62 protein-coding genes and 4 tRNA genes (2 of these 66 running past the window's edge) are annotated in these 53868 nt (G+C 67.8%); 41 read left to right on the top strand and 25 right to left on the bottom strand.

Features of this window, described 5'->3' with window-relative positions; genetic code table 11:
- The 7 genes from hemL to ccsB form a co-directional block, all read left to right on the top strand.
- Positions 1 to 593, top strand: partial view of a glutamate-1-semialdehyde 2,1-aminomutase gene (gene hemL / locus DMB37_RS17470; RefSeq protein ID WP_135233624.1) — the 3' end only. The gene continues 745 nt to the left of window position 1, outside the view; only the last 593 of its 1338 coding nucleotides appear in the window; the start codon falls outside the window, past its left edge; it ends in the stop codon at positions 591 to 593.
- Between the two features lie 416 nt (positions 594 to 1009).
- Positions 1010 to 1660, top strand: a complete 651-nt coding sequence (locus DMB37_RS17465) for a histidine phosphatase family protein (RefSeq protein WP_107660986.1) — start codon at positions 1010 to 1012, stop codon at positions 1658 to 1660.
- Entirely contained in the window at positions 1657 to 2298 is a 642-nt protein-coding gene (locus DMB37_RS17460; RefSeq protein WP_240772426.1) for a TlpA disulfide reductase family protein, read from the top strand. The genes DMB37_RS17465 and DMB37_RS17460 overlap by 4 nt, the downstream gene beginning before the upstream one ends.
- A 77-nt stretch (positions 2299 to 2375) precedes the next feature.
- Positions 2376 to 2543 (top strand): hypothetical protein, encoded by a 168-nt coding sequence (locus DMB37_RS40575; RefSeq protein WP_167768871.1) that lies wholly within the window; start codon positions 2376 to 2378, stop codon positions 2541 to 2543.
- A 48-nt stretch (positions 2544 to 2591) separates the two neighbouring features.
- Positions 2592 to 3434 (top strand): cytochrome c biogenesis CcdA family protein, encoded by an 843-nt coding sequence (locus DMB37_RS17455; RefSeq protein ID WP_135233623.1) that lies wholly within the window; start codon positions 2592 to 2594, stop codon positions 3432 to 3434.
- Positions 3431 to 5089, top strand: coding sequence for a cytochrome c biogenesis protein ResB (locus DMB37_RS17450; protein ID WP_135233622.1), 1659 nt, complete (start codon positions 3431 to 3433; stop codon positions 5087 to 5089). The genes DMB37_RS17455 and DMB37_RS17450 overlap by 4 nt, the downstream gene beginning before the upstream one ends.
- Positions 5090 to 5091: 2 nt before the next feature.
- Positions 5092 to 6060, top strand: a complete 969-nt coding sequence (gene ccsB, locus DMB37_RS17445) for a c-type cytochrome biogenesis protein CcsB (RefSeq protein ID WP_135233621.1) — start codon at positions 5092 to 5094, stop codon at positions 6058 to 6060.
- Between the two features lie 98 nt (positions 6061 to 6158).
- Here ccsB and DMB37_RS17440 read toward each other — a convergent pair whose 3' ends face one another.
- From DMB37_RS17440 to DMB37_RS17425, 4 genes are read right to left on the bottom strand one after another with little or no spacing between them, the layout of a single operon-like run.
- On the bottom strand, positions 6159 to 6530 hold the full coding sequence (locus DMB37_RS17440) for a hypothetical protein (protein ID WP_135233620.1): 372 nt from the start codon (positions 6528 to 6530) through the stop codon (positions 6159 to 6161).
- A gap of 11 nt (positions 6531 to 6541) precedes the next feature.
- The gene (locus tag DMB37_RS17435; RefSeq protein WP_240772425.1) at positions 6542 to 7006 is read right to left on the bottom strand and encodes a roadblock/LC7 domain-containing protein; all 465 of its coding nucleotides are present in this window, start codon (positions 7004 to 7006) and stop codon (positions 6542 to 6544) included.
- A complete protein-coding gene (locus DMB37_RS17430) occupies positions 7003 to 7785 on the bottom strand; it encodes a hypothetical protein (RefSeq protein WP_135233619.1) in 783 nt (260 codons plus the stop codon). Before DMB37_RS17430 ends, DMB37_RS17435 begins: the two co-directional genes overlap by 4 nt.
- On the bottom strand, positions 7782 to 8186 hold the full coding sequence (locus DMB37_RS17425) for a hypothetical protein (RefSeq protein ID WP_240772424.1): 405 nt from the start codon (positions 8184 to 8186) through the stop codon (positions 7782 to 7784). Before DMB37_RS17425 ends, DMB37_RS17430 begins: the two co-directional genes overlap by 4 nt.
- A gap of 408 nt (positions 8187 to 8594) precedes the next feature.
- Between DMB37_RS17425 and DMB37_RS17420 the strand changes: the two genes are divergently transcribed.
- Positions 8595 to 8807: a hypothetical protein gene (locus tag DMB37_RS17420; protein ID WP_135233618.1), complete on the top strand. Its 213-nt coding sequence runs from the start codon at positions 8595 to 8597 to the stop codon at positions 8805 to 8807.
- Between the two features lie 28 nt (positions 8808 to 8835).
- Here DMB37_RS17420 and DMB37_RS17415 read toward each other — a convergent pair whose 3' ends face one another.
- Together DMB37_RS17415 and DMB37_RS17410 are read right to left on the bottom strand one after the other, a co-directional pair.
- A complete protein-coding gene (locus tag DMB37_RS17415) occupies positions 8836 to 9045 on the bottom strand; it encodes a hypothetical protein (protein WP_107660982.1) in 210 nt (69 codons plus the stop codon).
- Between the two features lie 118 nt (positions 9046 to 9163).
- Positions 9164 to 9373 (bottom strand): BldC family transcriptional regulator, encoded by a 210-nt coding sequence (locus DMB37_RS17410; RefSeq protein ID WP_040739417.1) that lies wholly within the window; start codon positions 9371 to 9373, stop codon positions 9164 to 9166.
- Positions 9374 to 9557: 184 nt separating this feature from the next.
- On the opposite strand from DMB37_RS17410, the gene DMB37_RS17405 reads away from it, so the two are divergent.
- From DMB37_RS17405 to DMB37_RS17385, 5 genes are all read left to right on the top strand, one after another.
- Positions 9558 to 9911: a DUF4229 domain-containing protein gene (locus DMB37_RS17405; RefSeq protein ID WP_107659534.1), complete on the top strand. Its 354-nt coding sequence runs from the start codon at positions 9558 to 9560 to the stop codon at positions 9909 to 9911.
- Positions 9908 to 10993 (top strand): PLP-dependent cysteine synthase family protein, encoded by a 1086-nt coding sequence (locus tag DMB37_RS17400; RefSeq protein ID WP_135233617.1) that lies wholly within the window; start codon positions 9908 to 9910, stop codon positions 10991 to 10993. Before DMB37_RS17405 ends, DMB37_RS17400 begins: the two co-directional genes overlap by 4 nt.
- A gap of 181 nt (positions 10994 to 11174) precedes the next feature.
- The gene (locus DMB37_RS17395; RefSeq protein ID WP_135233616.1) at positions 11175 to 11396 is read left to right on the top strand and encodes a helix-turn-helix domain-containing protein; all 222 of its coding nucleotides are present in this window, start codon (positions 11175 to 11177) and stop codon (positions 11394 to 11396) included.
- On the top strand, positions 11396 to 11977 hold the full coding sequence (locus DMB37_RS17390; protein WP_135233615.1) for a Clp protease N-terminal domain-containing protein: 582 nt from the start codon (positions 11396 to 11398) through the stop codon (positions 11975 to 11977). The genes DMB37_RS17395 and DMB37_RS17390 overlap by 1 nt, the downstream gene beginning before the upstream one ends.
- 94 nt (positions 11978 to 12071) lie before the next feature.
- Positions 12072 to 12455 carry a phage holin family protein gene (locus DMB37_RS17385; protein ID WP_135233614.1) on the top strand — a complete coding sequence of 128 codons (384 nt, stop codon included), beginning with the start codon at positions 12072 to 12074 and terminating at the stop codon, positions 12453 to 12455.
- Here the strand turns inward: DMB37_RS17385 and DMB37_RS17380 are convergent, their stop codons facing one another.
- Both DMB37_RS17380 and DMB37_RS17375 read right to left on the bottom strand, forming a co-directional pair.
- Positions 12456 to 13325: a 1,4-dihydroxy-2-naphthoate polyprenyltransferase gene (locus DMB37_RS17380; protein ID WP_135233613.1), complete on the bottom strand. Its 870-nt coding sequence runs from the start codon at positions 13323 to 13325 to the stop codon at positions 12456 to 12458.
- Positions 13326 to 13415: 90 nt separating this feature from the next.
- A complete protein-coding gene (locus tag DMB37_RS17375; protein ID WP_135233612.1) occupies positions 13416 to 13883 on the bottom strand; it encodes an SRPBCC family protein in 468 nt (155 codons plus the stop codon).
- 87 nt (positions 13884 to 13970) lie between these two features.
- Here DMB37_RS17375 and DMB37_RS17370 point away from each other — a divergent pair, with 87 nt between their 5' ends.
- Positions 13971 to 17354 (top strand): BTAD domain-containing putative transcriptional regulator, encoded by a 3384-nt coding sequence (locus DMB37_RS17370; RefSeq protein WP_135233611.1) that lies wholly within the window; start codon positions 13971 to 13973, stop codon positions 17352 to 17354.
- Between the two features lie 87 nt (positions 17355 to 17441).
- Here the strand turns inward: DMB37_RS17370 and DMB37_RS17365 are convergent, their stop codons facing one another.
- Positions 17442 to 18278: an ABC transporter permease gene (locus DMB37_RS17365; protein WP_135233610.1), complete on the bottom strand. Its 837-nt coding sequence runs from the start codon at positions 18276 to 18278 to the stop codon at positions 17442 to 17444.
- Entirely contained in the window at positions 18275 to 19261 is a 987-nt protein-coding gene (locus DMB37_RS17360) for an ATP-binding cassette domain-containing protein (protein WP_135233609.1), read from the bottom strand. The genes DMB37_RS17365 and DMB37_RS17360 overlap by 4 nt, the downstream gene beginning before the upstream one ends.
- A gap of 92 nt (positions 19262 to 19353) precedes the next feature.
- Between DMB37_RS17360 and DMB37_RS17355 the strand changes: the two genes are divergently transcribed.
- Complete coding sequence (locus DMB37_RS17355) at positions 19354 to 19584, top strand: antitoxin (RefSeq protein WP_135233608.1); 231 nt, start codon at positions 19354 to 19356, stop codon at positions 19582 to 19584.
- Complete coding sequence (locus DMB37_RS17350; protein WP_135233607.1) at positions 19584 to 20012, top strand: TA system VapC family ribonuclease toxin; 429 nt, start codon at positions 19584 to 19586, stop codon at positions 20010 to 20012. Before DMB37_RS17355 ends, DMB37_RS17350 begins: the two co-directional genes overlap by 1 nt.
- Before the next feature lie 10 nt (positions 20013 to 20022).
- Here DMB37_RS17350 and menE read toward each other — a convergent pair whose 3' ends face one another.
- The 3 genes from menE to DMB37_RS17335 all read right to left on the bottom strand — a co-directional run bounded on the left by menE (position 20023) and on the right by DMB37_RS17335 (position 22874).
- Positions 20023 to 21156: an o-succinylbenzoate--CoA ligase gene (gene menE, locus DMB37_RS17345; protein WP_135237628.1), complete on the bottom strand. Its 1134-nt coding sequence runs from the start codon at positions 21154 to 21156 to the stop codon at positions 20023 to 20025.
- 430 nt (positions 21157 to 21586) lie between these two features.
- Positions 21587 to 21979 carry a VOC family protein gene (locus tag DMB37_RS17340; RefSeq protein WP_135233606.1) on the bottom strand — a complete coding sequence of 131 codons (393 nt, stop codon included), beginning with the start codon at positions 21977 to 21979 and terminating at the stop codon, positions 21587 to 21589.
- A 1-nt stretch (position 21980) separates the two neighbouring features.
- Complete coding sequence (locus tag DMB37_RS17335; protein ID WP_107659522.1) at positions 21981 to 22874, bottom strand: 1,4-dihydroxy-2-naphthoyl-CoA synthase; 894 nt, start codon at positions 22872 to 22874, stop codon at positions 21981 to 21983.
- A 120-nt stretch (positions 22875 to 22994) separates the two neighbouring features.
- Between DMB37_RS17335 and DMB37_RS17330 the strand changes: the two genes are divergently transcribed.
- The 3 genes from DMB37_RS17330 (at position 22995) to menD (ending at position 26073) form a co-directional block, all read left to right on the top strand.
- Positions 22995 to 23678, top strand: coding sequence for a PaaI family thioesterase (locus DMB37_RS17330; RefSeq protein WP_370465412.1), 684 nt, complete (start codon positions 22995 to 22997; stop codon positions 23676 to 23678).
- 143 nt (positions 23679 to 23821) lie between these two features.
- Positions 23822 to 24268, top strand: coding sequence for a hypothetical protein (locus DMB37_RS17325; RefSeq protein WP_107659520.1), 447 nt, complete (start codon positions 23822 to 23824; stop codon positions 24266 to 24268).
- Positions 24269 to 24429: 161 nt separating this feature from the next.
- Positions 24430 to 26073: a 2-succinyl-5-enolpyruvyl-6-hydroxy-3-cyclohexene-1-carboxylic-acid synthase gene (menD, locus tag DMB37_RS17320; protein WP_135233604.1), complete on the top strand. Its 1644-nt coding sequence runs from the start codon at positions 24430 to 24432 to the stop codon at positions 26071 to 26073.
- Between the two features lie 24 nt (positions 26074 to 26097).
- On the opposite strand, the gene DMB37_RS17315 is transcribed toward menD, so the two are convergent.
- On the bottom strand, positions 26098 to 26337 hold the full coding sequence (locus DMB37_RS17315; protein WP_135233603.1) for a hypothetical protein: 240 nt from the start codon (positions 26335 to 26337) through the stop codon (positions 26098 to 26100).
- 133 nt (positions 26338 to 26470) lie between these two features.
- Positions 26471 to 26707, bottom strand: coding sequence for a hypothetical protein (locus tag DMB37_RS17310; protein ID WP_107659518.1), 237 nt, complete (start codon positions 26705 to 26707; stop codon positions 26471 to 26473).
- A 229-nt stretch (positions 26708 to 26936) separates the two neighbouring features.
- On the opposite strand from DMB37_RS17310, the gene DMB37_RS17305 reads away from it, so the two are divergent.
- A complete protein-coding gene (locus tag DMB37_RS17305; RefSeq protein ID WP_135233602.1) occupies positions 26937 to 27515 on the top strand; it encodes a TIGR03086 family metal-binding protein in 579 nt (192 codons plus the stop codon).
- A 12-nt stretch (positions 27516 to 27527) separates the two neighbouring features.
- On the opposite strand, the gene DMB37_RS17300 is transcribed toward DMB37_RS17305, so the two are convergent.
- Positions 27528 to 28148 (bottom strand): TetR-like C-terminal domain-containing protein, encoded by a 621-nt coding sequence (locus DMB37_RS17300; protein ID WP_135233601.1) that lies wholly within the window; start codon positions 28146 to 28148, stop codon positions 27528 to 27530.
- An 82-nt stretch (positions 28149 to 28230) separates the two neighbouring features.
- On the opposite strand from DMB37_RS17300, the gene DMB37_RS17295 reads away from it, so the two are divergent.
- The gene (locus DMB37_RS17295; protein WP_135233600.1) at positions 28231 to 29265 is read left to right on the top strand and encodes an aldo/keto reductase; all 1035 of its coding nucleotides are present in this window, start codon (positions 28231 to 28233) and stop codon (positions 29263 to 29265) included.
- An 18-nt stretch (positions 29266 to 29283) separates the two neighbouring features.
- On the opposite strand, the gene DMB37_RS17290 is transcribed toward DMB37_RS17295, so the two are convergent.
- The 4 genes from DMB37_RS17290 to DMB37_RS17275 form a co-directional block, all read right to left on the bottom strand.
- Positions 29284 to 33459 carry a bifunctional nitrate reductase/sulfite reductase flavoprotein subunit alpha gene (locus DMB37_RS17290; RefSeq protein ID WP_135233599.1) on the bottom strand — a complete coding sequence of 1392 codons (4176 nt, stop codon included), beginning with the start codon at positions 33457 to 33459 and terminating at the stop codon, positions 29284 to 29286.
- Positions 33460 to 33571: 112 nt separating this feature from the next.
- Entirely contained in the window at positions 33572 to 34276 is a 705-nt protein-coding gene (locus DMB37_RS17285; protein WP_135233598.1) for a demethylmenaquinone methyltransferase, read from the bottom strand.
- Positions 34277 to 34372: 96 nt separating this feature from the next.
- Complete coding sequence (locus DMB37_RS17280; protein WP_135233597.1) at positions 34373 to 35512, bottom strand: glycosyltransferase family 1 protein; 1140 nt, start codon at positions 35510 to 35512, stop codon at positions 34373 to 34375.
- Between the two features lie 98 nt (positions 35513 to 35610).
- On the bottom strand, positions 35611 to 36063 hold the full coding sequence (locus DMB37_RS17275; protein WP_135233596.1) for a DUF3592 domain-containing protein: 453 nt from the start codon (positions 36061 to 36063) through the stop codon (positions 35611 to 35613).
- 39 nt (positions 36064 to 36102) lie between these two features.
- On the opposite strand from DMB37_RS17275, the gene DMB37_RS17270 reads away from it, so the two are divergent.
- Complete coding sequence (locus DMB37_RS17270) at positions 36103 to 36609, top strand: DUF2505 domain-containing protein (RefSeq protein ID WP_107659510.1); 507 nt, start codon at positions 36103 to 36105, stop codon at positions 36607 to 36609.
- A 60-nt stretch (positions 36610 to 36669) separates the two neighbouring features.
- Here DMB37_RS17270 and DMB37_RS17265 read toward each other — a convergent pair whose 3' ends face one another.
- Entirely contained in the window at positions 36670 to 37107 is a 438-nt protein-coding gene (locus DMB37_RS17265) for a VOC family protein (RefSeq protein ID WP_135233595.1), read from the bottom strand.
- A 102-nt stretch (positions 37108 to 37209) separates the two neighbouring features.
- Here DMB37_RS17265 and DMB37_RS17260 point away from each other — a divergent pair, with 102 nt between their 5' ends.
- Together DMB37_RS17260 and DMB37_RS17255 are read left to right on the top strand one after the other, a co-directional pair.
- Positions 37210 to 37782: a PadR family transcriptional regulator gene (locus DMB37_RS17260; RefSeq protein ID WP_135233594.1), complete on the top strand. Its 573-nt coding sequence runs from the start codon at positions 37210 to 37212 to the stop codon at positions 37780 to 37782.
- Positions 37783 to 37793: 11 nt separating this feature from the next.
- Positions 37794 to 38243 carry a deazaflavin-dependent nitroreductase gene (locus DMB37_RS17255; protein WP_135233593.1) on the top strand — a complete coding sequence of 150 codons (450 nt, stop codon included), beginning with the start codon at positions 37794 to 37796 and terminating at the stop codon, positions 38241 to 38243.
- Here the strand turns inward: DMB37_RS17255 and DMB37_RS17250 are convergent.
- Complete coding sequence (locus DMB37_RS17250; RefSeq protein WP_135233592.1) at positions 38240 to 38668, bottom strand: helix-turn-helix transcriptional regulator; 429 nt, start codon at positions 38666 to 38668, stop codon at positions 38240 to 38242. The genes DMB37_RS17255 and DMB37_RS17250 overlap by 4 nt on opposite strands.
- Before the next feature lie 88 nt (positions 38669 to 38756).
- Positions 38757 to 40022 (bottom strand): geranylgeranyl reductase family protein, encoded by a 1266-nt coding sequence (locus tag DMB37_RS17245; RefSeq protein WP_135233591.1) that lies wholly within the window; start codon positions 40020 to 40022, stop codon positions 38757 to 38759.
- 194 nt (positions 40023 to 40216) lie between these two features.
- On the opposite strand from DMB37_RS17245, the gene DMB37_RS17240 reads away from it, so the two are divergent.
- Both DMB37_RS17240 and htpX read left to right on the top strand, forming a co-directional pair.
- Positions 40217 to 41239, top strand: a complete 1023-nt coding sequence (locus DMB37_RS17240) for a polyprenyl synthetase family protein (protein WP_135233590.1) — start codon at positions 40217 to 40219, stop codon at positions 41237 to 41239.
- Positions 41240 to 41465: 226 nt separating this feature from the next.
- Positions 41466 to 42338, top strand: coding sequence for a zinc metalloprotease HtpX (htpX, locus tag DMB37_RS17235; RefSeq protein WP_135233589.1), 873 nt, complete (start codon positions 41466 to 41468; stop codon positions 42336 to 42338).
- 11 nt (positions 42339 to 42349) lie between these two features.
- Here htpX and DMB37_RS17230 read toward each other — a convergent pair whose 3' ends face one another.
- Entirely contained in the window at positions 42350 to 42841 is a 492-nt protein-coding gene (locus DMB37_RS17230) for a YajQ family cyclic di-GMP-binding protein (protein ID WP_135233588.1), read from the bottom strand.
- Between the two features lie 167 nt (positions 42842 to 43008).
- Here DMB37_RS17230 and DMB37_RS17225 point away from each other — a divergent pair.
- The 11 genes from DMB37_RS17225 to DMB37_RS17175 all read left to right on the top strand — a co-directional run bounded on the left by DMB37_RS17225 (position 43009) and on the right by DMB37_RS17175 (position 48873).
- Positions 43009 to 43091: transfer RNA gene (locus tag DMB37_RS17225), tRNA-Tyr, on the top strand.
- A gap of 210 nt (positions 43092 to 43301) precedes the next feature.
- Positions 43302 to 43374: transfer RNA gene (locus DMB37_RS17220), tRNA-Thr, on the top strand.
- A gap of 92 nt (positions 43375 to 43466) precedes the next feature.
- Positions 43467 to 43542: transfer RNA gene (locus tag DMB37_RS17215), tRNA-Met, on the top strand.
- A 42-nt stretch (positions 43543 to 43584) separates the two neighbouring features.
- Entirely contained in the window at positions 43585 to 43755 is a 171-nt protein-coding gene (rpmG, locus tag DMB37_RS17210; protein WP_014988500.1) for a 50S ribosomal protein L33, read from the top strand.
- Positions 43756 to 44025: 270 nt separating this feature from the next.
- A complete protein-coding gene (locus tag DMB37_RS17205) occupies positions 44026 to 45087 on the top strand; it encodes a fused (3R)-hydroxyacyl-ACP dehydratase subunits HadA/HadB (RefSeq protein ID WP_135237627.1) in 1062 nt (353 codons plus the stop codon).
- A gap of 303 nt (positions 45088 to 45390) precedes the next feature.
- Positions 45391 to 45463: transfer RNA gene (locus DMB37_RS17200), tRNA-Trp, on the top strand.
- A gap of 67 nt (positions 45464 to 45530) precedes the next feature.
- The gene (gene secE / locus DMB37_RS17195; RefSeq protein ID WP_167768870.1) at positions 45531 to 45923 is read left to right on the top strand and encodes a preprotein translocase subunit SecE; all 393 of its coding nucleotides are present in this window, start codon (positions 45531 to 45533) and stop codon (positions 45921 to 45923) included.
- Positions 45924 to 46041: 118 nt separating this feature from the next.
- Positions 46042 to 46839, top strand: a complete 798-nt coding sequence (gene nusG, locus DMB37_RS17190; RefSeq protein ID WP_370465411.1) for a transcription termination/antitermination protein NusG — start codon at positions 46042 to 46044, stop codon at positions 46837 to 46839.
- 96 nt (positions 46840 to 46935) lie between these two features.
- Positions 46936 to 47370: a 50S ribosomal protein L11 gene (rplK, locus tag DMB37_RS17185; RefSeq protein ID WP_107659500.1), complete on the top strand. Its 435-nt coding sequence runs from the start codon at positions 46936 to 46938 to the stop codon at positions 47368 to 47370.
- A gap of 153 nt (positions 47371 to 47523) precedes the next feature.
- On the top strand, positions 47524 to 48237 hold the full coding sequence (gene rplA / locus DMB37_RS17180) for a 50S ribosomal protein L1 (protein WP_107659499.1): 714 nt from the start codon (positions 47524 to 47526) through the stop codon (positions 48235 to 48237).
- Between the two features lie 105 nt (positions 48238 to 48342).
- Complete coding sequence (locus DMB37_RS17175) at positions 48343 to 48873, top strand: NADPH-dependent FMN reductase (RefSeq protein ID WP_135233585.1); 531 nt, start codon at positions 48343 to 48345, stop codon at positions 48871 to 48873.
- Between the two features lie 51 nt (positions 48874 to 48924).
- On the opposite strand, the gene DMB37_RS17170 is transcribed toward DMB37_RS17175, so the two are convergent.
- Positions 48925 to 50547: an MFS transporter gene (locus tag DMB37_RS17170; protein WP_135233584.1), complete on the bottom strand. Its 1623-nt coding sequence runs from the start codon at positions 50545 to 50547 to the stop codon at positions 48925 to 48927.
- 412 nt (positions 50548 to 50959) lie between these two features.
- On the opposite strand from DMB37_RS17170, the gene rplJ reads away from it, so the two are divergent.
- The 4 genes from rplJ to DMB37_RS17150 all read left to right on the top strand — a co-directional run.
- Positions 50960 to 51508: a 50S ribosomal protein L10 gene (gene rplJ, locus DMB37_RS17165; protein WP_107659496.1), complete on the top strand. Its 549-nt coding sequence runs from the start codon at positions 50960 to 50962 to the stop codon at positions 51506 to 51508.
- Positions 51509 to 51573: 65 nt separating this feature from the next.
- Positions 51574 to 51954, top strand: a complete 381-nt coding sequence (gene rplL / locus DMB37_RS17160) for a 50S ribosomal protein L7/L12 (RefSeq protein WP_107659495.1) — start codon at positions 51574 to 51576, stop codon at positions 51952 to 51954.
- 243 nt (positions 51955 to 52197) lie between these two features.
- Positions 52198 to 53274 carry an ABC transporter ATP-binding protein gene (locus DMB37_RS17155; protein ID WP_135233583.1) on the top strand — a complete coding sequence of 359 codons (1077 nt, stop codon included), beginning with the start codon at positions 52198 to 52200 and terminating at the stop codon, positions 53272 to 53274.
- Positions 53275 to 53285: 11 nt separating this feature from the next.
- Positions 53286 to 53868, top strand: the 5' portion of a protein-coding gene (locus tag DMB37_RS17150) for an ABC transporter permease (protein ID WP_107659493.1). 212 nt of this gene lie beyond the right edge of the window; only the first 583 of its 795 coding nucleotides appear in the window; it begins with the start codon at positions 53286 to 53288; its stop codon lies beyond the right edge, outside the window.

Genomic DNA, 53868 nt, shown 5'->3' with positions numbered 1-53868 from the left:
AGGTGATGACCGGCTTCCGGGTGAGTCCGGCGGGTTGGTTCGGCCGCGAGGGCGTGGCCGGTGACCTCTACACCTTCGGCAAGGTGATGAGCGGTGGCCTGCCCGCCGCCGCGTTCGGTGGCCGCACCGAGATCATGAACCACCTCGCCCCGCTCGGCCCGGTCTATCAGGCGGGCACGCTCTCCGGTAACCCGGTCGCCGTCGCCGCGGGCCTGGCCACGCTGCGTGCGGCCGACGACGCGGTGTACGCCGCGCTGGATCGGAACGCGCAACGGCTCGGCGAGCTGTTCGGCGAATCGCTCAGCGCCGCAGGCGTCGAGCATCAGGTGCAGTTCGCGGGCAATATGGTGAGCGTGTTCTTCGCCGAACGCCCGGTCACCGACTACGCCGCCGCCAAGGCCAGCCAGACCTGGCGCTACCCCGCGTTCTTCCACGCACTGCTCGACGGTGGCGTGTACGCGCCGCCGAGCGCGTTCGAAGCCTGGTTCGTGTCCGCGGCGCTCGACGAGGACGCGTTCGACCGTATCGCCGCCGCCCTGCCCGCCGCCGCACACGCGGCCGCGGCCGCCACTCCCGAAGGATCCCGCGCGTGAGCTCCGATCACGATCAGCCCGATGCCGACAAGCGCGAGCTAGAAAAGTCCGCCACTGATGCCGCCGATGCCGCGGGCACTGCCGACGCGGCCGCGGTCGAGGCGGGCATCGCTGCCGTCGCCGCCGATGCGGTGACCGATTCGGATTCAGCCGGGTCTGTTGCCGGGCTTGGTGCCGCGCCGGTCGCGGAGGCAGGCTCCGCATCGGGTGCCGTCGGGTCGGGCGTTGCCGGGGCGGGTGCCGCGCCGGTCGCCGACGCCGACGCCGACGCGAGTGCCGCCGAGTCGACCGTCATCGACGCGGGCGCGCAATTCGCCGCCGCCGCATCGGGTTCGGCCGATCGGATTCCGGCGGTCGAGGAAAACGACAGCGCCGCAACGCCTTCCGAATCGAAGGCGGCGCCGCGGGAGGCGCGGCTGCACGACGGCGGCACCGCGCCGGTGGAGACGATCGTGCACGTGCTGCGGCACGGCGAGGTGCACAACCCGAACGGGATCCTCTACGGCAGGCTGCCCGGGTTCAGCCTGTCGGTGGCGGGCCGGTCGCAGGCAGGCGCCGTCGCGCGGGCGCTGGCCGAGCACGATATCGCCGTGGTGATCGCCTCGCCGCTGCAGCGAGCCCAGGAAACCGCGGAACCGATTGCGGCACAACATCATCTGCTCGTGCGCACCGACGAGAACCTGATCGAGGCGGGCAACACCTTCGAGGGGTTGCGGGTCTCCGTCGGCGACGGTGCGCTGCGCAAGCCCCGGCACTGGTGGAAGCTGCGCGATCCGTTCACCCCGTCCTGGGGCGAGCCGTACCTGCAGATCGCGCACCGGATGCTGGCCGCGGTCAACAAGGCACGGGTCGAGGCAGCCGGGCGTGAGGCGGTGCTGGTGTCGCATCAGCTGCCGGTCTGGACGCTGCGCCGGTTCCTGCAGGGCCAGCGGCTCTGGCACGACCCGCGCCAGCGCCAGTGCTCGCTCGCGTCGCTGACCTCGCTGGTCTACCAGGGCGACACCCTCGTCGATATCGTTTACTCCGAGCCCGCCGGTGGTTCGGATCCCTCGGTACACGGCGCATGATCGGGTGCACCGCCTCCACTGAACCGCCTGCCGTATCGGCCCGGCGGGTCGTTCCGGTCCTGCTGGCCTGCGTCGCCCTGGTGGTGACGCTGGCCGGCTGCTCGAGCGGTAAGGACGCGGTGGCCTCCGGTGGCACCTTCGAATTCGTCTCACCCGGCGGCAAGACCGAGATCTTCTACGACCCACCGAGTGCGCGCGGCACCATCGGCACACTGGCCGGGCCCGATCTGATGACCGAGGGCAAAACAATCTCGGTGCAGGATTATCCGGGCAAAGTCGTGGTACTCAATCTGTGGGGCCAGTGGTGCGGACCCTGTCGCGCGGAGGCGCCCGCGCTCGAAAAGGTCTACGCCGCAACGAAAGACAGCGGTGTCGCCTTCATCGGCATCAATGTCCGTGACCCGCAACAGGACAAGGCCCAGGACTTCGTCGTCGACAACAAGGTCGGCTACCCGTCCATCTACGACCCGTCCATGCGCACCCTGCTGGCCCTCGGTGGCAATTTCCCGACCAGCGTCATTCCCACCACCCTGATCTTGGATCGTCAGCATCGCGTCGCCGCGGTGTTCCTGCGCTCATTGCTGGCCGACGATCTGCAACCGATTGTTCAAAAAATCGCCTCGGAGGAAGCACAGTGAATCGCGATCGTCGTACCCGTACCCTGCGTGCCTGTCGCCCTCGGCAGGGCGCTCGCCGAATCGGCGGTGCCTGGGCCGTGGACGACCGATGGAAGGGCATCGCCACCGTGCCGCGCAGCGTCGCGGCGGACTCGCTGCTGGACTTCGGCGTGCTGTTCGAGTCGAGCGAGCCCACCGAGCAGCGCGTCGTGCTGCGCGGCGACATCGAACCGGCCGAGCAGGCGCCGGAGGGTGAGGCCGGGTGAGGTCCTGCGTGACACCGGTGGCCCGGTCATGACACCGGTGACCGAGTAATGCCGCTCGCCGCCGTGGGGGATTCGTTCCAGCAGACGGCCGCGACCGGACCGTTGCTGCTGGCGCTGGGCGCCTGCCTGCTGGCGGGCCTGGTCTCCTTCGCGTCGCCGTGCGTGGTGCCGTTGGTGCCGGGCTATCTGTCCTATCTCGCCGGACTCGTCGGTGCCGAGGCGCCGCCCGCCACCGTCGCGCAAGCCGAAGGGGCGCAACCGAGTGCGGTAGCGGTCGCGTCGGCCAAGGCCGACCTGCGGGCCGGTCGGCTGCGGGTGGCCGGTGCGGCCGGCCTGTTCGTCGCCGGGTTCACCGTCGTGTTCGTGCTCGCCACCGCAACGGTTTTCGGCGTGATCCAGACCCTGAACGTGAATCGTGAACTGCTGCAACGCATCGGCGGCGTGGTCACCATCCTGATGGGCCTGGTGTTCATCGGCCTGGTCCCCGCGCTGCAGCGCGACACCAGGATGGAGCCGCGCAGGCTCACCAGCATCGCGGGCGCGCCGCTACTCGGCGGCGTCTTCGCGCTCGGCTGGACGCCGTGCCTCGGGCCAACCCTGTCCGGCGTGATGGCGGTGGCCGCGGGCACCGAAGGCACCACCGCGGTGCGCGGGGTCGCGCTCATCGTCGCCTACTGCCTCGGTCTCGGCCTGCCGTTCGTGATCCTGGCGTTCGGGTCGGCCAGTGCGCTGCGCGGTGTCGGCTGGCTGCGCCGTAATTCGCGCGCCATCCAGGTCGCCGGCGGCATTCTGCTCGTCCTGGTCGGCGCCGCGCTGGTCACCGGCGTGTGGGACCAGTTCGTCGGCTGGGTGCGCGACGCGTTCGTTTCCGAGGTGACACTGCCGATATGACCGTGACGGAGAATCCGGTGACCGAACCCGCCGCGGTGCCGAGGCAATCCCGGCTCGGCCGTGCGGTGGCCTTCGCCCGCAACGCCTGGCGCGGGCTCACCAGCATGCGCACCGCGCTGGTGCTGCTGTTCCTGCTGGCGTTGGGCGCCATTCCCGGCGCCCTGCTGCCGCAGCGAAACCTCAACGAGCAGAAGGTCGCCCAGTACATCGCCGACCGGCCGACACTCGGCCCGTGGATGGACCGGTTCGAGCTGTTCGACGTGTTCGGCAGCTTCTGGTTCACCGCCATCTATGTGCTGCTGTTCATCTCGCTGGTCGGCTGCATCCTGCCGCGCTGTGTCGACCATTACCGCGCGCTGCGCACCCCGCCGGTGCGCGCGCCGCGCAACCTGACCCGGCTGCCGCACCACTACTCGGGCAGCGCCGAGCAGACGCCCGACGAGGTCGTCACGCAGGTTCGTAATGAACTGCGCGGCTGGCGCACCGAGGTCCGGCCGGGCACCAGGGACGGTGAGATCACCCTCGCCGCGGAGAAGGGGTACACCCGCGAACTCGGCAACCTCGTGTTCCACCTCGCGCTGGTCTGCCTGCTGGTCGCCATCGCGGTCGGCAAGCTGTTCGGCTACGAGGGCAGCGTCATCGTCATCGCGAACAACGGGCCCGGCTTCTGCACCACCTCACCCGCCGTCTTCGACTCGTTCAAGGCGGGCAATGTCAACGACGGCACCGGCATGGCGCCGATCTGCGTGCGGGTCAAGGACTTCAAGGCCGACTACCTGAACAACGGGCAGGCCGAGATGTTCACCTCGAACATCGAATACCAGTCCGGTGACGACCTGCGCAGCGACACCTGGCGCGCGACGCGCCTCCAGGTGAACCATCCGCTGCGGGTCGCGGGTGACCGTATCTACCTGCAGGGCCACGGTTTCGCGCCGACCTTCACGGTCACCTTCCCGAACGGGCAGACCCGCACCGAGACCATCCAGTGGCGCCCCGACGACGCGATGACCTTCCTGTCCAGCGGCGTGCTGCGGATCGACCCGCCCGGCGGCATGTACGCCACCGACGAGGAGCGGCGCAAGAACCAGATCGCCATCGAGGGTCTCTTCGCGCCGACCGCGCTGTTCCACGGCAGCCTGATGACCTCGTCGTACCCCGCGATGAACGATCCGGCCGTCGCCGTCGACATCTATCGCGGCGACACCGGCCTGGACACCGGCAAGCCGCAGTCGCTGTTCGCGCTCGACCCCGAGCAGGTCAAGCAGGGACGACTGGCCAAGGAGGCCAGGGTGAACCTGCGCCCCGGCGAGTCGACCAGCCTGCCCAACGGCACCAAGGTGACCTTCGACGGTGCCCAGGAATTCGTGAACCTGCAGGTGTCGCACGATCCGGCGCAGCAGTGGGTGCTGGTGAGCGCGGTGGCCATGATGCTCGGCCTGCTGGTCTCGCTGCTGGTGAAGCGGCGCCGGATCTGGGTCCGGGTCTACCCCGCCGAAGGCGAAGCCGGTACCTTGGGCAAACGACGCACCGTAGTAGAAATGGGCGGGCTGGCCAGGACCGATCAGGCGGGCTGGGGCAGTGAGTTCGACCGGCTACGCGCGCGCCTGCTGGATGCGCGGCCCGACTCGGCCGACGCGAAGACCACGGGAGAGTAGAGATGCCGATCAACGAGACCATCGCGCGCTACAGCGATTTCTCGTTCAAGACCGCGATCGTGGTCTACGCGCTGGTGCTCGTGCTGCTGATCTGGCAGTACGCCACCGCGCGCAGTCGTCTGGTCGCGGAGCGCGAGCTCGTGAGCGTCGGCGGGCCGAGCGTCGATCCCGCGCTGCCTGGCCGGGTCGTCGAGCCGCCGGCGAAGTCGTTGTCCGAGCGACTCGGCAACATGGCCTTCTCGGTTCTGGTCGTCGCCGTCGTCCTGCACATCGGCTCGATCGTGCTGCGCGGTTTCGCGACGCACCGATTCCCGCTCGGCAACATGTACGAGTTCGTCACCATGGCCACCGCCGCCGCCGTCCTGATGGGCGCGCTGTTCCTGCGCGAACAGCGCTACCGCGCGATGTGGGTGTTCCTGCTCGTCCCGGTGCTGATCCTGCTGTTCCTCGCGGGCACCATCCTCTACGCCGACGCCGCACCCGTGGTGCCCGCCCTGAAGTCCTTCTGGCTGCCCATCCACGTCACCATCGTCAGCATCGGCAGCGGCGTCTTCCTCTTCGCCGGCGTAGCCAGCCTCTTGTTCCTCTACCGGATCCGCCAGCCCGAGGGCCACGAGTCGAACAGTGTCCTCGGCGCCATCGCCCGCCGCCTGCCCGACGCCCGCACCCTCGACCGCCTCGCCTACAAAGCCACCATCATCGGCTTCCCCCTCTTCGGCGCGGGCGTCATCCTCGGCGCCATCTGGGCCGAGGCCGCCTGGGGCCGCTTCTGGGGCTGGGACCCCAAAGAAACCTGCTCCTTCATCGCCTGGGTCCTCTACGCGGCCTACCTACACGCCCGCGCCACCTCCGGCTGGCGCGACACCAAAGCCGCCTGGATCAACGTAGCCGGTTTCGTAGCAATGCTTTTCAACCTCTTCATCATCAACATGGTGATCAGCGGTTTGCACTCCTACGCGGGACTCAACTGAGTATTGGATGAACGGCGCAAGCCCCGCTCTCGCATCGGGATGAGGGCGGGGCTTGCGGCTGGAACGGATGCCACCCAGGCAGTGGCATGCCGGGTGGACTACACCTCGAGCTCTTCCTCGATGCTCTTGATGCGGTGGCGGGCCAGCGCGAGGTTCGCGCGGTTGCGGTCGAGGGCGAGGTAGAGGAACAGGCCCTTGGATTTGCGGCCGGTCATCGGGCGGATGAGGTGGTACTGGGCGGACAGCGTGATGAGGATGTCTTCGATGCCCTCGTTGAGGCCGAGCTGCTCGATGGTGCGCATTTTCGCGCGCACGACCTCGGTGTTACCCGCTGCGGCGACCTGGAGGTCCAGTGCCTTGGAACTGCCGAGGGTGCCTAGCGCCATGCCGCTGTTGTAGTCGACGACGGCGGCGCCGATCGCACCGTCGATCACCATCATGTCCTTCAGTGACAGATCCAGGTTGGACATGTCTGTTCCTTTCATTCGATATTCGTTGCCTGGTCTTTTCCGTCGGCCGCCAGGTGATCGGCGATCGCCCGGGCCACCGGACGCGATTCCAGATGGAGCCTGCCGACGTTCACTTCGGGGCCGGCCAGCACGGTCAACGAGGTCCAGCCCGCCGCGTAGACGACCACGTGCCCCTCGGCACCGTGCACCACGACCTCGTTGAACCCGCCCCCGTGCGCGGTCGTCGCCAGCCGGTAGGACAGCGACAGCTGCGCGGCGGCCAGCGCGGCCATCCCGCCGGGCTCGATGTGCGGGGGTAGATCGTGCGCGACGAGCAACCCGTCGCTGGAGGCCACCAGCGTGCCGGTCAGCCGCGGGACACGTTCGCGTAGCGCTTTCAGCTCCGCCAGCACCGCCGCGTTCGGTTCGGGTCCGGACATCGACACCTTGGTCAACCTTCCCATCAGTTCGCCGAGCAGTCTTTTCCGCGCGGTCACGCATCCTCCAAAGCCGCCCGCAGGCGAACGAGCAGGCCAGGATCGACCGGCTCCCAACGGTCCTGAGCAGCAACGGACCCGCTCGGTCGGGCCCGGCGGCGCCGGGGCGGTACGGCGTCCGCGCGCAGCGGGTTGACCATGGCCTCGGCGGGCGGCACCGGGACCGGCGGCTCGATCAGCCCGGCCGCGGTCAGTTCCCGCACCGCCACCAGGCAGCCATAGGTGGTGCGGCCGAGGTATTCACCGATCCCGGTGACGCTGCGGCGGGCGTCCGCGGCGGCGAGCACCTCGGCCTGGCCCGCGGTGAGGACGACGCGTCGGCTGCCGCGGCGGACCGGCACGACCGGCGCGCGGTCGACCAGCCGCGCGGGCCACGGCGTGCCCGCCGGGTCGCCGCGGCGCACACATTCGCGGACCAACACCTGCGGTGCGATACGGCAGAGCGCGGCGAGCCAATGCGGTGGTGCGGGCCGGAATTCGGGGATCGCGGGGGTGTCGAGCAGGAAGTAGGCGGCATCGAAAACCGAGAGCAGCGCCAGGGTTTCCAGTCGCGGCTGGGCCAGCACCCGCTGCGGATGTCCGCTCTCGGCGGCACGCCAGTCCTCGGCGGTCGCTACGCCCGTCTCCGATACCAGCCTGGCCAGCCCGCTCGTCCGCAAGCAATCGGCGGCGGTGACAGCTCCTTCGGCGAGATGAAAGGCGCCGTCGCCGACGAACAGCACGCCGGTACGTTTTTCGTTTTCCAGTCGTCGCAGTTCGTCGGCGAGCTCACCGCTCATGACCCTTCCCCGGCGAATTCGGCGAGAATTCCGTGCAGTCGGAACCGCGCCATCGCCAAGTTGCCGGTGTCGTCGTCCAAGAGGACATGGACGAAAAGCCGGCCGTCGAAGTCGCCGGGCACCAGATTCAGCAGGTGATAAACGTGGGTGCCGCAGACGATGATCTCGGTGAGGTTTTCATCGTGGTCGCCGTTAGTCAACGCGGGACAGTCGAGTACGGCGCGCACGACGTCGGTGCTGGTGGCCGCGGCTTCGTGCTGGTCGACGCCCTCATGCAGTCCCGCGGTGGCGATCGCCAGACCGCTGGCGGCGTCCACCAGGGTCGCGCTGCGCGCGCCGGGAATGTCCATGATGCGTTCCAGACAGCCGTCAACACCGAGCACCGCGCCACCACTTGTCATATCAGGGGTTCAAGAAATTCAGACGCTACACACAGTCGATGTAGAACATGCGGTAAATGCCGCAAAAGAGTGCTTCAAAATATTTCGAAAAGGACCTTTTGGTATTCAATACCTCGCAGTATCCATTTTCTTTCAGTACTGAATACTGTGCAGTATTGAATACCTTGTGGTTTCTACCATTTCGACTTTCGCGGGCCGATAGCCGATGGGCGCGTGCGGGCTTCGGCTCGGGAGTCCGTGCGGGGCGGCAGCATGACTCCGGGCGAGGCAGCCGGCCACTCGCAAATGACTGCCCGCATCGAAGTGGTGCACATCACGTCCACCTCGGCGTGCCGTTCAGCGAAACGCCGTGTCCTGTCTACATGCGATGCGCTGATCCTGCGCACACAGTTTCGAGGAGACGGGCTCTTGGATTCCGATTACTTCACCTATCTCCCGGCTGCGGTTGTCGACGCGGACGGAAGTGTGGTCGAGCAGTTGAACAACGGTGCGTTGCGCAAGCTGGTGCAGACGGCCGCGGGGCTGTCCGTGGAGGCGCAGCACTATCTGGCGGTGCTCGCGAACCGACTACGCGCGAGCGAAGGGTTGCACGCGCGCAACTACGCCGACGGTGAGATGTAGTGCGCGAAAGGGGATCCGGGGCGAACGCTCAGCGCTCGGTGCTGCCGGGTTCTCCGTCGCGATGCTGGCGGGATAGCCGCCAGAGGAACTCCGGGTCGTCGTCCGGGCCGACGACACGCTTGCGCTGCGGTGGACGCGTAGGGCCGGCGGTCGGTCCGGCAGTCTTCTCGGGGCCGAACGCTTTCCAGCACAACACCGCGACTGCCACGACCGCGATGAGTGCCAACAGGTACGTCACGTCGCTCACCTCCTGGTTACGAGGGTAGTCCCGTGTGCAACCTGCGCACACCGCAGCCGTGAAATCAGTGTCACGGGTGGGCGCGGGCCCCGGCACGATGGGCCCGCGCGGCCCGCAGTCAGCGTGCGGTCGCCTCGGTGGTGAGCGACTTGAGCAGCTGCATTACCTCTGATTCGCGGAACCGGCGATGTCCGCCCGGTGTGCGCAACGATCCGAGACGCCCGGCATGGGCCCACCGGGTGACCGTCTTGGGATCGACGTGGAACATGGCAGCAACCTGCCCTGGTGTCAGCAGGGTGTCCTGGCCGCCGACGGTGATCGCACTCATAGCAAACCTCTCCGTTCTCGACAGTTCCCTCATCAGATGGCGACATCGTTGCACTGAAACCCCTAGGTACTCGAACCACCTACTGTTGGTAAAGGGGAAGTAATAGACAAATCGGATACGCTCTACGACCTCGGCAACAGGTGTGCGCCGAGCGCGGGCAACAGCTTCGCATAGGCTGATCGACGTGAGTGACGCAACTCCACCTGATGGTGCTCCAGGACAGCAAACCGCTGGCGCGGGCCGTCGGCTCGCCCGCGATCTCGGCCTGTACACGGTGGCCAGGCTCGGCCTGGTCGTGCTGATCACCGTGCTGATCATGCTGGTGGCCCGGCTGGTGTCGGTGGACATCCCGCTGGTGGTCGCGGCGCTGTTTGCGCTGATCATCGCCATGCCGCTGTCGCTGACGCTGTTCAAGCGACTGCGCACCAGGGTCAACGAGGACATCGCGGTGGTGGACGAACGCCGCAGGCACGACAAGGCCCAGTTGCGCGCCCGGCTGCGCGGCGAGGCGCCCGAGGACAATCAGGGGACATCGTGAAGTCCTGCGATCGCAGCACCCCGCGTGACTGGGTGGACAACGCGGTGCGGCTCATCGACGCCGACGCCCAGCGCAGCGCCGACACCCACCTGCTCCGCTATCCGCTGCCCGCCGCGTGGAACGTCCAGCTGTATCTGAAGGACGAATCCACCCATATCACCGGCAGTCTCAAGCATCGACTCGCCAGATCCCTGTTCCTGTACGCGATTTGCAACGGCTGGGTCGGCGAGGGCACCACGGTGGTCGAGGCGACCTCGGGCTCCACCGCGGTCAGCGAGGCGTATTTCGCGAAGCTGCTCGGACTGGATTTCGTCGCGGTGATGCCCGCGAGCACCTCGCCGCAGAAGATCGCGCTGATCGAAGCGCAAGGCGGCCGTTGCCATTTCGTGCAACGCCCACCCGACATGTACACCGAGGCGGCCCGCCTCGCCGCCGAATGCAACGGCCACTTCATGGACCAATTCACCCATGCCGAGCGCGCCACCGACTGGCGCGGCAACAACAACATCGCCGAATCCATTTTCCAGCAGATGGCGTTGGAGTCCCATCCGGTGCCGGAGTGGGTGGTGGTCGGCGCGGGCACCGGCGGCACCAGTGCCACCATCGGCCGTTACATCCGATACCGCAGGCACGCAACGAAATTGGCCGTCGTCGATCCGGAGAACTCCGCGTTCTACGGCGGCTACGAGACCGGCGACGCGGGCTACGAGACCGGAATGTCTTCGCGCATCGAGGGAATCGGCCGGCCACGGGTGGAGCCGTCGTTCGTCGGCGAGGTGGTCGATCGGATGATCGAGGTGCCCGACGCGGGGTCCATCGCGGCGGCGCGGTACGCGAGCCGGGTGCTCGGGCGCCGGGTCGGCGGTTCCACCGGCACCAACCTGTGGGGCGTGTTCGGCATCATCGCCGAGATGCTGGCCGCGGGGCGCGGCGGCAGCGTGGTCACGCTGCTGTGTGACGGCGGAGACCGCTATGCCGGAACGTATTTCGATGACGCGTGGGTCGAGTCCCAGGGCCTGAGCCTCGCCGAACCGACCGCGATCCTGGACAAGTTCGCCGCCACCGGCGAATGGGCGGGCTGAGCGCTTCTCATTCGGTCGGGCCCAGGCTACTTAACGATCCATTGAAGGCCGCCTTCACTCGGGAACAGCACCCGATCGAAGGTGGCCTTCGTGCTGTCCGCCCGCTCCTTCGCCGAAGGCGAACGCTCATTGCGTCAATTTTTGTTGACAATCCTCCATGTCGTCAACCAAAATTGACGGCATGACAGAAGCAACCACTCTGGCGGCCGCCGCAGGCAGTCCCGACCCCGAAGTCGGGTTGCGGGCGGTGCTCGCCCTGCGGCGGCTGCTCGAACGCCTCGAGGCGATCCAGGTGGCCAACGCCCGCGAACAGGGCTGGTCCTGGCAGGCGATCGCGGAGGCGCTCGAGGTCAGCAAGCAGGCAGCCCACCAGAAGCACAACCGGAAAGGCAGGAACCGCTGATGTTCGAACGGTTCACCAAGTCGGCGAAGATGGCCGTGATATCGGCGCAGGAGGACGCCCGAGAACTGCGCTCCTCTTCCATCGAGATCGAGCACGTGCTGCTCGGCCTGCTCTCGCAGGGCGAGGACGATTTGAAGGCGCTACTGGCCGACGCGGGCATCACGCACGACAGCGTGATGGGCGCACTGGCCAAACGCGGAAGGGGCGAACCGCTGGGCGCGGAGGACGCCGAGGCCTTGCGTTCGATCGGCATCGATCTCGACGCCGTGCGCGAGACCCTGGCCGAGAACTTCGGCGAGGACGCCCTCGATCGCGCGGCACCGCAGGAGCGGCGCGGCCGCTTCGGCTGGGGGCGCGGCGGCGACTTCGGGCACATCCCATTCACGCGGGACGCGAAAAAGGTACTCGAGCTGTCGCTGCGGGAAGCATTGGCGCGCAAGGACAAGACCATCGAATCCGGGCATCTGCTGCTCGGGATCCTGCGTGCCCCCAATCAGACGACCTTCGGCCTGCTCGGCGGCTCCGACCGGATCCACGAGTTGCGGCCGAAGGTGCTCGCGCTACTCGACCGCGCGGCCTGAAGCGGTGGACGGGTGCGCCGCACAACGCGCCGAAGGCCGTCGCAGGCCCGCGTGGGGCCGAGCGCAGGCGGGGCACTCGCCCTAGCATGAGCGCATGCAGCTTCTGATTCGGTTGATCATCAACGCGGTAGCCATCTGGCTGGCCGCCGCCTGGGTCGACAAGATCGACATCGTCAGTCCGGCGGAGAACGGCAACGGCGGCAAGATTCTCGTCCTGCTCGCCGTCGCCGTGGTGTTCACGGTGGTGAACGCGCTGGTCAAGCCGATCGTCAAGCTGCTGTCGCTGCCGCTGGTGATCGTCACGCTCGGCCTGTTCCTGCTGGTGATCAACGCGCTCATGCTGTGGCTGACCGCGAAGATCACCGAGACCACCGAGTACGGCCTGCGCGTCGACGGCCTTTGGGCGGCGATCATCGGCGGTCTGATCGTCTCGATCGTCAACTGGGTCCTCGGCATTCTGGTTCCGGACGGCGACTAGTCACCCGAAGCTGATCGCCAGCGCCGTGAGCGCCGACCAGGCGAGCATCGCCAGGCCGGAATCGCGCAGCGCGGGAATGAGTTCCAGGCCGCCCTTGCCGGACCGGACCGGGGCGTTGGCGCGCACCGCGAGCGGAATGGCGAGCAGCCCGACCAGCGCGAACGGGGTGCGCGCCACCAGCAGCAGGGTGCCGAGGAACGGGACGGTCAGCAGGGCGAGCTGCAGCGTCCTGGTGCGCGGGTCGCCGAGCTTGACCGCGAGGGTGACCTTTCCGGATTGCGAGTCGGTCGGGATGTCGCGCAGGTTGTTCGCGACGAGCACCGCGCTGGAGAAGGCGCCGACCGAGACCGCGAGCACCGCGCCGGCCCAGTCGATCCGCTCTGCCTGCACGAACTCGGTGCCGAGCACGCCGATCAAGCCGAAGAACACGAACACCGCGATCTCGCCGAATCCGCTGTAGCCGTAGGGCTTGCTGCCGCCGGTGTAGAACCAGGCACCCGCCAAGCAGGCCACCCCGACGAGTAGCAGCCACCACGCCGTCGTGGCCGCGAGCACGAGGCCGACCACCGCCGCGATGCCCAGGCTCAGCATGGCCGCGTTGCGCACGGCGGCGGGCGAGGCGAGCCGCTGCCCGACCAGGCGGACCGGGCCGACCCGTACGTCGTCGGTGCCGCGAATGCCGTCGGAGTAGTCGTTGGCGTAGTTGACGCCGATGATCAGGGCCAGCGAAACCAGCAGCGCGAGAACCGCTTTCCACCACACCGCGCCGTCGAGCGAGGCGGCGGCACCGGTGCCTGCCAGCACGGGGGCGATTGCGTTCGGCAGGGTGCGTGGACGCGCGCCCTCGATCCATTGCGCTGCAGTAGCCATTCCCGCAGCATAATGTCGCGGCCGGACCGAGGCCGCTCAGAGCCCGTGCCCGGCCGGGTCCGGACCAGGCCGCCCGCCGCTATCGCCCGCTCAGCGCCCGTTGGCCTCGGCGACCGCTTTCAACCGGGCGAGCCCCTTCTCGAAGTCCTTGCCGACGATCCGGTCGGTCGGGATCACCTTCGAGAGCACGCGCATCAAGCCACGCTGCTCGCCGGTCATCCGCCAGACCACCTCGGTGGCGCCGGACTCGGTCGGGTTCAGCTCGAACATGACCTGGTTGGTGGCCTTCCAGGGCTTCTCGAAGATCAGCCGGATCCCGATCTCGCGCTCGGCGCTCGCGATGATCTCCATGTTTCCGCTGCCGACCTTGCGGTCACCGATCCAGGCGTATTTGGCGCCGACGCCGGCATCCGGCCCGGAATAGGTGCGCTGTAGCTGCGGATCGATGTCCTCCCACGGCGACCATTTGGTCCACTCGTGCAGGTTGTCGATCAGCCCGTGAATCCGCGACGGCTCGGCCGAGATCACGGCCTGCCGGACCACTTCGAACTCAGCCATGCGGACAGCGTAGGCGACCGACCACTGGAAATGGGGTGAAAAACCATGTCGGCTCGGTCGGCGCCGCTCGCATACGATGGCCGCGGGATGTTGTCGGATCAGAGCGGCCCGAACGGTCGCGGTCAGTTGTTGCGGGCGCCCGCAGGTGAACCGGTGGTGGTCGCCCTGCTGGGCGAGATCGCGCTGCGCCGAGACGGCGCGCTCACCGCGCTACCCGGGGCGCGTTCGCGCTTGCTGCTCGCCGCCTTGGCGTTGCGGCCCGGCCGTAGCCGCAGCGCCCAGTCGCTGATCGACGACGTGTGGGGCGAGCAGCCGCCGCGCGCGCCGATGAACGCACTGCACACCCAGGTGTCCCGGCTGCGGTCCGCGCTGCCGGACGGCGCGCTGGAAATCGGGCCCGCCGGATACCGATTGACCCTGCCCGCGGACCAGGTGGACCTGACGCGCGTCGCCGAACTCGGACAGCGGGCTCGTGCCTGCCGGACCGCGGGCGACGATCAGGGCTGCCTCGAACTGGTCGCGCAGGCGCGTGCGCTGTGGCGCGGCGAACCCGGGGCCGACCTGCCGCCCGGTGAAGTCGCCGAGGCATTGAACGCCGCAGCGACGAGCAGACTGGCCGAACTGGACACGCTCGAGTTGGCGGCCCGCGAGTCGACCGGCGACCTCGACGGCGCGTTGCGGATCGCCCGGCTCCGGGCCGAGGTCAACCCGGTGGACGAGTCGGCTCAGCTGGCCGTGATGCGGCTGCTCGCGGCGGCCGGCCGAGCCAACGAGGCCCTGGAATCGTTCGCCGCCTTCCGGATTCGGCTGGTCGAGCACCTCGGTGCGGACCCAGGACCTGCGCTCGTCGACCTGAACACGGCGATCTTGCGCGGAGAACCATTGAGCCCCAACGGTTCTGCCGTCCGCTCCGGTAGCAAGGGTCTTCCGCAGACGCCCAGCCCCACCACACTGTTCGGCGACGGCAGTCCCGCACCACCCGACACGACCACCGAGTTCGGTGTGCCCGCGGCGATCGGCCTGCGGGCGGCACCCAACGCACTGCTCGGTCGCGCGGACGATCTGGCCGCGCTCGACACCCTGCTGCGCACGTCCAGGGTGACGACCGTGCTCGGCCCCGGCGGGTCGGGAAAGACGCGCATTGCCAACGAAGTCGGCGCCCGCGTCGCGGGCAGCCGCCGCGTGGTGCTGGTGGAACTGGCCTCGCTCCGGGCCGATGCCGCCGACGCCCCGGTCGAGATCGAGGCCGCGATCAGCGCCGTGCTCGGCCTGAGCGATCTGACGTACGGCACCACCAGCTTGATCAACCGCATCGACGCCCGTAAGCGCCTGCACGAAGCCGTGTCCGCGCGCCCCATGTTGCTGATCCTGGACAACTGCGAGCATGTGATCGATGCCGTCGCGGTGGTGGTGGCCGACCTGATCGGTGCTGCGGATCGGCTGACGGTGCTGACCACCAGCCGGGCGCCGTTGATGATCACCGCTGAAACCGTCTACCCGCTACCGTCATTGACCATCGACCCCGCCGGGTCGCCCGCGACGGAGTTGTTCGCGGCGCGGGCCAGGGCGATCCGCCCTGGCGTGCGGCTCGACCCCGACGTGGTCGCGCAGCTGTGTCACACCCTCGACGGGCTGCCGCTGGCCATCGAACTGGCCGCCGCGCGGGTGCGGGCGATGAGCGTCGAGGAGATCAATCTCGGTCTGGCCGACCGGTTCTCGCTGCTGCGCCACGGCGATCGCAGCTCGCCGGAACGCCACCGCACCCTGCACGCCGTCATCGACTGGAGCTGGAATCTGCTGGACGCGGCGCAACAGGCGGCCCTGCGCCGATTATGCCGATTCCCAGCCGGATTCACCTTGTCCGCCGCCGAGATGGTCGCCGGCGGTCCCGAGATCAGCGATATCGCCACGGCGGTGGACGGTTTGGTGAACCAGTCGCTGCTCACCGTGCTGGACGAGGACGCACTCGGCACCCGCTACCGCATGCTCGAGACGGTTCGCGAATACGGCGAGGAACAGCTGGCCGCCCAGCCGGGCGAAGCCGACCTGGTCAACGCGCGAATGATGGCGTGGGCCAGGGCGTTCGCCGTCGACGTCGTGGCCCGCTACGCCACCGGTGACCAGGTGCGGCTCGCGCTGTCGGTGGCCACCGAGCTGGACAATCTGCTCGCGACGCTGCGCACCGCGATCGACAATCAGGACGCCGACACCGCCTACACCGTCTTTCCGGTCGTCGCAGGCCTGTGGATGCTGCGCGGTTCGCACATGGAGGTGATCGCCTGGGCCAGGCGGATCGCCCCACTCGAGCCGGACGAGAGCAGCCCGAGCGCACCATCCGCCGATCTGGTGCTGATGAGTTATCAGACGATGTTCCTGCACTTCGTTCACGTCAGTGGTGGGGTGCGCGAGCTGGCCCGGATGCGTACCCGGGTGCGCCGAATGCAGCGCGGCCGCACCGATCTCAGCCCCAGCGTCCGCTTCGTCAGCGACCTCGTGCTGTGCAGGCCCGACGGCCGCGGCCTGGCCCGGTTGATCGCGCGGGCCGTGCGATCCCGGGATGCCGAAACCCGGGGCAGCGCATTGCTGTTGCGCGCGAACATCAAGGAGAACCTCGGCGACGTGCGCGGCTCGACGGTGGACGCGGTCCGCGCGCAGGACATCTTCGGGCCGGAGAACGTGTGGAACGCGGCCATGGTGAGCAGGCACCTCGGCCAGGTATACGGCCAGATCGCCGAGTACGCGGAAGCGGTTGTGCACTACCACCGTTCACTCGACATGCTGCAACGGCTCGGTGCCTACGAGGACACCGTCGAGACCCGCAGCATGCTGGTCGCGGCGCTGTTGGGGGCGGGCGAACCGGCGGCGGCCGAGCATGAGCTCGACCTTGCCTTCAGCTCATCCGAAGTCGAGAACACCGTTCCGGCGAAGAATCATCTGCTCGCTGTCGTCCTGCACAGTGCCGCAGAGGTGGCGCTCGGCAAGGGGGATATCGCGGAGGGGCTGCACCGCTACGACCGGGCATTGGAGCTGTCCGGCTGGCCGGACATCGACGGCGGTCCGGGGCAGGGCCTGCTCATGCTCGCCGCTTCCGCCGTGGACGCCCGGGTGCTGTACGGCGCGGCCGGCACGGCGCGAGAGTTGGTCGGGCAACTGATCGAGCGGACACCGGCAATGATGCTGCAGTACACCGATCTGCCGCAGATCGGCGGCATCGCCTGCGCCGTCGGTTCGTTTGCCATCGTCACCGGCCGGGATCCGGTCCGTGGGCTGGAACTGGTGGCATTGGCGCCGAATGTGTACTGCCGCCAAGACTATCCGTCCATGCGCTGGACGACGCACGCCGAGCTGGCCGGCCGGCTGCTCGGTGCGGATCGGTTCGCGCAAGCGCGGGCCGAGGCGGTCGAGCTGCGCAGAAAAGGGTCGGCTGAGCGAATCCTGCAGATACTGCGGGAGTTTCAGAACATGCGGTGACCCGCCGTTGGTGCGTGTTCGAGGTACCGACCACACAACGCCGGGCGACCGTGTCGCCCGGCGTTGTGTCCCTTCGGTTTTCGGCTGTCACGCCCGGCGCATGTACGCCTTCACGGCGAGCGGGGCGAAAATGGCGATCACCACCACCGCGCCGATCAGCGAATAGGCCAGATTGGCGCCGTAGACGTTGCCGTTCATCAGGTCCTGGCACGCGTTCACCATGTAGTACACGGGATTCACGTGGTTCACGCCTTGTAGCCACCCCGGCATCGTCTGCACCGGTGCCAGCGCGCCGGACATGAACGTCAGCGGGAACATGATGATCATCGAAATGCCTTGCACGCTGGAGGCACTCTTGCCGGTGACACCCACCAGCGCCCAGATCCAGCTGACCGCGAACGAGCACGCGATGATCACCAGCGCGGCGGCGAAAACGCCGGCGAAACCGCCGCCGGGCCGGTAGCCGAGGCACAGCCCGACGACGATGGTGAGCACCGTCGCGATGGTGTAGCGCACCATGTCGGCGATGAGCGCACCGGCCAATGCCGAAATACGGGCGATCGGCAAGGATTTGAACCGATCGAAGACGCCCTTGTCCATGTCCTCACGCAACTGGGTGCCGGTGACGACCGAGGTCAGGATCACCGTCTGCACCAGGATGCCCGGGATGAGGGTCGGCAGATAGTCGTGCACGCTGCCGCCGATCGCGCCACCGAAGATGTAGGCGAACAACGCGGTGAACAGGATCGGCTGCACCGTCACGTCGAACAGCTGCTCCGGGTTGTGCTTGATCTTCAGCAGGCCGCGGTAGGCCATCGTGAACGAGGTTTCGACAGTGCGGCGCAACGGGAGACGATTGCTGACCGCTGGAATGTTGACCGGCGCCGCGCGGCGTGTCGTGGTGGGTGCGGTGATGGTGGTCATGCCGCGCTCCGTTCGGAATCGTTGTCGGCGGCCGGGTGGCCGGTGATGGTGAGGAAGACCTCGTCGAGGCTCGGCTTGCTGACGGTGATCTCGTCGACGCCGATCTCCCGCTCGCGCAGGCGAATCAGCAGATCGGCGGTCACCCCGGCGTCGCGCAGCGGTGCGGTGAGCCGGCCGGCCTCGGGGGTGACCACGGCGTCCACGCCGAGGAACTCGCTGACGACGCGGCGAGCCGTCTCGAGGTGACCGCGGTCGACCAGGGTCAGGTGCAGCGAGGAACCGCCGACCGAGGCCTTGAGTTCGTCGGCGGTGCCGTCGGCGATCACCCTGCCGTGGTCGATCACCGCGATGCGGTCGGCCAATTGGTCGGCCTCGTCGAGGTATTGGGTGGTCAGCAGCACCGTGGTGCCCCCGCGGACCAGTCTGCGGATGGTCTCCCACATCTGGGCGCGGGTGCGCGGGTCGAGTCCGGTGGTCGGCTCGTCGAGGAACAGTAGCGGCGGCGTCGCGATCAGGCTGGCGGCGAGATCGAGTCTGCGCCGCATGCCGCCGGAGAAGTTCTTCAGCGGCTTGGCCGCCGCCTCCACCAGGTCGAACTCCTCGAGCAGCTCGACCGTCTTGCGGCGAGCATCGGTCCGGCCGAGGCCGAGCAGGCGGGAGAACAGGATCAGGTTTTCGGTGGCCGACAGGTCCTCGTCGACCGAGGCGTACTGCCCGGTGACGCCGACGAGGGATCGCACGGCCGTCGGTTCGGCGACCACATCGTGGCCGAAGATGCGAGCGCTGCCGCCGTCGAGGCGGAGCAACGTGGCCAGCATCTTGATGGTCGTGGTCTTGCCCGCGCCGTTCGGCCCGAGCACGCCGTACACCGAGCCCTGCGGCACCGCCAGGCTCACCCCGTCGACGGCGCGGTGGTCCCCGAACACCTTGACCAGCTCGTCCGCCTCGACGGCGAGCGCTGAAGTGGGTGTGAAAGAAGTCATGAGGATGACTGTGCAGCCCCTCTCTTGCATGACCCTTGCATGGCAGTGACACACCCCTTGCATCAGATGCGATTCCGCGTAGCATCAGATGCATGCGGACGACAATAGACATCGACGCGGTCGTCTTGGAGCAGCTGCGGCGTCGGGCCAAACGGGAGGGAAAGACCTTGGGGCAATTGGTTTCCGAACTGCTCGCTCGTGCGCTCGCGGAGGACGAGCAGGTAGTCGCCGCCGATATCGCTTGGCCGAGTACGACTCTGGGCCTGCGGGTCGATATCGAGGACAAGCACGCGCTGTACGCGGCGCTGGACGTGGATGCTTGATGTCGCGCACCGTCGACACCAATGTCCTGATCTATGCCTCGGATGCCGGTTCGCCGGTGCACCGGCAGGCCGCCGCGCTCGTGCGAGATCTCCTGCGCGGGCCGGAATTGACCACCCTGTTCTGGCCCGTCTTGCAGAGCTATCTGCGCATCGTCACCCACCCGGCGATCTGCGCGTCGCCACTACCGATCGCGACGGCACAGCAGGCAGTCGAGGCGGTGCTGGCGTCGCCGTCGATCCGGGTGGTCGCTGAGGGCGAGAACTTCTGGCGCTGCTACCGCCAGATCGGTGGCGGACGCGGCAATGACGTGCCGGACGCGGTGATCGTCGCACTCATGCTCGAGCACGGCGTATCGACGATCTACAGCCGGGACAGAAACTTTCGGAAGTACCCGGCCATCTCCGTCCGCGACCCGTTCGCGGACTGAGTCGGCCGGGTCAGCGCGCCGAGTCGGCGAGCAGGTTCTCCCGGAGCATGGTGCGGTCGGGCTTGCCAGGGCCGCGCATCGGGATCTCGTCCACCAGGGTGAGTTCGCGGGGAGCCGCGATGGAATCGAGTTCGGCCACCACGAATTCGCGCAGTTCCTCGAGGGTCGGCACCGCTGCGGGCGCGGGGACCACCACGACCGCCACCCGCTGGCCGAGGCGCTCGTCCGGCAGGCCGAGCACCACGCACTCGCGGATCGCCGGATGGTTCATCAGCACGGCCTCGACGACCTGCGGGATCACCAGGAGACCGCCGGTCATGATCGCCTCGTCCAGCCGACCGGTGATGCGCAGCCTGCCGTCGTCGAAGACGCCCGCGTCCTCGGTGCGGAACCAGCCGGGCTCGGCGAAGGCGGGATGCCCCGGTTGGCCGCGGTAGCCGGAGGCGATCATCGCCCCACCGAGCAGCACCCGGCCGTCCTCGATGCGGACCTGCGTGCCGTCGAGCGGGATGCCGTCGTAGACGCAGCCACCGCAGGTCTCACTCATGCCGTAGGTGCGAACGACGTTGATACCGGCCGCTTTCGCGCGCTCGTACACCGGCGGCGGCGTGGCCGCGCCGCCGACGAGGACACCGTCCAATTCGGCGAGCGCCGCCGCGGCGACGGGTGCGTCCAGCGCCTTGATCAGCTGGGTCGGCACCAGCGCGGTGTAGCGGCGGTCGCCGCGCATGCTCGACACGGCACCGGCCAGCGCCTCGGGCAGGAAGCCGCCCGACACATCGAGAATGGTGGGCTGGGTGCCGGCCAGGATGCTGCGCAGCAGCACCTGAATGCCCGCGATGTGGTGCGTCGGCAAGGCGAGCAGCCAGCTGCCCGGACCACCGAGACGGTCGTGCGTGGCGGTGCCACTGGCCCGCAGCGCGGCCGCGCTGAGCATCGCGCCCTTGGGCACCCCGGTGGTGCCGGAGGTGGTCACCACGAGCGCGACCTCGTCATCGATCGTCTCGCCGGGCGCGAGCGCGTCACTGAGCCGCCTGGCCTCGCGGCGGTCGCTGGTCGGGATCGGCAGCCAGGCGGGGCCATTGCCCTCCAACGCTTCGCGCAGATGCGGAAGCACCTCGCCCGCACCGGAGCCGGTGGGCATCGGCAAAGTGCGAAGCGTGCGACTCACGACGCCACCTCGCTGGCGCTCGGCTCCGTCGTCCGCGAAGGCGCTGTGCCGATGGTTCGCTCGCTGCGCTCGCTCACGACTCCACCTCGCCAGCGCCAAGACACCCGTTGGGCTTACTCACAACCCCACTGCGCTCGCTCACGTCAGCGATCGTGTCATGGCCGCGTCGCTGAACGCGGAACGGGTGGTCGGTTTGCGGGGGCGGCGCGAGACATGTGCGGCCGCCCCCAGGAAATGGGGCTCAGGTACGCCAGGCATCGAGACTGCGATTCACTCGTCGGACGGTTACGCATGGTGGCCGGGCCGGACATCGGCGGTCGGGGGCCTTTCGAGCGCTATCGTCCTCGCCGTGGCGCGCCTTGGCAACTCGGTCCGGCGGCCGAGTGCGCGTACGAATGAAATGTCAGTCCGCCGACCAGCGCGGATCCCGCCGGATCGGATGCGACGGCGGGACCTCGACGAGCACGATCGGCACGCCATCGGGGTCGCGCACCCACATTTCGATCAGCCCCCACGGTTCCTGCACGGGCGCCCGGTCGAGGGGGATGCCTTTCACCGCGAGTTCCGCGGCCGCGTCCGCGGCGTCACGCACCTGCAGCCAGATCGCACCGTGGAAGGCCGACGACTCGCCGGATCCGCCGTGCGCGGCCACCTCGATCAGCGACTGCCCGGCGAAGAACACCGTGCCGCCCGGATACTCGCGCGCGATGGCCAGCCCGAGCCCGTCGCGGTAGAAGTCGAGGGTCCGCTGGTAATCGGCTGGCCGCAGAATGATGCGGCTGCTGAGAATGTCCATGTCAGAAGTACCAGGGGTAGGGGGTCCAGTCGGGCTTGCGCTTCTCCAGGAACGCGTCGCGGCCCTCGACGGCCTCGTCGGTCATGTAGGCCATGCGCGTCGCCTCACCGGCGAACAATTGCTGGCCGACCAGTCCGTCGTCGAGCAGGTTGAACGCGTACTTGAGCATGCGCTGCGCCTGCGGTGACTTGCCGTTGATGTCCGCGGTCCATTCCAGCGCAACATTTTCCAGCTCGGCGTGGTCGACCACCTTGTTCACCGCGCCCATCTGGTGCATCTCCTCGGCGGTGTACGGCCGGCCGAGGAAGAAGATCTCGCGGGCGAACTTCTGGCCCACCATTTTCGCGAGATAGGCGCTGCCGTAACCGCCGTCGAAGCTGCCGACGTCGGCGTCGGTCTGCTTGAAGCGGGCGTGCTCGCGGCTGGCCAGCGTGAGGTCGCAGACCACGTGCAGGCTGTGCCCGCCGCCCGCGGCCCAGCCGTTCACCAGCGCGATGACCACCTTCGGCATGAACCGGATCAGCCGCTGCACCTCGAGGATGTGCAACCGGCCCGCGCGCGCCTGGTCGACGGTGTCCGCGGTGTCGCCGCTGGCGTACTGGTAACCGTTGCGGCCGCGGATGCGCTGGTCGCCGCCGGAGCAGAAGGCCCAGCCGCCGTCCTTCTCGCTGGGGCCGTTGCCGGTGAGCAGTACCGCGCCGACGTCCGGTGTCATCCGCGCGTGGTCCAGTGCTCGATAGAGCTCGTCGACCGTATGCGGGCGAAACGCGTTGCGCACCTCCGGTCGGTTGAACGCGACACGGACTGTGCCCTGTTCGATGTGCCGGTGGTAGGTGATGTCGGTCAGATTCTCGAACCCGGGGACGGGTCGCCACAACTTCGGAGTGAACGTCACCCCTGTGATTATTGCCCTCGGCGCACAGGCGGCTTGTCCGGTGTCCGAAGTGTCCCGACTTGACGGTGTAAAACAAGCGGTTACCGTGCAGGTATGGATAGTGCATCGCGAAGCGATTCGATGAGGGGCGGCGGCCGGGTGGCGGGAGGGCACGAGCGTGTGAAACCGGTTATCGACCGCAGTGCGGTGGACGAGTCCCGGTATGAGAAACACGGGGGATTTCCGAAGGTGTCCCGCGCGAAGATCGGGCGCAACTTCGCCCCGTTCGTCGAGGCGATGCGCACCCTGCAGGATCTCGCGGTCTCCGTTGACGCACCCGACGAGGTCTTCGGTGACGCGCTCGCCCAAGCCGAACAGCTGATCGCGCTGCTTGATCCCTACCGCGCACCCGAATTGCAGGGACCGGCGGGCCGCGCCGTCGAACTGCCCGGCCGCGGCAGTCTGCTGTTGCTGCCGTGGCGGGTGGCCGAGGCAGGCCCGGACGGCATCCGGATGACCGGTGAATTCCGCCGTTTCCACCTCGGCGGCAACGGCGCGGCGCACGGCGGCGTGCTGCCACTGCTGTTCGACGATCTGCTCGGCATGATCGTGCACTACGCCGGACGACCCATCAGTCGCACCGCGTATCTCCATGTCAATTACCGCAAGATCACCCCGCTGGAGACGCCGCTGACCGTGCGCGGGCGGGTCGATCGGATCGAGGGCCGCAAGACCTTCATCACCGCGGAATTGCTCGATGAGCAGGGCAATGTGCTCGCCGACTGCGAGGGATTGATGGTCCAGCTGCTGCCCTGGCAGCCGTGAGCGACCGTCCGGTCTGTATTTGCGGTGGCGCAGGCCACGTTTGGGACGAACCGCGTTAGCGGGTGAGTGCCGCGACCAGTTGCGCGGGGATGCGTATAGTTGCGCCTGCTCGTTCATCGAAACCTATTCCGGAGGACCTGAAAGTGGTTGCAGCACTGTCTGAATCCCTGCTCGACGACGCCAAGCGCCCGGCTTTTCTTGCCGATGCCGTCGAGGTTCTTGATGCCGAGGTCTCGGACAAGGGTGGTGCGTCCGGCCTGGCTGTGAAGGGTGGCTACGCGGCGGTCAAGAAGATCAGCCCGTCGATCGTGCCCGACGCCCTGGAGTCGTTGGCGCCCAAACTCGTTGCGCAGCTGGACCCGTTCTGGCAGGAATACACCGCTACGGGGTCCGGCACGTTCGGCGATCTGCTGGTCGCCAAGTCCGACGAGGTTGCCGAGGCCTTGCTCTCGGTCACCGACGCCCGCGCCGAAGCCTCCACCCGGCCCGCGCTGAAGAAGGTCTACTCGTCGATGCGTTCGTCGGCGAAGAAGAACGTCATCGAGGCGCTGCCGCGCGTCGGCGACCTGATTCAGAAGCACGCCAACTGAATCAAGACCGTGCACGACGAACGCGTCGCACATCGACCGGCCGCCCGCGGCCGTACTTTCCGATGTGCGGCGCGTTCTGCCGTTCATAGGAGTGCCACGCCCCCGCCGGGTGTGAGCAGGGCGACGAAGACGGGACGGCCACTGTCTGAGAGGCTGGAGAGGTGAACCCGTCTACAGCACAAGCGCAGGTCGTGGTGGACGAACTCGCGCGTGGGGGTGTGCGCGACGTCGTCCTGTGTCCCGGCTCGCGCAACGCGCCGCTGGCCTTCGCACTGCAGGCCGCCGACGCCGCCGGCCGGTTGCGGCTGCACATGCGCATCGACGAGCGGACGGCCGGGTTCCTCGCCATCGGATTGTCGGTGGCCAGCCGCCTGCCGGTGCCCGTCGTGATGACCTCGGGGACCGCGGTGGCCAATCTCGGCCCGGCCGTGCTGGAGGCCAATTACGCGCGCATTCCGCTGGTGGTGCTCAGCGCCAACCGGCCCTACGAGATGCTCGGTTCCGGCGCCAATCAGACCGTGGAGCAGCTCGGGCTGTTCGGTAGCCAGGTCCGCGCCACCATCAGCCTCGGCCTCGCCGAGGAGGAGGCCGAGACGGCCGACTGTGTGGCGTACGGCCACCAGAACAGCCAGTGGCGCTCGGCCGTCTGCCGGGTGCTCGCGGCGGCGCGTGGTACCCGCTCCGGCAATGCGGGCCCGGTGCACTTCGACATCCCGCTGCGGGAACCGCTGGTGCCCAACCTGGCACCGGGGGAGACGGCGCCGGGCGGCCGCGCGGACGACCAGGCGTGGACCAAAACCCAGTACGCCACGCTCGATGTGCCGCTCGATCTCGATCTCACCCCCGACACCGTCGTCATCTCCGGGCACGGCGCCGGACTGCGGCCGGAACTCGCCGACCTGCCGACGGTCGCGGAACCCACCGCCCCGATGCACGGCCCCGCCCTGCATCCGCTCGCGCTGCCGCTGCTGAAGCCGCGCCAAGCCATCATCACCGGACGGCCGACGCTGCATCGTCAGGTCTCCAAAGTCCTTGCCGACCCGGCGGTTCGGGTATACGCGCTCACCACCGGCCCGCGCTGGCCCGATGTCTCCGGCAATGTGCTCGGCACCGGCACCAGGGCGGTCACCACCGGCGCACCGCGCCCGGAGTGGCTGGCCTACTGCCGCGAACTCGACGCGAAGGCCAATCAGGTGGTGCGCGAGGAACTCGATCGGCATCCCAAGCCGACCGGCCTGCATGTGGCCGCCGTGGTGATGAACGCGCTGCGCGACGGCGACCAGCTGCTGCTCGGCGCCTCCAATCCGGTGCGCGACGCCGCGCTGGTGTCGCACCCGCGCCCGGGCATCCGGGTGCTGTCCAACCGCGGTGTCGCGGGCATCGACGGCACCGTGTCCACCGCCGTCGGTGCGGCGCTGCGGCACGAGGGCCGCACCGTGGCGCTGATCGGCGACCTGACCTTCCTGCACGACGCCGCCGGCCTGCTGATCGGCCCCGGCGAGCCACGCCCCGCCGATCTGACCATCGTGGTGGCCAACGACGACGGCGGCGGCATCTTCGAACTGCTCGAGCAGGGCGACCCGCAGTACGCGGGCGTCTTCGAGCGCGTCTTCGGCACCCCGCACGGGATGGACCTCGCCGCGCTGTGTGCGGCCTATCGCATCCCGCACCGGCAGGTCGATCCTGAGCAACTGGCCGTCGAACTGGCGGGCAACGCACACGGCACCCGGGTGCTCGAGGTGGCTACCGAGCGGTCCAGCCTGCGCGAACTGCACGCGACGGTGCGCGCCAAGATCGGCCCCTGAGCCGAACCGCTCGGGCCACTGCGGTCAGACCGGATCCGGCTCGTCGTCGAGGGGGACCGGAATCGACTGTTCGAACACGTCGGCCGGATCGGCGTCCCACGTATCGCGGGCGACGCTCTCGGCAATCTCCTGGTCGATGACGCCGTCCTGATCGAGTCCGTCATCGGCGTAGCCTGCGTCGTCCGGGTAGGCGGGCATGGACTGTTCGGCCAGGTCGGCCTCCGGAACGGCATTCATCTCGGTGGACGTGCTGCGATCGGTCATCGTGCGCTCCTCTCCGCAGTGGGTCTCGGTCGGGGCGTACCCAGTTGTGGCGCGCCACAATCAAGGCGGACAACAGTCCAGCACTGTCGAGCATGCGCCAGGTCCGGTCACCGAGCAACCCCGCGGCGTCCGGTTACTCGCCGTCGAGCGCCCCGGTGCCGTTGGCCGGATATTCGACCAGGGCCAGCGTGCGCCCCGCCATGAATCGTGCGGTCCGCACCGGTGTCCCGGTCCGCGTCACCTCGCTGACTTCCACCACACCGCGTGCGATGCGTACCTCGACTCGGCGCCCCGCGCGGGTGGCGGCCACTTCATAACTGCGAGACCCGTCGCCGAAGTCGACGACGATCTCCACTCGATCACCCTTCATCTACCAATTGTCCGCTTTTCCAGCGCTTTTCGCGGTCACGACTTGGTCGCGGCGCAGGCGGGCGGACGGGGTCGGACGGGCGCGGCAGCCGGGCGAATTCGGCCGGCGACACTCGGCGCGGCGAGTGCTCGGGCGGGCCGCCGACCCTCCGGCCGGCGGGCACCGATGAATCCCGCTGCGCCGCACCGTCTGCACAGGAGGAGCCGTCCGCACCTGCCCAGGAGAACCCATGAACCCGGAATTCGATTTCGAACCGGCCGCGACCGCACTCGAGGCCGTAGTCGTCCGCATCACCGATGCGCAGCTCGCCGACGAGACGCCGTGCGCGGATACCACCGTGCGCGATCTGCTCGCCCACGTCGTCGACCTGACCGAGGCGTTCCGCCAGGCCGCGACGAAGGAGGCGGTCGGTGGTTCGGTGGCACCCACCGTGGGGGAGGAGCGCGCACTGGCCGGCGATTGGCGCACGCGCATTCCCGCACAACTGAAGGCGTTGGTCGCCGCGTGGCGCGAGCCGGGTGCCTGGGACGGCGTGACCGAGGCGGGCGGGGTCAGCGAGCAGGCGCTGGTGATGGCCATGATCGCGCTCGACGAGCTGGTCGTGCACGGCTGGGATCTGGCGCAGGCCACCGGTCAGCCGTTCGGTGCGACCGCCGCCGATCTCGCCATCCTGCTCGACATGCTGCGCGAGACCCCGCCCGAGGGCACCCCGGGTCTCTTCGGCCCGGTGCTCCCGGTCCCCGCCGAGGCTTCCGCGCTCGACCGGGTGCTCGCGCTCACCGGTCGCAGCGCCGCCTGGGCCGGGTAGCGCGAGCGCGGCTCACTGTTCGCCGATGACGAATATGCCTGCGCTGACCGCGTTTACCGCGGCGCGGGCGGCGGACGTCGCGGCGTGATCATCGATCGGGTCGCCGCTGGCGAGCAGGCGGTAGTACAGCGGGGCGGACACCGCCGAGAGCACGGCGCGGGGATCGGTGCCTGCGGGCGCCTCGCCGCGTTCGACGGCCCGTTCGATGCAGGGTGACCATTCGGCGAGCCGGACGTCGTAGAAGCGGCGCAGGGCAGCAGCGGCGGCCTCATCACAGGTGGCCGCGGCGATCACGGCCTGGAAGAGCCTGCCCTGCCGGGGATCGGTCAAGGTTTTGGCGACCAGACGGGCATTGGCGGTGAGGTCGCCGAGCAGCGATCCGGTGTCGGCGTGCGGCAGCGACTGCTCGGCCATGTCGGCCAGCAGGTCGGTGACCAGACCGGTGGGGTTGCGCCAGCGGCGGTAGACGGTGGTCTTGCCGACCTCGGCGGCGGCCGCGACCTCGGCGAGGTCCAGGTGCGCGAAACCGCGCTCGGCGAGTAGGTCGCCCGCGACGTGCAACACGGATTCGCGGACCCGAGCGGTACGTCCACCGGGGCGGATCGAGCCGGGAACCGCCTCGTCTCCAGTCATAATGGGTCTCCAGTTTCATTTATCGCCGATCGGGTGTACCGTTCGACGTGTTAACGGAACTATAGACCCTTTAGGAGTCACAATGGAGTACCGGCGGCTTGGTGCATCAGGTCTGCACGTTCCGGCTCTGAGCTTCGGCGCGGGCACCTTCGGTGGACGTGGCGAACTGTTCAGCGCCTGGGGCGATACCGATGCCGAGCAGGCGCGGCGGTTGGTCGACATCAGCCTGGAGGCGGGCGTCACCATGTTCGACACCGCCGATGTCTACTCCGACGGCGCCTCGGAGGAAGTGCTCGGCGCAGCCATCAAGGGCAGGCGCGATCAGCTGCTCATCTCCACCAAGGCCTCGCTGCCCACCGGCCCGGGCCCGTCGCAGGCCGGTTCCGGTCGCGCCCGGCTGGTCGGCGCGGTGGAAGCCTCGCTGCGCAGGCTGGGTACCGACTACATCGACCTGTTCCAGCTGCACGCCTTCGACGCGGGCACTCCCGTCGAGGAAGTTGTTGCCGCACTGGATGATCTGGTGCGCGCGGGCAAGATCCGCTACCTCGGCGCCTCCAACTTCGCCGGCTGGCAGCTGATGAAATCCCTTGCCGCGGCGGACAAGCACGGCCTCACCCGCTATGTCGCGCACCAGGTGTACTACTCGCTGGTCGGCCGCGACTACGAATGGGAGCTCATGCCGCTCGGCCAGGACCAGGGTGTCGGCGCGGTGGTCTGGAGCCCGCTCGGCTGGGGCAGGCTGACCGGCAAAATCCGGCGCGGCCAACCCCTTCCGGCAGGCAGCCGGTTGCACCAGACCGCCGCCGCTGGCCCGCCGGTCGACGACGACAAGCTCTACGACGTGGTCGACGTCCTCGACGAGCTCGCCGCCGAGACCGGTAAGACCGTCCCGCAGATCGCCCTCAACTGGCTGCTGCGCCGCCCCACCGTCGCCACCGTCATCGTCGGCGCCCGCAACGAGGACCAGCTACGCCAGAACCTCGGCGCCATCGGCTGGGAACTCACCCCCGACCAAATCGCCCGCCTCGACAAGGCCAGCGCCACCACCCCGCCCTACCCCTACTACCCGTACTACCGCCTCGCCGACTTCACCCGCCTCAATCCTCCTGCGGTGTAGCCAGATCCGGTGCGTCGTTCAGTAGACGTCGCGGACGTAGCGTTTCTGGGCGACCAGTTGCTTGCGGAAGGCGAGGGCGCCCGCTTCGTCGAGGTTGCCGTGGACGCGGGCGATGCGCAGCAGCGCCTCGTCCACGTCCTTCGCCATCCTGGTCGCGTCGCCGCAGACGTAGAGGTGGGCGCCGTCGCACAGCCAGGACCACAGCTCGGCGCCGTGCTCGATCATGCGGTGCTGCACGTAGATCCGCTCCCGCTGGTCGCGGGAGAAAGCCAGGTCGAGGCGGGTGAGGAAGCCGGAACGGAACATGTCTTCCAGCTCGGTCCGGTAGTAGAAGTTGCGCGCGGCGTGCTGTTCGCCGAAGAACAGCCAGTTGCGGCCGGTGCAGCCGAGCGCCCGGCGCTCCTGCAGGAAGCCGCGGAACGGCGCGATGCCGGTGCCGGGCCCGACCATGATCATCGGTGCGGTCGGGTCGGCGGGCGGCCGGAAGTGCGGTGCGCGCTGCAGGAAGATCGGCACGGCGGTGGGGCCGGTGCCCGCTCGATCGGCGAGGAAGGTCGAGCAGACACCGCCGCGCCGGGCCGACGATCCGGTGGCGGCGGGATCGCCGTAGCGCACCACGCCGACGGTCAGCTGCACCTCGTCGGGGCTGACCAACGGGCTCGACGAGATCGAATACTGGCGCGGCTGCAGCTTTTTCAGTATGCCGAGCCAGTCGACCAGATCCGCCCGCACCGGGAAGTCGCGCAGCACGTCCACGGCCTGCCGGTCCCACAGGTAGTTGTCGAGTTCGATCCGGTTGTCTCGCCGCAGCAGCTTCGCCAGCCGGGTGTTCGGGTTGCGTTCGGCGATGAAGGTGAGCAGGTCGTTGCTCACCTTGCTGATGTCGTAGTGCGTGCGCAACGCCTCGGCCAGCGCTAGTTCGCGATCGTCGACCTCGATGATCCGGCGGCCGTCGAGTCCGGCGCCGGCCAGCCACTCGTCCACCAGCGCCGTGTCGTTGGTCGGCCAGACGCCGAGCGAGTCGCCGACCTCGTAGTCGGCTTCCAGCCCGCGCAGATCGAAGCCGAACTGCCGCACCTCTTTCGGCGAGTCACTGAGGGTGAGCGGCTCGTTGCGCACCAGCGCCGCGGGTACCGGCGCGTGCCGCGTGAACGGTGCGATCTCTCGGCGGGTGCGCCCCGGCGCGGGGGCGGTCGCGCGGGTGAGCACCGCGGTCATGGTGCCGCCGCCCCGAGTGGGCGCAGGGCCTTTCGCGGGCGGACCCGGATCGGCTTCCGGCGCAGCGCTTGCCAAGCCCTCGCCGAGCAGCGCCACGATCGAATCGAGCCAGCGCTCGGCGGGCTCCAGGAAATCCGGCTCGCTGTCGACGCGGTCGAGCAGCCGCACCGCACCGTAGTCGGCGAACCGTTCATCCAGTTTGCGGCCGTGACCGCAGAAGTCGTCGTAGGAGGAGTCGCCGAGGGCGAACACCGCATAGCGCACGCCGGTGAGGCGAATCGCATTGCTGTCCAGCTGGTTCCAGAAGTCGGCGCCGTTGTCCGGTGGCCCGCCGTCGCCGAAGGTACTGCTGATCAACAGCACGTCACCGCTCAACGCGTCCACCGCACACGAGTCCATGTCGAGCAGCCGTGGCGCGAAGCCACATTCGGTGAGCCGTGCGGCCACCGTAGCGGCTAGCTCCTCCGCCGTCCCGGTCTGCGAGGCCCACAGCACGGTCACCGGGTGGGCGCTCGCCGCCTCGGGTGCCCCGGCGCGGGAGTACATGCCTGCCAGCACGCCATCGATCCAGAGCCTGCTCTGCGCGGACATCGGCGCGGCGGCGGGCAGCACGGGTTGCCCGGTCACCGGAACCGCCTGTAGCGCGGCGAGATACCCGCTGAGGTAGATCCGCTCGGTCTCGGTGAGCATCGGGGTGACGGCGGCGTCCAGCCCGAACATGGCGGCCAGCGGATGTGCGGCCGCCATCGCGGGCGTTGGCACCGCGGGTGAGTGCGGCGGATCGGCCTCCGGCACCGCAACTCTGCGCAGCGAGACGGCGCACGCCTTGAACTCCGGTTGCAGCGAAGCCGGATCGACGGCGTCGTTGGTGACCGCGTTGATCGTCAGATATTCACCGTGCTCGTCGTTCCAGTGGAACGGCGCGAAGCAGTCACCGGGCCGGACCCGGTCGCTGATCTGCACCGGCAGCACGGCTCGCCCGCGCCGCGAGGCGATTTCGAGCTGGTCGCCCGCGCGCACCCCGAGCCGCTCGGCGTCGGCCGGATGCACCTCGACGAACGGCTGCCCGTTCAACTTGTTCAGCTTGTCGATCTTGCCGGTCTTGGTCATCGTGTGCCATTGGTGCTGTAGCCGACCGGTATTGAGGACGAACGGGAAGTCGTCGTCGGGCAGCTCCGCGGGTGGCAGGTGTGGGCGCGGCCAGAACACGGCGCGCCTGCTCGGGGTGGCGAACGCCAGCCTCGGCCGATGACCGGCCGCGTCGACGTGCAGCGTCTGGCTGACCCCGTCGTTGAGATAGCGAATCGGATTGCGCGGGCCTGCGCCTTCGGGACACGGCCACTGCATCGGCCCCTCCCTGAGTCGCTCGAAATCCATGCCGCGCAGGTCATATCCGGTGGCGGGGTTGGCGAACTGCTTGATCTCGGCGAAAACCTCGGCGCTGGAGGCGAAGTCGAAACCGGGGAAGCCCATCGCGGTGGCCACCTGGGCGATCAGCAGCCAGTCCGGGCGGGTATCGCCGATCGGATCGACCGAACGCTGTAGCAGCGTGACGTTGCGTTCCGAATTCACCATCACCGCATCGGCTTCGGCCCACAGCGTGGCGGGCAGCAGCAGGTCGGCGTAGGCGTTGGTGGCGGTTTCGGCGTAGGCGTCCTGCGCGATCACCAGTTCGGCCGCCTCCAGCCCGTCGAGCACGGTCTTGCGGTTGGCCACCGTGGCAACGGGATTCGTGCAGATGATCCAGGCGGCCTTGATCTTGCCCGCCGCCAGCTCGCGGAACATCTCGATGGTGCCCGGACCCACCTCTTCGCGAATCGTGCCCGCCTCGAGGCCCCATGCGGTCTCCACGAAAGCGCGGTCGGCGGGGGAGAGCACGCTGCGCTGACCGGGCAGGCCGGGGCCCATGTAACCCATTTCGCGGCCGCCCATGGCATTCGGCTGTCCGGTCAGCGAGAACGGCCCGCTGCCGACGCGCCCGATGGCGCCGGTGGCCAGGTGCAGATTGCAGAGCGCGTTGGTGTTCCAGGTGCCGTGGGTGGACTGGTTGAGCCCCATCGTCCACAGCGACATCCACTCGCCGGCCGCGCCGATCCACTGTGCGGCGGTACGGATATCGGCTTCGGCGAGCCCGGTGATCTCGGCGACCCGTGCGGGCGGATAATCCGCGAGGAACTCGGGCATCCCGGCCCAGCCCTCGGTGTGCTCGGCGATGAAATCCTGGTCTATGTCACCGTTTTCGACAAGCAGATGCAGCAGGCCGTTCAGCAGCGCCAGGTCGGTGCCTGGCGCGATCTGCAGGAACAGGTCGGCGCGCGCCGCGGTATCGGTGCGGCGCGGGTCGACGACGATCAGCTTGGCACCGGCCTTGATCCGATCGACCATGCGCAAGTACAGGATCGGATGACAGTCGGCCATGTTCGCGCCGATCACGAAGAACAGGTCGGCGTGCTCGAAGTCGTCATAGGAGCCGGGCGGCCCGTCCGCGCCGAGCGATTGCTTGTAACCGGTACCCGCACTCGCCATGCACAGCCGCGAATTGGCCTCGATGTGCACGGTCCGCAGGTAACCCTTGGCCAGCTTGGTCGCCAGGTATTGCGCCTCGAGCGACAGCTGCCCGGAGACGTACAGCGCGATCGCGTCGGGCCCGTGCTCGTCCAGGATTGCCCGCAACCGATCGGCCGCCTCGCGTACGACGTCGTCGACCGGCGCAGGTACTGGCTCCTGCCCGCGTTCGGGCCGTCGGAACGCGGTCTCCATCCGGCCGGGCGCGCGCATCAGCTCCAGGTGGGTGGCGCCCTTGGTGCACAACCTGCCCGCGTTCGCCGGGTGCAGCTTGTCCCCGCTGACCTTGGCGATCACCGGTGCCCCGTCGGCGCCGGCCCGCGTCTGCACCGTGACGCCACAACCCACGCCACAGTACGAGCATGCCGTCCGCGCGGTGCCGTCCGCGCGCGTCGTGCCTGCGTCCACCATGCCCCGATCATGGCCATCGCCGATTGCGGCGGGTTTACCGCGCGTTATCGCCAGATGACATTGCCCCTCACAGGCGGAAAAATCGCCGGTGAGGTGTGACGCAGGTCGCTGATCAGCCCAGTTTGTACGCGCGATGCAGCGCGACGATCCCGCCGGTGAGGTTGCGCCACTTCACCGAGGACCACCCGGTGCTCGCGATCCGCAGCGCCAGTTGCCGCTGATTCGGCCAGGCGCGGATCGACTCGGCAAGGTAGACGTAGGCGTCCGGATTGCTGCTGACCGCGCGCGCCACCTTCGGCAGCGCCTTCATCAGGTACTCCATGTACACGGTGCGGAAACCCGGCACGACCGGCGTGGAGAACTCGGCGATGACCAGCCTGCCGCCCGGCTTGGTGACCCGCAGCATCTCGCGCAGCGCGCCCTCGGTATCGGAGATATTGCGCAGCCCGTAGGAGATCGTCACCCCGTCGAACGAGTCGTCGGCGAACGGCAGCGCCAGCGCGTCGGCCGCCACCATCGGCACCTTGCGGTGCCTGCCTGCGGCGAGCATGCCCTGGGAGAAGTCGGCGGCCAGGCACCAGGCGCCGGATTTCGCGAGATCGACCGTGGACACCCCGGTGCCCGCCGCGAGATCGAGAATCCGCTCGCCCGGCCGCGGCGCCAGTGCCTTGCGCACCGCCCAGCGCCAGTAGCGATCCTGGCCGCCGGAGATCACGGTGTTGGTCAGGTCGTACCGTCGCGCGACCCCGTCGAACATCGTCGCGACCTCATGCGGCCGCTTGTCCAACGAAGCCCTGGTCGATTCTGTTTTCGCCACGGTTGACCCTAACTCTCGCGGCGCGGCGCGCCGAGGGAGGTAGGGAGATTGTTCGATCACATCGCACCGCGCTCGGCCGTTCGGGCCGGCCTGGTGTTATGCCGTATGCGGTAGCCGCATTCGGGTACCGGTCACGTCCGCGTAGTGCCCCATCAGTTCGGTGCAGATCGCCGGCCAGGTGCGGTGCAGCACCGATTTGCGTGCGGCCCCGGCGAAGCGGGCCCGCAGCACCGGGTCATGCAGTGCCCCAACGGCACTCGGCAACAGTTCGGTGAAACGGTCGACCGGGAGCAGATAACCGTTGCGACAGTGCGCGATCAAATCGCGCGGCCCGCCCGCGTCGGGGCCGATCACCGGGATGCCGGAGGCGAGCGCTTCCTGCACGCCCTGACAGAAGGTTTCGTGCTCGCCCGCGTGCACCATCACGTCCAGGCTCGCATACGCCTTGGCCAAGGTGTCGCCGCCGAGCTCGCCGGTGAACACGGCGGTCGGCATCATCCGCGCGAGTCGATCGCGCTCCGGCCCGTCACCCACGATCACCAACTGGATGTCCGGATCGTCGGCCAGCACCGCTAGCCGCTCGACGTGCTTCTCCGGCGCGAGCCGACCGACGAAGCCGACCACCAGCTTGTCGCCGTCGAGCCAGGAGTCGCGCAGTTCGGTGCGCCGGGCCTGCGGGGTGAACCGGGCGATGTCCACGCCTCGTCCCCACCGGTGCACGCGCGGAATGCCGTGCTGCGCCAGATCTTCCGCGGCCGCACGGGACGGTGCCAGCGTTCTGGTCGCGCCCTCGTGGATGCGCCGCGTCCAGGCCCACGCCGCCCGGCTGGCCAGCGCCAGCCCGTAACTCTTGGCGAATCCGGCGACGTCGGTCTGGTACACCGCCACCGTCGGCAGATCCAGCCGCATGGCCGCGGCGAGACCGCCTGCCCCGAGCAGGAACGGCGAGGCCAGATGCACCACGTCGGCGTCGAAATCCTCGATGGCCGAGACGATGCCCGGCTGTGGCAGCCCCACCGGCAGCGAACTGATCTTCGGCACCATCACCGCGGGCACCCGGTGCACCCGGAACCGCTCGTGCCAGCGCGCGGCGGGGGCCAGCCCGCGCGTGGTGTCCGGCGCGATGATCAGGGCGTCGTGGCCGTGCCGGTCCAGGTGCTCGAGCACCCGGAGCACGGAGTTGACGACGCCGTTCATATTCGGCAGAAACGACTCGGCAACGATCGCTACACGCACTCTCTCAGGTTGACGGCCGGATCGCGCCGTCTCGCCACGCATGCGTGAAGGACACCTAAAGATCGAGCGAACTCCTCGGGCCGCCCCGGCTCAGTAGTTCAGCTCGCGCCTTGCCGTCGCCTGCTGAGCCGAATCAGCAGCCACAGCGTCGGCAGGGCGATCAGCCACACCACGACGATCACCGACAACGCGGGTGGGATGGCGACGCGGACATCGCGCCCCTCCACCCGCACCAGATCGGGGTCCGCGCGGTTGTATTCGACCCGGATGCGCTCACCCGCGGTCAGGTTGGTCGGGTACAGCACGCCGACCTTTGGATTGTGTGTCTCACCGTCGGGGGTCACGTACATGACCGCGGAGCGCAGCCGGCCCGCCGAGAGCACCTCGGCACTGGCCACGCCCTTGTCCGAGCTGATCAGGTAGTCGTTGCGCCAGGCGGCCAGCACCAGGAGCACGACGAGCACGCTGATCACCGTGGCAGCCGTGAGCACGCCGATTCTGGCCCGCCGCAGGCGGATCGATCGCCGATCAGACTGCGTGGTTTCCAACACCGCAACAGGCTACCGATCGACTGGACTACCGTGTCGCGCATGTCCCGAAAATTCAGCTTCACCGTGCCTTACACCGTCCCGGTCGAAGATCTTCACCGGGCACTTACCGACGAGAAAGTCTGGCAGGCGCGTTTCGCCGACGCCGAGACCGCGACCTTGGACCTTTCGCACCCTGAGGGCGAGGGCACCATCCGCATCCACATGACCGAAAAGGCCGCGCAGGACAAGATTCCCAGCGTGGTGAGCAAGGTGCTCAAGAGCGAGCTCATGCTCTCGCGCACCGACAACTGGCAGGCGCTCACCGGCGAGGTCGCCAAGGGCACCTTCGAGGGCGAGACCGGCGGCATCGCCACCGAGATGTCGGGCACCTACGAAATGCGTTCGACCGCAGAGGGTTCCGAGATCGAGGTGGTCGGCACCGTGCAGGTGAAGGTGCCGCTGGTCGGCGGCGCCATCGAGCCGCTCGCCGAGCAGCTGCACCATCGGGTGCTCAACAGCGAGCGCAAGTTCATCGAGGAATGGGTCGCCGCGCAGGCGACTGCCTGATCCACGTAACGGACCTGCGCCCGTCGTCCCGGCAGATCGGCCGGGGCGACGGGTTTCGTTTCAGGTGAAGTCCGCCGGGGAGTACTCCTTCTGCTCCACCAGCACCAGCCAGTTCCCGGAGTTGTCCCGGATGATCGCCTCGGTGCCGTAGGGCCGTTCGGCGGGCGGCTGAATGAACTCGACGCCCTTGGCGGTGAGCTCCTCGAAGGTCTGCTGGCAGTTCTCGGTGCGCAGGCCGAGCGCGCCGTGCGTGCCGTTCGCGAGTGCGCGACGGATGGCCGCGGCCAGGTTGTCGTCCAGCGGCGGCCCGGGGATCATCAGGCCGATCTCCAGCTCCGGGTGCTGCGGGTGCGCGATGGTCACCCAGCGGAACCCGTTGTCGCCCATGGTGATGTCGGCGACCTCGACGAAGCCCAGCTTGTCGATGTACCACTGCTTCGACTCGGTCTGGTCCGTGACGTACACGGTGACGAGCGAGACGTTCGTGATCGTTGTCATGCGGCCAGGCTATGGCGACCCCTCGTCTGGATGCTTCTCGGAAATTGCTGTCTTCACGGTATAGTCGAGTTCGGTTATTCGAGTTCGAGTATTTGGAGCGTGATGGCGACACAGCGAGCCCGCAGAACTCCCTTGGCACTGGCCGTCCTGAGCCTGCTCAACGAGCGCCCCATGCACCCCTATGAGATGCAGGCGCTCATCAAGGACCGCCACGTCGGCCGGGTGGTGCGGATGCGCGGCGGCTCCGTCTACGACACCGTCGCCCGGCTGGCCGCGAGCGGGCTGATCGAGCCGGTGGGCACCAGCCGGGCCGGTGCGCGCCCGGAACGCACCAGTTACGAAATCACCGCCACCGGACGCGGCGAACTCGACTCGTTGCTCGACGAATACCTCGCCGAGCCGATCAACGAATATCCGCGGTTCCCGGCCGGTCTCGCGCACATCCTCAACCTGGCACCGGAGCGCGCGGCCGAACTGCTCGACCGGCGGGCCGCGGCCTTGCGCGCCGCCTCGGCCGAGCTGACCGCTGACCTAGCCGCGGCGAAGGTGGCCGGAATTCCAGAAATCGTCCTGATCGAGGGCGAACTCCAACGCGAACTACTCGACACCGAACTGCGGTGGGTAGCGCGCGCCGCACGACGGATCGCCGACGGCGATCTGCCATGGCCGACCTGAAAGGAGTTGTCATGGAAACGAAACTGGGCCTGCCCGGCTGGCTGAAACCGATGAATCGCGTGGTGATCACGCTGAACCGACTGGGGGTGACGATCGGCACGATGCGGGTGCTCTCGGTGCCCGGCCGGGCCTCCGGCGAGCTACGGACCACCCCGGTCTCGCCGCTGACCGTGCGCGGCGCGCGCTACGTCGTCGGTCACGCGAAGGCCGAGTGGGTGCGCAACGCGCGCAAGAGCCAGTGGGGCATCCTGGCCGAGGGCCGCAAACGCCACCGCGTCGACCTGATCGAACTGCCCGCCGAGGAACGCGCCGCGATCCTGCGCGAATTCCCGCGCGAGGTGCCGCACGGTGTGCCGTTCTTCATCAAGCTCGGCCTGGTCGAATCCGCCGACCCGGACGAGTTCGCCGCCGCGGCCCCGCGCTGCGCCGTGTTCCGCATCGAAAACCCCACGGTGGCCTAGGTTTCGCGCTTCCGGTCGCTGAGGCCGTGCATGAACACGAAACACCCCGGAATGCGCGGTGCCCCGTCGGCGAATTTGGCCTGATACTCCGAGGGTGAGACGCCGACCAGCTGGCGGAATTTGCTGCTGAACGAGCCGAGGCTGCTGTAGCCGACCAGCATGCACACCTCGGTCACCGTGACATTGGTGGAGCGCAGCAGATCCTGCGCGCGCTCGATCCGCCGCTCCGCCAGATACGCGGCCGGCGTCAAACCGTAGACCGCGGCGAACGCCCGCAGGAAGTGATATTTGGAAACCCCTGCGGCAGCGGCCAATTCATCGAGGCGGAGCGGATCGGCATACTGCCGGTCCGCGAGGTCGCGGGCCCGCCGCAGCTGCGGCAGCAAGTACAACGCGGGTAAGCCACCTGCTGGTTGTCCACCCATGGCTGGAACCTGTCGTCACGAGGGCAAGGCAGGTTCAGCCTACCGGCCGCTCCTGCCGCCGACTCCGGGGAAACCGCAGGTCCGGGTATCAGGCGAAGGGTGGAAGGTCGTCGGCGCGCATCGACATCCGCCCCGCTGCCCGCCAGGCCCGCGCGGTCAGATCCACATCCTCGTCGGTCACCAGGTTGCCCATCACCCGGACCGCGGTGCGCTGCAAGTACTTCGAGCGCATCACCGGCGGCCCGCCGATCGGCACCATCCGCGGATGGGTGGCCAGCCCGGCGATCCGCCGCGCCACCGAGAAGGTCCGCCCGTACTTCGCGCGCAGCAGCTCGGGCCAGATGCGGGTGAGGTCCGGTTCGTCCAGCAACCCGGCCAGCATGTGCCCGCCCTCGAGTCCGTAGTCGATGCCCTCGCCGTTCAGCGGGTTCACACAGCCCGCGGCATCGCCGACCAGCACCCAGTTGCGGCCCGCCACGTTCGACACCGCGCCGCCCATCGGCAGCAGCGCCGAGGCCACCGCGCGCAGCGAACCCTCGAACTCCCATTCGTCGAAACGCAGCTTCGTGTAGTGCTCCAGCAGCGGTTTCAGCGCGATATGCGACGGGCGCTGCTCGGTGGCCAGCGAGCCGACCCCGATATTGACCTCGCCGTTGCCCAGGGGGAAGACCCAGCCGTAACCGGGGACCAGCGCGTTGTCGGCGTCGCGCAGCTCGAGGTGCGAGGTGATCCACTGGTCGTCGCTGCGGCCGGACTTGATGTAGGCGCGGGCCGCCGTGCCGTAGGCGTACTGCCGATGCCAGGTGCGGCCGAGCAGCCGCCCGATCGGCGAACGTACCCCGTCGGCGACGATGAGTGTCGTGCAGTCGATGGTGTGCGTGCCCGTCGCGGTTCGCACCGTCACACCCGTGACCCGGTCCCCGTCGCGGGTGACATCGACCACTTTGCTGCCGTCGATCATCCGCGCGCCGGACTTCACCGCGGTCTCGCGCAGTTTGTCGTCGAGTTCGGTTCGTGGGACGGCACTTCCGTATGTCGGGAAGGACCCGGCGGGCCACGGCAGCAGGGCTTCCCTGCCGAACCCGGTCATTCGCAGGCCGTGGTTGACGGTGTGTGCGCGCAGCCAATCGCCGAGCCCGAGGTGTTCCAGCTCGGCCGTCGCGCGCGGGGTCAGCCCATCGCCGCAGGTCTTGTCCCTGGGGAAGACGGCGGAGTCGAGCAGCACCACGTCGCGCCCGGCCCGCGCCGCCCAGGCGGCCGAGGCCGATCCGGCCGGACCGGCACCGACGACCAGGACCTCGGCCCTGCTGGGCAGCGCGTCCCCGCCCGCGGGAGTGACTTCGGGTGAACCCATGAGCTCAATACTTGCAGGGCAATCTTGTTCGTGTCGACGGCGGGCGCGTCAGCTACGACGCGCGTCGGCGCGGCGCGCGGAAAATGGTGTGCGAAAGTGTCTGATACACCGCATAGTGACGGTGTTCATGGGCCATCCGCTGGGGACACGCTAGGTTCTCTATCGTGGGGTCGGACGGATCGGTGGGAGAAGAAATGAGCACATCGGCTGTGAAGGACGAGAGCACCGTGGTGGCCGGGGTCGATCTCGTCGACACCGAACTCGCGGCGACCGTGCGCAACGGCCTGGAAGAGGTCGAAAAGCTCCTGGTCGACGAGCTGTCCGACGGCGAAGACTTCCTGCAGGAGGCGGCGCTGCACCTGGCGAAAGCCGGTGGCAAGCGGTTCCGCCCGCTGTTCACCATCCTCACCGGCCAGCTCGGCCCGAACCCGACCGATCCCGCGCTGATCACCGCGGGCACCGTCGTCGAACTCGTGCACCTGGCCACGCTGTACCACGACGACGTGATGGACGAGGCCACCATGCGCCGCGGCGCCCCGAGCGTGAACGCGCGCTGGGGCAACAACATCGCGATCCTGGCCGGCGACTACCTGTTCGCACACGCCTCCCGGCTCACCTCGACGCTGGGCCCCGACGCGGTCCGCATCATCGCCGAAACCTTCGCCGAGCTGGTCACCGGCCAGATGCGCGAGACCATGGGCGCGCGCGAATCCCAGGACCCGGTCGAGCACTACCTGCGCGTCGTCTGGGAGAAGACCGGGTCGCTGATCGCGGCCGCCGGACGCTTCGGCGGCACCTTCTCCGGCGCGGGCACCGAGCACGTCGAGCGGCTGGCCCGCCTCGGTGACGCGGTCGGTACCGCCTTCCAGATCTCCGACGACATCATCGACATCTCCTCGGCCGCCGAGCAGTCCGGCAAGACTCCCGGCACCGACCTGCGCGAGGGCGTGCACACGCTGCCGGTGCTGTACGCGCTGCGCGACGAGGGCGCCGACGGCGACCGCCTGCGCAAACTGCTCGCCAACCCCCTGCAAACCGACGCCGAGGTCGAGGAAGCCCTCGACCTGCTGTCCCGCTCGCACGGCATGGTGCTGGCCAAGGAGAAGCTGCAAGGCTTCGCCGACATCGCCCACGCCGAACTCTCCGCGCTGCCCGCCGGACCCGCCAACGACGCCCTCGAACACCTCGTCCGCTACACGATTGAGCGCGTCGGCTGAGTTCGATCCGTGGCGGTGGCCATGTTCCGATCAGGAACCTTTGTCCGCCCCTCCTCGTTGAGTTGGCGTGCTCTCGACGAGAGTCGAAGCTCGAAGTGAGAACTGATCTCGTGCGCACATGGGTAACTCGCCGGGTACGGGCTTACTGATGTGAGCTGCTACCGCCGGGCGCCAACGCCGGTCTCGCGGCAGGCGAGTCTGGCCTGAATACGCGGAGAGGCGGGACATGCACGGGTACGCGAATGGGTTGAAGACCTTCGGACTGATGGTCGGCCTGTCGGCCTTGATCGTGCTCGCCGGCGCGCTGTTCCGCAGCCCGACGATCCTGATCATCGCCATCCTGCTGGCCGTCGGCATGAACGCGTACGCGTATTTCAACAGCGACAAACTCGCGTTGAAGGCGATGCACGCGCAACCGGTCAGCGAGCTGGAAGCGCCGGTGATCTACCGGATCGTGCGTGAGCTGGCGACCACCGCGCGCCAGCCGATGCCGCGGCTCTACATCAGCCCGACCAACGCCCCCAACGCCTTTGCCACCGGCCGCAGCCCCCGGCACGCCGCGGTCTGCTGCACCAGCGGCATCCTGCAGATCCTGGACGAGCGGGAGCTACGGGCCGTGCTCGGCCACGAGCTATCGCACGTCTACAACCGCGACATCCTGATCTCGTCGGTCGCAGGTGCGCTCGCCGCGGTCATCTCCGGCCTGGCCAACCTGGCCTTCTTCGCCTCCGCGTTCGGCGGCAATCGCAACGGCGAAGGCCCGAACATGCTCGGCGTGCTGCTCGTTTCGCTGCTCGGGCCGATCGCCGCGAGCCTGATCAAGCTCGCCGTCTCCCGTTCCCGCGAATACCAGGCGGACCAGTCCGGCGCCGAACTCACCGGCGACCCGCTCGCCCTCGCCTCGGCGCTGCGCAAACTGGAGCGCGGCGTGCAGGCCGCTCCGTTGCCGCCTGAACCGCAATTGACCGCCCAGTCACACCTGATGATCGCCAACCCGTTCCGGGCGGGCGAGCGTGCCGCCCGCTGGTTCTCCACGCACCCCCCGATGGCCGAGCGCATCGCTCGCCTGGAGGAAATGGCGGGCGGCCCCAGGCCGTAGCCCGCCGCGCGCTAGCGGTAGTTGACGAACTGCAGGGCGATCCCGAAATCCTCACCCTTCAGCAGCGAGATGACGGCCTGGAGGTCGTCGCGCTTCTTGCTGCTCACCCGCAGTTCCTCACCTTGGATCTGCGCTTTGACGCCCTTCGGGCCCTCGTCGCGGATCTTCTTGGTGATCTTTTTCGCATGCTCGGTGTCGATGCCCTGGACCAGTGTTCCGGTGATCTTGTAGGTCTTGCCGGAGGCGACCGGCTCGCCGGCGTCGAACGCCTTGAGTGAGATGTCGCGGCGAATCAGCTTCTCCTTGAACACCTCCAGCGCCGCCTTGACCCGCTCCTCGGCCTCGGCCGTCAGCACGATCTTGTCCTCGCCGGACCACTCGATGGCCGCGCCGGTGCCACGGAAGTCGTACCGGGTGGTCAGCTCCTTCTCGGCCTGGTGCAGGGCGTTGTCGACCTCCTGACGTTCGACCTTGCTGACGACATCGAATGACGAATCGGCCACACTTCGCTCCTGTCCTGGCGGTCCAACTGCTCGCTCGACCGGTTGATCGGTCACCGTTAGTTGTACCCCGGAGCGCGACCGTAGTCCCGCCGCATGGCCGATGGCCAGCCGGTTTGCAATCAGGGCGGGGGGTGGATGTATTCTGCTTTTCGCGCCGAGAGCGCGACGGCAGATTGCCCGAGCGGCCAATGGGAGCGGACTGTAAATCCGTCGGCGAAAGCCTACGTAGGTTCGAATCCTACATCTGCCACCCGGAACCCCCGTGGATCGACTTCGATCCGCGGGGGTTTCGTGCTTACCGGGTTCGCCGGCCGCTCTCGATGCCCCCATGGGCCGGATGATCTCCGGAAAAAGGCTTCTGACCACCCGGTTTGGAGCTCTGACCGTTGGGTGTGTAACCTCGTTCAAGACTTCGCCGCGCCGGGGTCACGTGTTCCAGTCCTGGTGCGGAAGTAGTCATGCCCCCTTAGCTCAGTCGGCAGAGCGTTTCCATGGTAAGGAAAAGGTCAACGGTTCGATTCCGTTAGGGGGCTCGCCGGATTGCCGGTGGTGACCGACTCGGCATCGCATATAGTTTCCACTCTGGTGGGAGCCGGGGCGCCGCACCACAGCAATGCGACCCCGTGGCGGTGTAGCTCAGTCGGTAGAGCAAACGACTCATAATCGTTGTGTCGCCGGTTCAAGTCCGGCCATCGCTACCAAAACCGATCAGACCAACTGGTTGACCCGAAAGAAGGAATATCGTGGCCGCGAAGTCCACCGATGTCCGGCCAAAGATCACCTTGGCCTGCGAGCAGTGCAAGCACCGCAACTACATCACCAAGAAGAACCGGCGCAACGACCCCGATCGGCTGGAACTCAAGAAGTTCTGCCCGAACTGCGGTACGCACCGGGGACACAAAGAATCCCGCTAGTCCGCCACGCGTGATGCTGCCGCGTGGATCGGCGTCGGGAGTGTGATTGCTCCCGGCAATCTCGGATCGTGACAGTGCGAGGGCCGGACGTTTGTCCGGCCCTGACGCATTTTCGCGGTCGGGTGCGGTAGGTGAGCGAGCAATAGCGAGGGAACGAGAGTCACAGCCGCCACTGCGGTCACGACGGAAGCCGCGCGCTAGCGAGGCCCGCTCGTGAACGCTCCGCCGACTCCGGGCTCGGGGTCAGATAGGTACAGTCCTCCCGTGACAATCAACACCGGTACAGACGAAGCGGTTCAGGCGGTCGAGACCTTCGACCCCGCGGCGCACGCGGCATCGATGGTCGGTCACCACTACCGCGTCGACGACTACTACGAGGTCGGCCGCGAGAAGGTGCGCGAGTACGCGCGCGCTGTGCAGGACTACCACCCGGTGCACTGGGACGAGGACCTCGCGCAGGAGTACGGCTACGACGGCCTGCTCGCGCCGCTGACCTTCATCTCCCTGGTCGGCATTCTGGCCCAGCGCAAGCTCTTCGAGCAGATTGTCACCGGCTACGACCTGAGCCAGATCCTGCAGACCGACCAGATCCTGGAGTTCCACCGGCCGATCAAGGTCGGCGACCAGCTGGTCTGCGACGTCTACCTGCACTCGTTCCGGCAGGCCTTCGGCGGCGACATCATCGTCACCAAGAACATCGTCACCGCGCAGAACGACGAGCTGGTGCTCACCACCTACACCACGCTCATCGGCCGCAGCGGCGGCGACATCGACCCGAACCTCAACGACACCGTGCGCAACGTGCTGATGCACGGCATCGGCGAGGACGCACCGGACCACAAGCCGCGCGCCAATGTCGTTGCCGCGCCGGTGCAGCCCGCCACGGTGCCCGAGATCACGCCGAGCAAGCACGCGATCAGCTTCGACGACATCGCGGTCGGCGACGAACTGCCCACCCGCATCGTCCGGCTCACCCGCGGCGACCTGGTGAACTACGCCGGCGTCTCCGGCGACGCCAACCCGATCCACTGGAGCGACGAGGTCATCAAGCTCGTCGGCCTGGACAACGTGGTCGCGCACGGCATGCTCACCATGGGCCTCGGCGGCGGTTTCGTCACCTCCTGGCTCGGCGATCCCGGCGCGGTCAAGGAGTACAACGTCCGCTTCACCAGCCCGGTCTACGTCGGCACCGACGAGGCCGCCGAGATCGAGTACACCGGTAAAGTGAAGTCGGTGGATCCGGAGACGCGGACCGCGGTCGTCGCCATCGTGGCGAAGTCGGCGGGGCGCAAGATCTTCGGGCGCGCGACGGCAACCGTGCAGCTGGCCTGAGCGGGTCAGGCCCGGAGGCGGTAGCTTGCGTCACCGTGCAGGGCCCCGATCAGGCCAACTGGATGCAGCCTGACCTGGTCACCTGACCCTGATTGGCTATCGACGCGGGCGGTAACGTACACTCGGATTTCTGGGGTCACCAGCCGCTGCGCGCTGCTCTGTAGGGCTGGTTCCAGGTGAGGCCGTCAAGGTTTCGCCCACGGGGCCGGCGACTGCGAAAGCAGCGCGCGTGTCATGTGGTGGCACCGGAGTTCTACAACTGAATACCGAACAGTGGTTGGACAGCCGATACGGTCCAGCCGAAGGGGCGTAGCTCAACTGGCAGAGCAGCGGTCTCCAAAACCGCAGGTTGCAGGTTCAAGTCCTGTCGCCCCTGCCTTTCCGAAGCGACTGCTTGCAGGTCGCTCGAAAAGAACCAGCATGCCAGCGACGAAAGGATCGACGTGGTCGACGAGCGGGATTCTCGCCACGGCGCGCATGCGACCGACGACGGCGATGACACCGCCGCGGTGGCCCGGCCGAGCGGCAAGCGTTCCGCCCGGCGGACACGCGGCGCGTCGCCCGACACAGGTTCGATCGCCACACTCGATCGGCCTTCGTCGCGCAAGGCAGCCAAGACCGATCGGGCCGAACGCACGAAGACGGCTAATCCGTTCAAGCGTTTGATCAAGTTCCTGCGTGAAGTAGTCGCGGAACTGCGCAAGGTGATCTGGCCCAACCGGAAGCAGATGGTCACCTATACGAGCGTTGTTCTGGTGTTCGTGATCTTCATGGTCGCGTTCATCAGCGGGTTGGATGTGGCGTTCATCAAGGGTGTCAACTGGCTGTTCGGCTAGAGATCGACGCCGCCGCCGCCGGCCGATCCCGGGGCGGACACGGGTGGAGTAGTTCCGCCGCGCGCCCGGCCCCGGCACGCAGAGGATGTACGTGACGACACAGGAAGCGAGTGCCCCAGTGAGCACCCCGGAGAACGACACAAACGAAGAGTTCCCGGTCGAGGACGCGGTGGTGGATCCCACGACCGACGACGCCACGACCGTCGAAGACTCCGAGGACGTGGACTCCGAGGGCGCCGCGTCGGAGATCGACGAGGCAGCTGCGGCCGCTCCGATCGACGAAGAACCCGCCGACCCGGTCGCGGAAATGAAGGCCGCGCTGCGTCGCGCCCCCGGTGACTGGTACGTCATCCACTCCTACGCCGGCTACGAGAACAAGGTGAAGGCCAACCTCGAGACCCGCGTGCAGAACCTGGACCTCGAGGAGTACATCTTCCAGGTCGAGGTGCCGACCGAAGAGGTCACCGAGATCAAGAACGGACAGCGCAAGAACGTCAACCGCAAGGTGCTGCCCGGCTACATCCTGGTCCGGATGGAACTCAACGACGAGTCCTGGGGCGCCGTGCGTAACACCCCCGGTGTCACCGGTTTCGTCGGCGCCACCTCGCGCCCGTCGCCGCTGTCCATCGACGATGTGGTGAAGTTCCTGGTCCCCGCCGCCCAGCAGAAGAAGGCCCCGGCCGCCGCCGGTGCCGCGGGTTCGGCCGAGTCCGCCGCCGAGTCGGTGTCCAAGCCGACCATCGAGGTCGACTTCGAGGTCGGCGAGTCGGTGACCGTGATGGACGGCCCGTTCGCGACGCTGCCCGCCAGCATCTCCGAGGTCAATGCCGAGCAGCAGAAGCTCAAGGTGCTCGTGTCGATCTTCGGCCGCGAGACCCCGGTCGAGCTCGGCTTCACCCAGGTTGCGAAGATTTAGTCCTGTTACGTGAGCGGCCGACGGCATCCGCCCGGCCGCGGACCGCAACACCAGCACTTGCAAAGAGCAAGGAAAACAGACACCTAGGAAAGAAAGATGCCCCCCAAGAAGAAGAAGCTCGCCGGGATCATCAAGCTTCAGATCCAGGCCGGCCAGGCGAACCCCGCCCCTCCGGTGGGTCCCGCGCTCGGTCAGCACGGCGTCAACATCATGGAGTTCTGCAAGGCGTACAACGCCGCGACCGAGTCGCAGCGTGGCAACGTCATTCCGGTCGAGATCTCGGTCTACGAGGATCGCTCGTTCGACTTCAAGCTGAAGACCCCGCCCGCCGCTCGGCTGCTGCTCAAGGCCGCCGGTGTGCAGAAGGGTTCGGCTGAGCCGCACCGCCTCAAGGTCGCCAAGGTGACCATGGATCAGGTGCGCGAGATCGCCAAGACCAAGCAGGAAGATCTGAACGCCAACGACATCGATCAGGCGGCGAAGATCATCGCGGGTACCGCGCGTTCGATGGGCATCACCGTCGAGGGCTGAGCGTCAGCGCCGGAGGAGGCAGCGCAGCGTCACCACGTAGGCGTAGCGAAGACCTCCATCAAGCGCTGAGGGCTGAGCCTCCGCAGCTCCAGGTGGGAGGGCCGGCCAGGCCCGCAAACCACGGCTGAACCAGACACTTAAGGACAGAGAATTATGGCAAAACGAAGCAAGGCGTATCTCGCCGCGGCCGAGAAGGTCGATCGCGACACCCTGTACTCCCCGCTCGCCGCAGCGCGGCTGGCCAAGGAGACCGCCACCACCAAGACCGACGCGACCGTCGAGGTCGCCGTTCGTCTCGGCGTGGATCCCCGCAAGGCGGATCAGATGGTGCGTGGCACGGTCAACCTGCCGCACGGCACCGGTAAGACCGCCCGCGTCATCGTGTTCGCGGCAGGCGAGAAGGCCGCCGAGGCCGAGGCCGCCGGTGCGGACGCCGTCGGCGCCGAGGACCTGATCGAGCGGATCCAGGGCGGCTGGCTCGAGTTCGACGCCGCGATCGCCACCCCGGACCAGATGGCCAAGGTCGGCCGGATCGCGCGTGTCCTCGGACCGCGTGGCCTGATGCCGAACCCGAAGACGGGCACGGTCACCAACGACGTGACCAAGGCCGTCAACGAGATCAAGGGCGGAAAGATCAACTTCCGCGTCGACAAGCAGGCCAACCTGCACTTCGTTATCGGCAAGGCTTCCTTCGACGACGCCAAGCTGGTGGAGAACTACGGTGCCGCGCTGGAGGAGATCCTGCGTGTGAAGCCGTCGACCGCCAAGGGCCGCTACGTCAAGAAGGTGACGGTCTCGACGAACACCGGACCGGGCATCCCGGTGGACCCGAACCGCACCCGCAACCTCCTGGACGAGGATGCGTAAGTAGCACCTGAACAAGTCCGCAAGGGCGGGAACGCATTACGCGTTCCCGCCCTTGCGCGTTTCCGGGATCGGACTATTTCCAGGTCCGGCATCGTTGGTAGAGCGGTGACGGTTGTCTTGCTCATCTCCGGTAGCACTCGCGCTGCGTCGACCAATTCCGCCGCGTTGCGCACGGTCCAGGCGCTCGCGCCGGCCGGCGTCGACACGCGCTGGTTCGGCGGACTCGCCGATCTGCCCGCCTTCGACCCGGATGATGACGGCACCGCACGCCCGCCGGTTCTTGCACTACGCGAACAGCTTTCGCAGGCGGACGCGGTGCTGTTCTGCACCCCCGAATACGCGGGCACGCTGCCCGGCAGCCTGAAGAATTTGCTGGACTGGACCGTCGGGAACGCCGACCTCTACGAGAAACCCACCGCCTGGATCAATGTGGCCGCGCTCGGCCGGGGTGAAGGAGCCGTCGCGACACTGGCGCTCGTCCTCGGTTACGTGGGTGCCGACGTCGACCCCGACGGCTGTGCCCGGCTGCCGGTCGGCCGGGACGACGTCGGGCCGGACGGCTTGGTCAGTACTACCGAATTCCGCAGCGGCGCAATCGAAGCCTTGAACAAACTGGTGGCCAGAGCAGCGCATTGACACCGGCGAAGGCCGGAACCCGTCCGGATCCCGGCCATCGTCCGCGTGCGGTCAGTCGACCGAATCCTCTTGGGGCTCGGCTTCTTTCCGCCACGCGAGCAGGACCGACTCGCCCTCCGGCGCGCCCCACGGCAGGAATATGGCCACGATCACCGCGCACGCCACCACCGCACCCGCCGCGACGAGCGAGGCGGTATGGGAGCCTTCGAGCGCCGCCGTTTTCATTGCCACGATGAGGTTTTCGCGCTGGCTCTCGAAGAACGGGGGGAGCGGCCGCTTGCGGATCTCCAACACGCTGAGCGGACTGGATTTGACCAGACCCCGCTCGTTCTCGCTCATCAACGTGGCCGGTAGCGCGTCGATCCGCGGGGCGATCCTGGTCGTGTAATACGACGCCACGATGGAACCGAGCACCGCGACACCGAGGGTGCCGCCGATCTCCCGGGTGGTGTCGTTGACCGCGGACCCCGCACCCGCCTCGTTGAGCGGCAGCGATCCCATGATCGACTCGGTGGCCGGCCCCTGAACGATGCCGACGCCGAGCGCCATGAACACCATCGAGGGCAGCACGTCGGTGACGTAGGGACTGTCCACCGTCACCTGACCGCCCAGATACAACCCGAGCCCGGTGCTCAGCAGCCCGATCACGATGACCGGCGTCGGCCCGAACCGCTGGGCGAGCAGGGTGGCAATGGGCGCGCCGATCGCCACCGAGAAGGCGAAAGGCAATGAGGCGATACCGAATTCGAGCGGCGTGTATTCCCGCACCCCTTGGAAATACTGGGTGATGAGGAATAGGAAGCCGAACATCGAGAAGTAGCAGATCGCAATCGCCAAGGCGGGCATGGAGAATCGTCGATTGCGGAACAGGTTCATATCGAGAATCGGTGCGGGAGTGCGTAATTCCCAGATGATGAACGCGGCCAGCATGGCGAGGCCGAGTGCGCCGGTACTCAGTGTCGTGGTGGAGACCCAGCCGAAGCGTGGCGCCTCGATGATGGACCACACCACCAGCGTGATGCCGGCGATGGACAGCCCGATGCCCGGCAGATCGAGCTTGCCGACCTGGGTGGCCCGGGATTCGGGCACCCAGATCAGCGTGGCGCCGAGCGCGATGAGCGCCAGCGGCACATTGATCCAGAAAACCGAGTGCCAGGTGAAGTGGGCCAGCAGCCAGCCGCCCGAGATCGGCCCGATGGCGATGGCGAACCCGGCCATGGCCGTCCACGCCGCGATGGCGAGGGCCCGCTCGCGTTTGTCGCGGAAGATGTTGATGATCAGCGCCAGCGTCGCCGGGAAGACGGCCGCGGCGAACACGCCCATGGCCGCGCGCGCGGCGATCACGCCACCCATCGAGCCGGACAGTGCGCCCGCGATCGACATGGCGCCGACGCCGACCAGGCCGACCATCATGATCCGGCGGCGGCCGAGCCGGTCGCCGAGGTTGCCGAAGGCGAGCAACAGGCCCGCGAAGGTGAGGGTGTACGCGTCGACGACCCATTGCAGGCCGCTGACGCCGGTTTGCAGCTGCACCCCGATGGAGGGGAGCGCCACGTTCACGATGGTGTTGTCCAGGACGACGAGCAGCTCGGCGAGGCAGATCACGGCCAAGGCGAGAAAGCGCTGGTTACGTCGTTCCAGCAGCACCGGTGGATCGACTATGGAGGTTGCCATAGTCAAGCAGTCAAACAGTAACTGTCACCTTAGGTAACGGCTAAGCGGGGCGATCTCAACCACATCCTTATAGTGAATGTGATACGAGACACAACAGGTCGGGTACTGAATGGTCCCGATTCGTCGTGGGAGCACCCCGTTTTGGCAGATGGGGGTGGGTCCAGGTACATTGGACAACAGTTATCGACTAGTTCGATTCCTACCCAAATCCGTTCTACCGAAGACCGTTGGTCGTCGAGCCCGCATGGGTTCGGTCGAAGGTCCGGCGACATTGCCGGCGGCCCACGCAGGGAGAACCGAGGCCGTGTGATTGTTGTGCGCCCCGGAACGCCTTGCGTCCGGGGCGTTTGTTTTGTCGCCGTCCCCTGATCGGTAGTTCGTTTCGAACCGACCATCAGAGAGGAGGCGAAGTATGGCAAAACCCGAGAAGGTCACTGCGGTCGAGGAGATCGCGGAGCAGTTCAAGAGCTCGACCGCCACCGTGGTCACGGAATACCGTGGCCTGTCGGTCGGCAAGCTCACCGAGCTGCGTCGTGCGCTCGGCGCCGAAGCCACGTACTCCGTCGCCAAGAACACCCTGGTCAAGCGCGCTGCCGCCGAGGCGGGCGTGCAGGGCCTGGACGACTTGTTCGTCGGACCGACCGCGATCACCTTCATCAGTGGTGAGCCGGTTACCGCGGCGAAGGCCCTGAAGACCTTCGCCAAGGACAACAAGGCGCTCATCATCAAGGGCGGCTACATGGACGGCGCACCGCTGTCCGTGTCCGAGGTCGAGAAGATCGCCGACCTGGAGTCCCGCGAGGTCCTGCTGGCCAAGCTGGCCGGTGCGATGAAGGGCAACATGGCCAAGGCCGCCGGTCTGTTCAACGCTCCGGCGTCGCAGGTGGCTCGCCTTGCCGCCGCGCTCGTCGAGAAGAAGCAGGCCGAGGCCGGTGGCGACACCGCCGCTGCCGCTGAATAACCCCGTGCGGGTGATTCGCGCGCGGCTCGCCCTCATAGACAACAACTACCGAAAGGAACAACATCATGGCCAACGTTGACGAACTGCTGGAGACCTTCGGCAACATGACCCTGCTCGAGCTGTCGGACTTCGTCAAGAAGTTCGAAGAGAAGTTCGAGGTCACCGCCGCCGCTCCGGTCGCCGTCGCGGGCCCCGCCGGCCCGGGCGCCGTTGCCGAGGCCGTCGAGGAGCAGGACGAGTTCGACGTCATCCTCGAGGGTGCGGGCGACAAGAAGATCCAGGTCATCAAGGTGGTCCGCGAGATCGTCTCCGGCCTGGGCCTGAAGGAAGCCAAGGACCTCGTCGAGGGTGCCCCGAAGGCCATCCTGGAGAAGGTTGCCAAGGATGCCGCCGAGGCTGCCAAGGCGAAGCTGGAAGACGCCGGCGCCAAGGTTTCGGTCAAGTAATTCCGCGACCGAATCGCCCGACAGGCGGTCCCCTTTTCGGGGGCCGCCTGTTTGCTGTTTACGGCGACCTGCGCGAACAATCAGGAAATACCACATGAAACGGGGTTACTCTTCAGTCAGGTTGGGGTGTGCGTCGTCTCGGTCTTGGGATACAGTGGCCCGACCCACTGTGACGTGACACACCGCTCGACCCAGCACGCGGTTCGCCGGTGGGCAGCTCGCTGAGAAATTGTGGAGGTTGGCGTGGGCGTCGAGGTCAGAACCGAAGGTGTTACCAAGTCCTTCGGATCCCAGCGAATTTGGCAGGATGTCTCCCTGACCTTGCCGACCGGTGAGGTCAGCGCATTGCTGGGCCCGTCGGGTACCGGCAAGTCCGTCTTTCTGAAGTCGCTGATCGGCTTGCTGCGCCCGGAGCGCGGCTCGATCTACGTCGGCGACACGGACATCACCACCTGCTCCAACAAGGAGCTCTACGAGATTCGCAAGCTCTTCGGCGTGCTGTTCCAGGACGGTGCGCTGTTCGGCTCGATGAATCTTTTCGACAATGTCGCGTTCCCGCTTCGTGAGCACACGAAGAAGTCCGAATCCGACATTCGCAAGATCGTCATGGAGAAGCTGGAGCTGACCGGTCTGCTCGGCGCCGAGAACAAGCTGCCCGGCGAGATCTCCGGCGGTATGCGCAAGCGTGCGGGCCTGGCCCGCGCCCTGGTGCTGGACCCGCAGATCATCCTCGTCGACGAGCCGGACTCCGGCCTCGATCCGGTGCGTACCGCCTACATCAGCCAGCTGCTGATCGACATCAACGCGCAGATCGACGCGACCATCCTGATCGTCACGCACAACATCAACCTGGCCCGCACCGTGCCGGACAACATCGGCATGATGTTCCGTCGCCAGCTGGTCATGTTCGGCCCGCGCGAGGTGCTGCTGACCTCCGACGAGCCGGTGGTCAAGCAGTTCCTCAACGGCCGAATGCAGGGCCCGATCGGCATGTCCGAGGAGAAGGACGAGGCCCAGATGGCGCGCGAGCAAGCGATGTTCGACGCCGGGCACCACCACGGCGGCGCCGAAGAGGTCGAGGGCATCATTCCGCAGATGCAGGCCACCCCCGGCATGCCGGTTCGGCAGGCCGTGCTGCGCCGCAAGGAGCGGGTCCGCGAGATCATGCATACCCTGCCGCACGCGGCGCAGACCGCGATTCGCGAGTCACTTGATCAGAACGACGAGACCCAGGTCTTGGCGTACAACAACAGCGACCTGGGTGGTTACCCGGGCGGCGCGTACGAGACCACCACTCGACACAACACAACTAACGGGTAACATCTGCGATCGTGAATTCCTCCCTGGCGCGATTGCGGACTCCACTGGAGTCGGGGTTCGGCCAGGCCGGCAACATCTTTGCGCTGTTCGTGGACGTGTTGCGCAAGACGTTCCGCCGGCCGTTCGAGTGGCGGGAGTTCATCCAGCAGTCGTGGTTCATCGCCAGCGTCTCGATCCTGCCCAGCGCACTCGTCGCTATCCCGTTCGGCGCGGTGGTGGCGCTGCAGACCGGTTCGTTGATCAAGCAGCTCGGCGCCGAATCCTTCACCGGCGCAACGAGCGTGCTCGCCACGGTGCAGCAGGCGGCGCCGGTGGTGACGGCGCTGATCATCGCGGGTGCCGCGGGTTCGGCGGTCGCCGCCGACCTCGGCTCGCGCACCATCCGTGAGGAGATCGACGCGCTGGAGGTGCTCGGCGTCGATCCGGTGGCCAAGCTGGTGGTGCCGAGGGTGCTCGGCATGACGCTGGTCGCGCTGCTGCTGAACGGCCTGGTCTCGGTGGTCGGCATCGCGGGCGGCTACTTCTTCAACGTGCTGCTGCAGGGCGGCACGCCGGGTGCCTATCTTGCCTCTTTCTCCGCGCTGGCGCAGCTGC

The organism is Nocardia sp. CS682 (assembly GCF_004634405.1).
Lineage (GTDB): Bacteria > Actinomycetota > Actinomycetes > Mycobacteriales > Mycobacteriaceae > Nocardia > Nocardia ninae.
The sequence above is the reverse complement of the archived record's forward strand: the minus strand, read 5'-3'. Positions and strand labels throughout refer to the sequence as shown.

Excerpts from the sequence above, each read along its gene's own strand:
- rplL (WP_107659495.1), top strand. The coding sequence starts at position 51,574 with ATGGCCAACGTTGACGAACTGCTGGAGACCTTCGGCAACATGACCCTG.
- rplJ (WP_107659496.1), top strand. The coding sequence starts at position 50,960 with ATGGCAAAACCCGAGAAGGTCACTGCGGTCGAGGAGATCGCGGAGCAG.
- DMB37_RS17385 (WP_135233614.1), top strand. The coding sequence starts at position 12,072 with ATGCAGCTTCTGATTCGGTTGATCATCAACGCGGTAGCCATCTGGCTG.
- DMB37_RS17380 (WP_135233613.1), bottom strand. The coding sequence starts at position 13,325 with ATGGCTACTGCAGCGCAATGGATCGAGGGCGCGCGTCCACGCACCCTG.
- DMB37_RS17350 (WP_135233607.1), top strand. The coding sequence starts at position 19,584 with ATGTCGCGCACCGTCGACACCAATGTCCTGATCTATGCCTCGGATGCC.
- DMB37_RS17390 (WP_135233615.1), top strand. The coding sequence starts at position 11,396 with ATGTTCGAACGGTTCACCAAGTCGGCGAAGATGGCCGTGATATCGGCG.
- htpX (WP_135233589.1), top strand. The coding sequence starts at position 41,466 with ATGCACGGGTACGCGAATGGGTTGAAGACCTTCGGACTGATGGTCGGC.
- DMB37_RS17295 (WP_135233600.1), top strand. The coding sequence starts at position 28,231 with ATGGAGTACCGGCGGCTTGGTGCATCAGGTCTGCACGTTCCGGCTCTG.
- DMB37_RS17395 (WP_135233616.1), top strand. The coding sequence starts at position 11,175 with ATGACAGAAGCAACCACTCTGGCGGCCGCCGCAGGCAGTCCCGACCCC.
- DMB37_RS17340 (WP_135233606.1), bottom strand. The coding sequence starts at position 21,979 with ATGGACATTCTCAGCAGCCGCATCATTCTGCGGCCAGCCGATTACCAG.
- DMB37_RS17460 (WP_240772426.1), top strand. The coding sequence starts at position 1,657 with ATGATCGGGTGCACCGCCTCCACTGAACCGCCTGCCGTATCGGCCCGG.
- DMB37_RS17450 (WP_135233622.1), top strand. The coding sequence starts at position 3,431 with ATGACCGTGACGGAGAATCCGGTGACCGAACCCGCCGCGGTGCCGAGG.
- rplK (WP_107659500.1), top strand. The coding sequence starts at position 46,936 with ATGCCCCCCAAGAAGAAGAAGCTCGCCGGGATCATCAAGCTTCAGATC.
- DMB37_RS17410 (WP_040739417.1), bottom strand. The coding sequence starts at position 9,373 with ATGAGTGCGATCACCGTCGGCGGCCAGGACACCCTGCTGACACCAGGG.
- DMB37_RS17375 (WP_135233612.1), bottom strand. The coding sequence starts at position 13,883 with ATGGCTGAGTTCGAAGTGGTCCGGCAGGCCGTGATCTCGGCCGAGCCG.
- DMB37_RS17170 (WP_135233584.1), bottom strand. The coding sequence starts at position 50,547 with ATGGCAACCTCCATAGTCGATCCACCGGTGCTGCTGGAACGACGTAAC.
- menE (WP_135237628.1), bottom strand. The coding sequence starts at position 21,156 with ATGCCCACCGGCTCCGGTGCGGGCGAGGTGCTTCCGCATCTGCGCGAA.
- DMB37_RS17240 (WP_135233590.1), top strand. The coding sequence starts at position 40,217 with ATGAGCACATCGGCTGTGAAGGACGAGAGCACCGTGGTGGCCGGGGTC.
- DMB37_RS17455 (WP_135233623.1), top strand. The coding sequence starts at position 2,592 with ATGCCGCTCGCCGCCGTGGGGGATTCGTTCCAGCAGACGGCCGCGACC.
- DMB37_RS17310 (WP_107659518.1), bottom strand. The coding sequence starts at position 26,707 with ATGAAGGGTGATCGAGTGGAGATCGTCGTCGACTTCGGCGACGGGTCT.
- rplA (WP_107659499.1), top strand. The coding sequence starts at position 47,524 with ATGGCAAAACGAAGCAAGGCGTATCTCGCCGCGGCCGAGAAGGTCGAT.
- DMB37_RS17360 (WP_135233609.1), bottom strand. The coding sequence starts at position 19,261 with ATGACTTCTTTCACACCCACTTCAGCGCTCGCCGTCGAGGCGGACGAG.
- DMB37_RS17265 (WP_135233595.1), bottom strand. The coding sequence starts at position 37,107 with ATGACAACGATCACGAACGTCTCGCTCGTCACCGTGTACGTCACGGAC.
- DMB37_RS17260 (WP_135233594.1), top strand. The coding sequence starts at position 37,210 with ATGGCGACACAGCGAGCCCGCAGAACTCCCTTGGCACTGGCCGTCCTG.
- DMB37_RS17330 (WP_370465412.1), top strand. The coding sequence starts at position 22,995 with ATGAGGGGCGGCGGCCGGGTGGCGGGAGGGCACGAGCGTGTGAAACCG.
- DMB37_RS17270 (WP_107659510.1), top strand. The coding sequence starts at position 36,103 with ATGTCCCGAAAATTCAGCTTCACCGTGCCTTACACCGTCCCGGTCGAA.
- DMB37_RS17315 (WP_135233603.1), bottom strand. The coding sequence starts at position 26,337 with ATGACCGATCGCAGCACGTCCACCGAGATGAATGCCGTTCCGGAGGCC.
- DMB37_RS17365 (WP_135233610.1), bottom strand. The coding sequence starts at position 18,278 with ATGACCACCATCACCGCACCCACCACGACACGCCGCGCGGCGCCGGTC.
- DMB37_RS17255 (WP_135233593.1), top strand. The coding sequence starts at position 37,794 with ATGGAAACGAAACTGGGCCTGCCCGGCTGGCTGAAACCGATGAATCGC.
- DMB37_RS17250 (WP_135233592.1), bottom strand. The coding sequence starts at position 38,668 with ATGGGTGGACAACCAGCAGGTGGCTTACCCGCGTTGTACTTGCTGCCG.
- DMB37_RS17355 (WP_135233608.1), top strand. The coding sequence starts at position 19,354 with ATGCGGACGACAATAGACATCGACGCGGTCGTCTTGGAGCAGCTGCGG.
- DMB37_RS17305 (WP_135233602.1), top strand. The coding sequence starts at position 26,937 with ATGAACCCGGAATTCGATTTCGAACCGGCCGCGACCGCACTCGAGGCC.
- DMB37_RS17300 (WP_135233601.1), bottom strand. The coding sequence starts at position 28,148 with ATGACTGGAGACGAGGCGGTTCCCGGCTCGATCCGCCCCGGTGGACGT.
- DMB37_RS17430 (WP_135233619.1), bottom strand. The coding sequence starts at position 7,785 with ATGAGCGGTGAGCTCGCCGACGAACTGCGACGACTGGAAAACGAAAAA.
- DMB37_RS17245 (WP_135233591.1), bottom strand. The coding sequence starts at position 40,022 with ATGGGTTCACCCGAAGTCACTCCCGCGGGCGGGGACGCGCTGCCCAGC.
- DMB37_RS17370 (WP_135233611.1), top strand. The coding sequence starts at position 13,971 with ATGTTGTCGGATCAGAGCGGCCCGAACGGTCGCGGTCAGTTGTTGCGG.
- DMB37_RS17440 (WP_135233620.1), bottom strand. The coding sequence starts at position 6,530 with ATGTCCAACCTGGATCTGTCACTGAAGGACATGATGGTGATCGACGGT.
- DMB37_RS17425 (WP_240772424.1), bottom strand. The coding sequence starts at position 8,186 with ATGACAAGTGGTGGCGCGGTGCTCGGTGTTGACGGCTGTCTGGAACGC.
- ccsB (WP_135233621.1), top strand. The coding sequence starts at position 5,092 with ATGCCGATCAACGAGACCATCGCGCGCTACAGCGATTTCTCGTTCAAG.
- DMB37_RS17290 (WP_135233599.1), bottom strand. The coding sequence starts at position 33,459 with ATGGTGGACGCAGGCACGACGCGCGCGGACGGCACCGCGCGGACGGCA.